Source organism: Solimonas aquatica (assembly GCF_900111015.1).
Lineage (GTDB): Bacteria > Pseudomonadota > Gammaproteobacteria > Nevskiales > Nevskiaceae > Solimonas > Solimonas aquatica.
In genome coordinates, this window is record NZ_FOFS01000011.1 from 112,404 (window position 1) to 170,074 (window position 57,671).

Consider the following 57,671-nt stretch of genomic DNA (forward strand, 5'->3'; position numbering starts at 1 on the left):
GAAAGGCGCGCGACGTGGCCATCGGCATCGCGCTGGCGGTGGTGGCCGCGGCGACGGTGCCGGGCGCCGCATGGGCACATGGCGGTCTGTCCATGGACAAGGACATGTGCAAGCTGCGGATCGGCCCGTACTACATGCACTTCACCGGTTATCAGGTGCGCTCGGGCAGTCCGAACAACGAGTTCTGCGAGGACATTCCCGCCACCGGCAACACCATCATCGTGATGGATGCGATCGATCAGGAGCTGCGCGGCCTGCCGCTGAAAGTGCAGATCGTGAACGACGCCGGCGACGGCAAGGACGGCAGCACGGTGATCGAGCTGCCGGCCAAGGTCTATCCATCCGGCACGGTGCCGCTGGAGTTCGATTTCCAGAAGCCGGGGCGCTTCGTCGGTCTGGTCACGGCCGGCGACAAGCAGCAGTTCGTCTCGCGCTTTCCCTTCAGCGTGGCCGTGCCAAAGCCGCAGTATGGCTTTTACAGCATGATCGCCGTGGTCGTGCTGCTGTCTTCGGCGATGCTCTGGTTCTCGGCGCGTCGCCGCGCCAAGGCCGCACAGGCGCAGCTGGCGTAGTCGCGGCGGCAAGCATTCAAAGTCGATGCACAGGGGCGCGGTGAGTCATGAATACAGCGAAGTCCTGGCAGTTCGCAGCGGCCGGCGCCCTGGGCGTCGCGGCGATGATGATGACGGAGCTGGCCTCGGCGCACGCCGGACTGGTGAAGTCGGTTCCGGGCAGCCGGGCTTCGCTGAGCAGGGCGCCAGCCCAGCTGGAGCTCTGTTTCAATGAAGAGATCGAGCTGAAGTTTTCGACGGTGCAGCTTCTGGCGCCGGATGGTGCGGCGGTGCCTGTCGGCGCCAGCGGCTTCGGCAGCAGCAAGCGTTGCCTCGCGGCGAGTCTGCCGGCGCTGCATCAGGTCGGGGTCTATACGGTGAAGTACAAGGTGCTGTCGCAGGATGGGCACGTTGTCGAATACGGATACACCTTCACTCTGCGGCCGGCCGCCGAGTAAGCGCGATGGAGGTACTGGGCGCTCTGCTGCGAGCCGCGGAGCAAATGGCGCTCGCGCTGATCATGGGCGGAGCCGCGTTTCTCCTCTTCTGCCGCAGCCGCGCGCCGCACAGCCTGCCGGCGCCGCAGCGCCTGTTGTTGCCGTTCTGGCTGCTGCATCTGCTCTGCGCGGCGCTGGCCTTCCTGATGCGTGCGGCGCAGCTCGGCGATGGCGCCGGGCACGGGCTTGAGCTTACGCAGATGACGGCCTATGCCTGGGGTACGCATGTCGGGCGCGTGGCCATGCTCAAGCTGGCCGTGGCGAGCACGCTCGGGCTGCCGCTGGCCGTGGCCTCCCGCGCCGGGGAGGCGCGCCAGCAACGCATCGCCTTGCTGGCAGCGCTGCTGATCGCCGCCATCGTCACTGCACTGGGACCCCTGGCCGGCCATGCAGCGGCAGATGAGGCGCGGCGCTGGCTGCTGGCGCTGCACATGCTGCATCTGCTGGCGGTATCGCTGTGGATCGGCGGTCTGCCGTTCTGGATCGCCGAGGTGTTCCGGGTGCAGGCCGGCCGCGAAACGCTGGCGGGCTTGCGCATCACGCTGTCGAGATTCTCGCGCCTGGCGATGAGCTGCATGCTGCTGCTGGCGGCCTCCGGGCTCGCCGTGGCCTGGACTTATATCGACACGCAGGGCGATCTGTTCGGAACCCGCTACGGACGTCTGCTCTGCGCCAAGCTCTTGCTGCTGGGCGCTGTGCTGCTGATCGCCAACCGTCTGCGCAGAAAGTTTCTGCCGGCGCTGGCTGCGGGCAGCGCCCGCGTCAGGCTGCCCTGGGCCGCCAGATGGGCGAGCATCGAGCTGCTGCTGGCAACCACCATCGTGCTGCTGGCGGCGTTTCTCGCGCAATCCACGCCGGCCAATCACGAACCCGCCTGGTGGCCCTTCAGCCGCCGGGTCTCGCTGGCGGCGAGCTGGCTGGTGCCCGGCACGCCGCTGCTGGTGATGGCGGCACTGGCGATCACCGCCTTGTCGCTGCTGGCGCTGGCACTCTTGAGAGGCCAGCCACGCTGGCGCTGGCCGCTGCTGTTGCTGGCCGTGGCCGGCGGCGGCGCGGCGCTGTGGCAGCTTTCGGTGCCGGCCTATCCGGATACCTACCGGCGTTCGACGGTGCCGTATCTGACCGTCTCCATCGATGAGGGCATGCGTCATTTCAGCGAGCAGTGCACGCCTTGTCATGGCCCTGGCGGACTGGGTGACGGCGCGCTGGGCAAGACGCTGCCCAGGCGTCCCGCCAACCTCAGCGAGCCGCACACCGCGCTGCACACCTCCGGCGACATGTTCTGGTGGCTGACGCACGGCATTGCCGAGAGCGGCATGCCGGGTTTCGCCACGCGGCTCGATGAGCAGGCGCGCTGGGACACCATCAATTTTCTCCGCGCCTTCTCGCAGGGCTTCCAGTCCCGCGTGCTCGACACCTCGGTGCTGGCCGGCAGCCCCTGGCTGGGCGCGCCGAACTTCTATTTCGAGGACGGGTCCGGACGCGAGCGCGAACTCAAGGACTATCGCGAAAGCCGCAATGTGCTGCTGGTGTTTCCGCCGCGCGGCGAAGCGGCGCAGGCGCGCGCGCAGCAGCTGGCGGACTGGGCACCGCGCCTGCGCGCCGCCGGTCTGGAAATCCTGCTGGTCTCCACGCAGGCCGGGCCGCTGCAAGGTCTGCAGCTGCTGCGTGACGACGGCGGGGAGATCCGCCGCGCCTACGATCTGCTGTCCAGAACCATCCGCAACCGCGGCGATGGCCTGCAGCTCGGCATGCAGCGCGAGCACATGGAATTTCTGATCGACCGTTTCGGTTACATCCGCGCGCGCTGGATACCCGGTGAGTCGGCGGCCGGCTGGGAGAATCCCGCTGCGCTGCTGCCGCAAGTCCAGGCGCTGTACCGCGAGCCGCGCATCCTGCCGCCGCCGGACGACCATGTTCATTAAGGCCCGGTACCACCGCACACACGCGATGCGCCGGGCGAGACATTCAATCAGGAGGATTCACATGCGGCACTGGAAAACCGTGTTATCGCTCACCGCCTGCGCCATGTTGTCGGCGGGATCGGCCGTCGCGCAGGCCGAGCACGAGCACCATCATCACCACGACATGGCCGCCGCCGGCGCAGCCACGGCACCGGCCGCGGTGCCGCCGCTGGAGATCCAGATGCCGCGGGATGGCGATACCGTGGGGCAACAGGTCGCGGTGGTGCTGAAGACGCCGGCCGATCTCGATGGGATGACCATGAGCGCGGCCAAGATCGGCGTGCATCTGCACATCGAGATCGCGGGCATGGCGCTGATGCCCACACGCCAGCAGCTGATTGATCTGGGCAGCAACAATTACCTGTATCTGTTCGATCTGCCGGCCAAGCCAGGACGCAACACCATCCGCCTGTATTGGTCCGACGCCCAGCATCGCACGCTGGAGTCGACGGTGCGGTCGATCACGGTCACGGTCAAACCCTAAAGGCGCCTGGCGCGGCGCCGGGTCATTGCGGGAGAGCAGTCGATGACAGCCCATATCAGATCGGTGGCGGAACTGTCCCTGGCGCGGCGTGCGCTGGCCAGCGGCGCGGCTCTGCCGGAGGGGGTCTTGCGCGAGCCGCTGCGCCGTTCCTGGGAACGGGTGCGGGCCAGCGGCATGCGGCCCAGCGACGACATCCTGTTCAGTCACTGGGTGTCCGTGGGCGACGCCAGGCGCCTGAGCGAGGCGCACCGCGATCTGATCGAGCTGGCCACGCCGGACATGGAGCATCTGTGGCAATCGATCCGCTCGCCGCACTGGGTGGTGCTGCTCACCAATGCGCAGGGCGTCATCGTGCACTCGATCGGCGAAAGCTGTCTGGCCGCGCGCGAGCTGTCGCCGCTGCGTTGCGGGCGGCGGCTGTGCGAGGCGGACATGGGCAGCACCGCGCCGGGCATCGCCAGCATCGAGGCCGAGGCGGTGGCGGTGGACGGCGAAGAGCATTTTCTCGATGAGCTGCAGAACTTCTTCTGCGCGGCGGCGCCCATCTTCGACACCAGCGGACAGCTGATCGGGGTGCTGGATGTGACGGGCATTCATGCCTCGGGCGATATGCGGCGGCTGGACCGTGTGATCAATGCCGTGCAGTCCATCGAGTGTCGCGCCTATGAGCGAGCCAAGAGCGACATGATCATCCGGCTGCATGAAGATCCGCGCTTCATCGGCACGCCGGCGCAGGGCGTGATTCTGGCGCGCGAGGACGGCATCGTGACCTCCGCCAACCGTGCGGCGCAGGCGATGCTGGGCTTGAAGGGTGCGGTTCCCGACCAGCCGGTGCGCATCGACGAATGGCTGGACGTCTCCGCGCTCGGCCGCGAGCAGATGGCGCGGCGATCATCCTGGACCGCGCCGGTGTATTCGCATCACGGCGCGCGCCTGTTCGTGGACGTGCGGCGCGGCGCGCAGCCGAGGCGCAGCCCCGTGATGGCCGGCACTGCGCTGCGCGAGACGCGCGATGCGCGTCTGGTGGCGGCCTTCGAGAAGGCGGACCGCGTGTTCCCGCACGGCCTGCCGCTGCTGCTCACCGGCGAGACCGGCACGGGCAAGGAGTGGTTTGCCCAGCAGCTGCATCAGCGGCATCGCGCCGGCAAGCCTTTCGTGCCCGTCGACTGCTCGTCGCTGGCCGAAGGCATCGTGGAATCGGAACTGTTCGGGCATGTCGATGGTGCGTTCACCGGCAGCCGGCGCGGGGGTGCCAAGGGTCGCATCGAGCAGGCGCAAGGCGGAACCCTGTTCCTGGATGAGATCGGCGACATGCCGCTGCATCTGCAAAGCCGTCTGCTGCGGGTGCTGCAGGAGCGACGGCTGGTCCGCGTCGGCGGCGGCGGTGAGGTGGAACTCGATGTGCTGGTGATCGCCGCCACGCATCGCGATCTCGCGCGTCTGGTGACGGAAGGACGTTTTCGCGAAGATCTGTTCTTCCGGCTCAACGGCCTGCAGATCATGATGCCGCCGCTGCGCGAGCGGGAAGACATCGCCGCGCTGATCGACGAAGTGCTGGCCGCCTGCGCGCCGTCGGGACAGGCCGCGTGTCACATCGAGCCCGAGTTGCGCACGCGGCTCTGCGCCTTGCGCTGGCCGGGCAATGTGCGGCAGCTGCGCCACGTGCTGACGGTGGCGAGCTTGCTCGCCGGCGGCGGCCAGGAGATTCGCGAGGAGCATCTGCCGGCCGAGCTGCTGGGCGTCGCCGCGCCGCCGCCGCCGAGCAGCCTGGAGGAGCAGCAGCGACAGTCCATCCGTCGCGCACTGGAGATGCACGGCGGCAATGTCAGTGCGGCGGCCCGCGCACTCGGCGTGTCGCGCACCACCGTGTACAAGCACCTGCGACCCTGATCCCGGCGCCGGGCCTGCGATGTGCAGGCCCGGAGGGCGAAAGCCAATTGCCTCGGTTGGCAATCATTGTTGCCAATAACCGTAGTCCCGCCCTGCTCTGAAGGCCTTGCCCGCGCCAACAAGTGACCGGCATCCAGAAGAGGTCCTTGCTGCCGCAGCTCAGGACGGCCGGGTGTTGATCGCCTCGCCGGACGGCGGGCTTTTCCCAGGGAAAACGCCGAAAAAACGCGATGCGCGCGCGGGCGCGTCCGGCATTGCCGCGGATGCGCCAACGTCAATCCTGATGCCGGGATCGTGTCGGACGCTTGCTATCTGCTTGTAGTCATTGCGCTGCTTTCAAAAACGCAGACCCCACCTAGACTCGCCGCGTCGTCGTCAATCGCAAATATGCAAACGACGACAGCGGCAGCCTGCCGACTTCAATAAAGACGGGCTTCAAGCAGCAGCGAGGCGCATCGTGAGGATGCGGCCGGGTTGCCGTTCCCCCGCTCACAATATAAGGAGGAAGGTCAGTGTCATCGATCAAAGGTGTTACTCGACGTGATTTTCTTGGCGGCGCCGCCGCTGCGGCCGCCGCTGCGGCCTTGCCACGCGCCGCGCTGGCGCGCGTTCCGCTGACGCGTTCGAGCGAGCGCGTGGTGGTGATCGGTTCCGGCTTCGGCGGTGGTGTTTCCGCCTTGCGGCTGGCGCAGGCCGGCGTGCCGGTGCTGCTGCTGGAGCGCGGCCGCTGGTGGGCCACCGGGCCGAACGCGGAGACGTTTCCGCACGCGGGCTATCCGGACAAGCGCGTGCTGTTTTACGGCACCGATGGCCTGACGCTCGGGCCTTATGCCGGTCTGCTCGAACAGTGCAAGGGCGACAACCTCACCGCGATGGTGGCGGCCGGTGTCGGTGGCGGCTCGCTGGTGTATCAGGGCATGACGCTGCAGCCCACGCAGGAGCTGTTCAACGCCTGGTTCCCCAGCGGCATCGACTACGCGCAGATGAACGCCACCTACTATCCGCGCGTGGCGCAGATGCTGCAGGTGCAGACCGCGCCGGATGCCCTGATCAACAGCGCCACTTACGCGCCGGCACGTCTGTTCGCCTCCGGCGTGCTGGCGGCGGGTTATGCGCTGTCGAAGATTCCGATGCCCATCGACTGGAATTACGCGCTGGCGGAACTGCGCGGTGAAATGAATCCGTCGTACACCAATGGCGATTGCGCGCTGGGCGTGAACAACGGCGGCAAGAATTCGGTGGACGTCACCTACATCAAGCAGGCGGTGGCCACCGGCAAGGTCACGGTCGCGGCGCTGCACAATGTCACCAGCATCGCGCGCGCCAGCGACGGTTCCTGGCTGGTGTATGCCGACCGCACCGATGAAACCGGCACGCTGCTGGAGCAGAAGATCATCAGCACCAAGGCGCTGATTCTTTCCGCCGGCACCATGAATTCCACGCGCCTGCTGATGGGCGCGGCGCGCGACGGCACCATCAGCGATTTGCCGGACGGTCTGGGCAAGGGCTTCGGCACCAATGGCGATCAGATCTACACCTGGGAGAGCACCAACAAGGATCTGGTGGTGCCGCAGGGCGGCCCGGTGATTTACGGCAGCAAGGAGTGGAACGATCCCACGCAGCTGGCCAATACCGTGATTCAGGCCTCGCTGCCGCCGCCGGCCAAGGATGTCGATGGCTCGCCGCTGCTCCAGCGCGTGCTCGGCGGTGTCGGCGGTCTGCTCAACACCCTGAGCGGGCACGGCGCCAATGCCACCACGCTGGTGGGCTACGGCATCAGCGCGGGACGCGGGCAGTTCGTCTACAACACGCTGCGCAAGAAGTTTGAAATCCAGTGGCCGGCCGACGGCGATGCCGCCATCGCCAAGCGCATCAACGAACGCCTCACCGCGATCACCGGTGGCGAAGGCAAGCTCTACATCGACAGCACCACCAAGAACACCACCTGGCATCCGCTGGGCGGCGCCTGCCTGGACGTGGTCTGCGATCTGGAAGGCCGCGTGAAGGGACAGACGGGTCTGTATGTGCTGGACGGTGCGCTGATGCCCGGCACCACCTGCGCCTGCAATCCCTCGATGACCATCGCCGCGATCTGCGAACGCGCGCTGGACCGCATCGTGCAGAACGATGTCGGCAGCATCATCTGATGCAGCGGACCTCGCCATAGTGGCTTGAATGCTTCGGCCCGCGCCGCCACGCGGGCCGAAGCGTTTGTTTCCCGGCGCTTGAGTTGGCGCGCCATCCCCGGATCGCAGATGCTGGCGCCGTGGCGCCCGTGTCCGCTTTGCGCCCGCGACCTGGGTGCGCAGCGCTCAGCGCGGCGAACGGCGCGTGCGTTCGGGCGCGGGCTTGCCGGCGGCGGCTTCGCTTTTGTTGAGCTGCGAGGCCTTGCGGAAATCGCTGGGACTGCAGCCGGCGAACTGGCGGAAGGCGCGTGTGAAATTGGACAGGTCGGTGTAGCCCAGCGAGTAGGCGATCTCGGTGACGCTGAGCAGACTGGTGCCCAGGCGCTCGCAGGCGATTTCGTATTGCGCCTGCGCGGCCAGCGCCCGGTAGTTGCTGCCTTCGCGTTGCAGATAGCGGTTGAGCGTGCGCGGCGAGAGATTGAGCAGGCGTGCCATTTCCACCAGCGAAGGACCGCCGTTGCCGACTTCGCGCAGCGTCATCGACACCCAGTCCGAATAACCTCTGGCACTGCGCGTCTGGTGCAGTTTCTCCTGGCAGCGCTGCTCGGCCACCTTGAGCGCGTTCTTGTCCTGCATCGGCAGCTTGAAGTCGCGCAGCTCCGAGGAAAACTGCAGGGTGATGCCGGGCTCGCTGCTCACGCCGAAAAAAGCGGTGACGTCGCGCAGCTTGTCGTAGCGCTCGACGTGCTTGGGGGCATTCATCGAGAACAACAGCCGCGTCGGCAGCGGGCGGCCCACCAGATCCGAGATGTCGCGCAGTGCCGCCATCGCGATGGCCTCCATGTGAAAGGACAGGCACTGATGGCTCATCGCGATGGCGGGCGTGAAGCGCAGCTCTTCGCCGCGCGGCTTGGACACGATGCTCAGGCGAAAGCTGGGCATCACCAGCGCGAAGTAGCGCGACACGAAGCGCAGCGCCTCATAGGCGGTGGGGCTGGCGAGCATGCCGAAGCCCACGAAACTGTGGGTGCTCAGGGTCAGCAGGCTGCCCAGATCGAAGCCCAGATCGCTGCGCCCGCTCAGCCGTTCGGCCAGGGCGATCAGGCGTTCGACCTGCGACAGGCGCAGGCTGCAGTCCGGCGCATCGAGGGCATCGGCCGGCAGCGACATCTGCTGCAGCAGGTCGCGAAATTCCACGCCATGGCGCAGCAGGATCTCGTCCAGGCGCCGGTAGTAGCGGGCGGGAACCAGCAGGTCTTGCATCGGCATCGCGGGTCGGGGCATCCGGAAAGTTCGACGCATTATGACAACATGATGGCGCAAATAGACAAGTTGTCAGAAGGAGACACTTCCAATATCCCAGTCATAAGAGGAAGGAACCTCATGGCGGTGGGCGCATTCGTCGCTGCCAGTCGCCGGCCCGAGATCGGGGCCGGCAGGTGCAGGAAGCAAACGCTCCCCCTCCTTTTTTACGGCTTTGCGTCGTCGTCTAAGCGGTACAAATAGGACATTCGCCCCGTAGTGGCGATGCCAACTAGAAGTTGCGGCATCTTTGATTGATGGGAGGAGGGCCCATTGTGACTACCACTCAGTGTGCTGGCGGCGCACTGCCGACCGCTGCTGGCTGGCGCGATGGCAAGCGCTGGTTGTGGCTGTTGAGCCCGGCTCTGCCGCTGGTGGGTCTGGGCCTACTGCTGGTGGCGTATGCCACCGGTGAAGCCGCGCTTTATTGGGCCTTCCCGTTCATCTTCTATGTGGTGGTGCCGGCGCTGGACTGGCTGATCGGTGCCGACCCGGTCAATGCCCCGGAAGCGGCGGTGCCGCAGCTGGTCGCCGACCGCTATTACCGCTACATCGTCTACGCCTACATCCCGAGCCAGTATCTGGTGACCATCGGCGGCGCCTGGCTGTGGGTGCATGGCGGGATGGTCTGGTGGCAGCTGCTGGGCCTGACCGTCAGCGTCGGCATGATCAATGGCATCGGCATCAATACCGCGCATGAGCTGGGCCACAAGACCGGCACGCTGGAGCGCTGGCTGGCCAAGCTCACGCTGGCGCCGGTGGCTTACGGCCATTTCTTCGTGGAGCACAACAAGGGCCACCACAAGAACGTCGCCACGCCGCACGATCCGGCCAGCGCCAGGATGGGCGAAACCTTCTGGGAGTTTCTGCCGCGCACCGTGATCGGCAGCCTGCGTTCGGCCTGGAACATCGAAAAGGTGCGCCTGGAGCGCAAGGGTCGCCGCGTCTGGTCGCTGCAGAACGAAAACCTGCAGGCCTGGAGCCTGAGCCTGCTGCTGTTCGTGGCGCTCGGCGCCTGCATCGGCTGGGCGGCCCTGCCCTTCCTGCTGATTCAGGCAGCCTACGGCGCCTCGTTGCTGGAAGTGGTGAATTACCTGGAGCATTACGGACTGCTGCGCGGCTTCGACGCCAAGAGCGGGCGCTACGAGCGCTGCCAGCCGCATCACTCCTGGAACAGCAATCACATCATCACCAACCTGGTGCTGTATCAGCTGCAGCGGCATTCCGATCATCACGCCAATCCCACGCGCCACTATCAGGCGCTGCGCCACTTCGACAACACGCCGCAGCTGCCCTCCGGTTATGCCGCCATGGTGCTGGTGGCGTATCTGCCGCCACTGTGGTTTGCGCTGATGGATCGGCGCGTGGTGGCGCATCACCAGGGCGATCTGCGCCGCGCCAATCTGCTGCCGCGCAAGCGCAAGCAGCTGCTGCGCCGCTGGATGGGCGAGAGCGTGCCGGCGCCGGCAGCAAAAGCCGCGGCGCCGAGCGAACGCGAAGCCGTGAGCGCAGCGCCGGTTGCGGCCGCTGCGCCGGCGCGCTTCCAGTGCCCGAACTGTGCCTATGCCTACGACCCCGTGCAGGGACATCGCGGCGACGGCATCGCCCCCGGCACCGCCTGGGAGCTGGTGCCGCGCGATTGGTCCTGCCCCGATTGCGCGGTGCGTGACAAGGTCGATTTTGTGAGGGTTTGAGGATGGTGCCGACGCCGCAGGGCCGTGCAAGGACGCACCGCCCCGTGAGCTCGGCGCGGCAACGGAGTGGATGAACAGCTGGAGCCCATGCCGACGGCGTGGGACGGTCGCAGCGCCGGCGCCATGACGGCCGGCCTGCGGCGAGTCCAGGATTATTCAAACAAGCGGAGGAGGGAGAAGAGCATGTTGAACAGGGACCGTCTCCGGTCGAGTGTGGTTGCGGCAATCAAGACATCTTTGACCATCGGGATGCTTGCGGCCCCCGGGCTGTCCGGTGCCGCCTCGTTCAATTTCAGCCTGTTTGATGAAACGGTGGAGGTGAACACCAACACCACGCTCATCAGCGGCGTCTCGGTGCGAACCGAGAAGCAGAACACCAGCGCGATCGGCAAGAACAATCTCAACCCCAACGTCTGCGGCCGCACGCCCGAAGGGCAGGTCTGGTACCAGACCTGCCAGGGCCTGTTCCGCGACCAGTCGTTCATGGCGCAGCATCTGAGCGATGCCCCGGGCCAGTTCAGCGACAACTTCGATCACGGCAATCTCAACTACAACAAATGGGACGTGACGCAGAGCGGTCTGCGCGTGAACCAGGACATCCAGCTGCAGTACAAGGGCTGGACGCTGTTCGCCAAGGCGATCGGTTACTACGATCCGGTGAACTACCGCTTCAAGGAATACCACCCCAACCTGATCACCCGCGACAACTATCAGCAGGTGGGTTATCTGTCCACGCCGGGCACCGAGATCATCCGCCTGGGCCAGAACCTTTCCGGTCTGGCACCGCTGATTTCGGCGCTGCCGCTGGGCAACAACGTGCTCACGCAGCTGCTGTCCAATCCGCTGGCCATTCCGGGTCTGGGCGTGCGCTCGGATTCCACGCCCTGTCCGGCCAGCCGCAATCCTTCCGGCCAGCCCTGCGGCATCGTCTACGGTCCGGGTGGCGTGGTGCGCAATGAGCGCAAGGATTCGGAAACCCTGCGCGAGATCGGTCTGGGCCTGCAGCTGCTGGATGTGAACCTGTCCGGCGACATTCCGCTCGGCGGTGATCGCGCGCTGCGCGTGCGCGCCGGCCGCCAGCAGGTGATCTGGGGCGAGGCCACGCTGGAGTTCTTCGACTCCATCAACGTGATGAACCCGCCGAACCTCAACAACTTCTTCCGTCTCGGCGGCAATGGTCTGGATGACTTCTATCAGCCCATCAACGCCATCAGCATGGGCACCACGCTGACCGACACCACGCAGGTCTCGGGTTGGTATGCGCTGGAATTCCAGCCCCTGGAGCTGCCTGCGGAAGGCGGCTTCTACTCGCCGGTGAACCTGGGCACCAAGGATGGCGGTCCGGACTACATCACCATCGGCTTTGCCAACACCACGCCGGACGCCGATGGCGTCGGCCGCTTGCTGGACAATCCGCTGACGCTGATCACCAACACCACCTCGCGCGCGCAGCGCCTGCGCGATGATCATCCCAACGCCACCACCGGCAACTACGGCGTGAAGCTGAGCTATCAGGCCGACTGGCTCAATGACGGCACCAACCTGAGCTTCTACTTCTCCAACTACACCTCGCGCACGCCGATGGTGAGCATGTGGTCGACGCCGGAGAGCTGCTCCAAGCACACCACCAACACGCTGTCCTTCCTGCTGACGGACTGCCCCGACATCCCCTTGCTGCACGGCATCGTCACGCCGAACGACCCGGCCGGTGCCACCGACACGGTGGTGTCGCTGGACGGCATCAAGGTGCGTCTGGAATATCCGCGCAACATCCAGATGTACGGCTTCAGCTTCAACACCAGCTTCGGCGACGTCTCGATGCAGGGTGAAGTGGCCTACCGTCCGCGTGATCCGCTGCAGGTGGACGTCGTGGATCTGGCCTTCGCGGCTCTGGGTCCTTCCTTCAACAGCTGCGACCAGCCGCCGGGTTGCACCGGCAGCACCACGGGCCTGGGCACCAATGCCAATGGCGGCATCAGCGTCTACGGCAGCAGCAACTTCCGCACGGCCAACGGCACCGGCGAGTTTCCCGACACCTTCGATCTGGCGGTCGGACAGCTGCCGGGTTCGGGACGCTCGTTCCCCAACTTCATCGTTCCCTACCGCGGCGGCGTGATCGGACAGAATCCGGCCAACAGCTACATCCGTGGCTGGGAATACTTCCAGACCCTGTCCTTCGATCTCGGCGCCACCTACGTCGAGGGCAACACCGACTTCACCCCGCGCATGCTGCACGCCGATCAGGTGATCTGGCTGTTCGAGGCCGGCGGTCGCGTGATCGCCGATCTGCCGGACCAGAACCGCTTGGCGCTGGCGGTGCCCGGCACCTACACCAGCCCGACCGCGGGCGCCGACGGCTCCGGCGCCGATGGTTCGCGCCAGGCCTGCTCCACCAACCTGGCCTGCAACTACGGTCCGGATGGTCTGCGCTTCAACCCGCATCAGGCGCCGCTGAACCTGTATCCGACGCGCTTCTCCGGCGGCGTGGGTTCGGTGATCCTGATCCGCTGGGACGACATCCTTCCCGACATCAGCATCGATCCGCAAATCATCATCAAGTACGACGCCTACGGTCATTCGCCCGGCTATCTCTCCAACTATGTGCAGGGGCGTCTGCTCTGGGATACCAATATCGAGGTTCGCTACAAGAGCCACATGAGCATGACGCTCGGCTATCAGATGTGGGCGGGCGGCGGCGACGCCAACCTGTTCCGTGATCGCGATGCGGCCAAGTTGTTCGTCAAGTATGCCTTCTGATGTCGGGCAATCTTTTTGTGTTGCGTAATGAGGAGTAAAGCGATGGGTATCAAACTGAAGCACCTGCTGGTGTCGACGTGCGTACTGCTTGCCAGCAGTGCCGCGATGGCCAAGGCAGCCCCCGACCAGGCCGCGCGCCTGGGCAAGGACCTGACGCCGGTGGGCGCGGAGAAGGCCGGCAGCAAGGACGGCCTGATTCCCGCCTGGGAACCGGGGCAGAAGGTCGGCAAGCTGGCCGGCGAATATGCCTCAAACCCTGCCGTGGAAGCCGAGCCGATCAAGTTCACCATCACTGCGGCCAACATGGCGCAGTACGCGGCGAACCTGAGCGAAGGTCACAAGTACCTGCTCAAGACCTTCAAGGACTACAAGCTCAACGTCTATCCCAGCCACCGCAACGTGGCCTGGCCGGACTTCATCTACAAGGCCACCGCCAAGAACGCCACCGACTGCGAGCTTTCCGGCACGGATGATCCGGACAAGTGCGCGCTGGGCTTCCCCTATCCGATTCCGCAGAACGGCGCCGAGGTGATCTGGAATCACCGTCTGAAGTGGCGCGGCAACAACGTGGTGCGCAACAACGACCAGATGATCGTGGACCAGAACGGCCACTTCCAGCTGGCGCAGCTGGTGGAAGAGGTGCAGTTCCTCTACGCCAACGAAAAGAACCCGGTGCCGCTGGAAAAGGGCAAGGGCCTGTTCCTGTACTACCTGTCCAAGATCATGTCGCCGCCGCGCACCGCCGGCACCATGATTCTGGTCAACGAGAGCGGCGGCACCGGCGCCACCGGTCGCGCGGCCTGGCTGTACTCGCCGGCACTCAAGCGCATCCGCCGCGCGCCGGCGGTGTGCTGCGACAACCCGTATGAAGGCACCGACGGTCAGCAGTTCTACGACCAGGTGGACATGTTCAACGGCGTGCTGGAGCGTTACAGCTGGAAGCTGGTCGGCAAGCGCGACATGATCGTGCCTTACGACAACTACAAGATCGCGCGCGCCAAGTACAAGGATCTGGTCGCGCCGGGTCACGTCAACCAGGATCTGCCGCGTTACGAATACCACCGCGTCTGGGTGGTGGAAGCGACGCTGCGCCCCGGCGAACGCCACACCTACGCCAAGCGCGTGTTCTACGTGGACGAGGACTCCTGGGATATCGTCATGGTGGACTGCTATGACGCGCAGGGCGGCCTGTTCAACTTCCAGGAAGGCATGCTCACGCCGCAGTTCAACGTGCTGACCGCGTTCACCGTGCCGGAAGTGATTTATCACTTCGACTCGGGCCGCTACTTCCTGACCGCGCTGCAGGCCGAGGGCCGCCCGAACAACTACGCGGCGGAGTTCCCGGCTGGCTACTTCACGGATCAGGCCGTGCAGCAGCGCGCCACCAAGTAAACCGCGGCTTCATCCGCGCGAAGGACAGTGCCCGCCGCCGCTGCGACGCGGCGGGCACTTCGCCTTTTGCGTCGCGTCTTTTTTTGAGTCAGTCAACCGGCCGCCCTCGCCACGCGCGGGCGCCAGGATTCTTCTCATGCATGGCGATTCCCGTGGCTGGTTTGCCACACTCTTTGTCAAGATCACCGAGCCGCTGATTTTCTCCAAGCGTCCGATCACGCTGACGGTGGTCGCATTGCTCACGGCTTTCTTCGCTTATCAGGCTTCGTTCCTGAAGCTGGATTCCGGCTTCGAAAAGCAGCTGCCCAAGGACCATCCCTACATCCAGGTGTTGAAGAAGTACCAGGACCAGTTCGGCGGCGGCAACACCGTGCTGCTGGCGATTTCGCAGAAGCAGGGGCAGGGCGACATCTACAACGGCGCCTTCCTGGCCTCGCTGAAGACCGCGACGGAAGCGGTGTTCTTCCTGCCCGGTGTCGACCGCACGCGCATCAGCTCGCTGTTCACGCCCAATGTGCGCTACATCGAATCGGTGGAAGGCGGCTTTCGCGGCGGCAACGTGATTCCCTCCGGCTTCAAGCCCGAGCCCGAGAGCCTGGCCCAGGTCAAGCAGAACGTGCTCAAGGCCAAGGTCATCGGCCGTCTGGTGTCCAATGACCAGACCTCGGCGATGGTGGTGTCGGAGCTGGTGGATCAGAACCCGCGCACCGGCGAGAAGCTGGACTACATCAAGACCGCGCATCTGTATGAAAAGGTGCGTCAGCGTCTCACCCAAACCGAGCTTTATCAGCTCAAGCTCAAGGCCGACAGCGCTCCGTTCGCCGCCGGCACCGTGGTCTCCACCGCTTACGAGAATCCCGCCGGCGCGCTGAGCTTCTTCAGGAAGATCGACGCGACCCTGATCGGGCCGAGCGGTGAAACCATCGAGCGCAGCTTCGCGCTGCGCGATCTGGAAATCGAGAAGCAGGCCAATCCCGACTACAACCCGAACGTCGAGGTGGAGATCATCGGCTTCGCCAAGGTCATCGGTGACGTCGCCGATGCCTCCTTCGAAGTGGTGAGCTTCTTCGCCCTGACCGTGCTGCTGGTCTGGCTGGTGCTGTCCTACTACATGGGCTCGTTCTGGGTCTCCCTGTATCCCCTCAGCTGCGGCCTGCTCGCCGTGGTCTGGGAGCTGGGCATCCTCAAGCTGGCCGGTTACGCCCTGGATCCCTTCGCGATTCTGGTGCCCTTCCTGGTGCTGGCGATCAGCGTTTCGCACGGCATCCAGATCACCAGCTTCTGGCTGCTGGAAGTGTCCGATCACGGACTGAACAGCTTCGATGCCTCACGCGCCACGTATCGGCGTCTGGTCATTCCCGGCATCACCGCGCTGATCACCAACATCATCGGCTTCGGCACCATTCTGCTGATTCCGATCGGCATCGTGCGCGAGATGGCGATCAATGCCATGTTCGGCCTGCTGGCGGTGATCGTCTGCAAGAAGATTCTGCTGCCTTGCCTGCTGTCGTACGTCAACATCAAGAACCCGCAGAAATTCCGCGAGTATCAGCAGCGCCGTGACCGCATGCTGCAGCCGCTGTGGAATCGCATGTCGGGCTTGACCACCAAGCCGGTGGCGCTGACGGTGCTGGTCCTGACCGCGGCTACCTGGATCGGTGCCGACATCGTCGCCAAGGATTTGCAGATCGGTGAGCTGCACGCCGGCGTGCCGGCGCTCAAGCCGGACTCCACCTACAACCGCGACTCGGAGAAGATCGCCAGCAACTACGCCATCGGCGTCGACATCCTGCAGATCTACGCCGCCACCAAGACCAATGCCTGCATCGATTACGACATCATGCATCGCATCGCGCGCTTCAACTGGTACATGCAGAACGTGGAAGGCGTGGTGTCCACCACGTCCATGGCCACGCTCGACAAGGTGATCTGGGCGCTTTACAACGAGTCCAATCCGCGCTGGATGGAGCTGCCGCGTCTGCAGGACGGCCTGGTGCTCGCCGGACAGCAGTTCACCACCTCCACGGGTCTGCTCAACGATGACTGCAGTGTGATGCCGACGTATCTGTTCACATCGGACCATCGCGCCACCACCATCGACAAGATCATCGCCTCGATCGAGCAGTACAAGAAGGACACGCCCGACGACGACGCGCTGCAGCTGCAGCTGGCCGGCGGCAACGTCGGCGTGATGGCGGCCACCAACGAGGTGATCAAGCACACCGAGTACACCGTGCTGGGCTGGCTGTACGCCGCCATCGCGCTCTGCGTGCTGGTGTCTTTCCGCGGTCTGGTCGGTCTGGTCTGCGTGCTGGTGCCGCTGGCGGCGGTCTCGGTCTACACCTACGCGATCATGGTGTTCCTGGGCATCGGTGAAACCGTGGCCACGCTGCCGGTGGCGGCCTTCGCGGCAGGCATCGGCGTGGACTACGGCATCTACATCTTCAGCGTGCTGGAAGAGAACGTGAAGGTGAAGGGCATGCCGCTGCGTCAGGCTTACGCCGACACCCTGCATCAGACCGGCAAGGCGGTGGTGGTCACCGCGCTGGCGCTGTCGGCCAGCGTCGCCACCTGGGTGCTGTCGGGTCTGCAGTTCCAGATCGACATGGGCATCCTGCTGACGGTGATGTTCGCCGCCAACGCCGTCGCGGCGCTGGTGATGCTGCCGGCCTTCTCGGCCTTCCTCATGCGCCAGAAGGCGTCCACGGCACAGCTGCAGGAGGCGCAGGCATGAGCCCCAAGACCAAGCGCAATCGCAAAACCATGAGCACGATGCTGAAAACGACGCTGGCCCTGGCGCTGCTCGGCGGCGTCGCAGTCCATGCGCAGGACGCGCAGACGCCGGCGGCGCAGCCCAAGCCGCAGGCCGCACTGATGGTGGCCAAGGCCAGCAGCGGCGTGATGTTCGATGTCAGCGCCGTCGATGGCGGCCTGGTGGCGGTCGGTGGTTACGGCAACATCCTGCGCTCGCAGGACGGCCGGCAGTGGCAGCAGGTGGCCAGCCCCGTCGATACCGCGCTGACCTGGCTCAGCTTCGCCGATGCCCGCGAGGGCTGGGCGGTGGGTCATGACGCGGTGATTCTGCACAGCCGCGACGGCGGCGCCAGCTGGAAGCTGCAGAGCTTCGAGCCGGCGCTCAACGCGCCGCTGTTCTCGGTGGCGGTGCTCGACAAGCAGACCGTGGTCGCGGTCGGCGCATTCGGCACCATGAAGCTCACGCAGGACGGTGGCGAGCACTGGCGCGATGCCGATGCCGCAGCCGATCCCGTGCGCAGCGCCAAGTCGCATCTGTTTGCCATCACCAAGCTGCGCGACCAGCGCCTGATGGTGGTGGGCGAGACCGGTCTGATGGGCGTGTCCGCCGACGGTGTCAGCTGGCAGAAGCTCGATGCGGTCTACGAGGGTTCGTTGTTCGGCGTGCAGCCCTGGGGTGAGCACGGCGCCATCGTCTACGGCCTGCTCGGCAACATCTTCGCCTGCGAGGAGGTCGGCAAGGCGCCGTGGCGCAAGATCGAGACGCAGAGCACGGCCTCGCTGTTCGGCGGCACGCCGCTGCCGGATGGTTCCGTGGCGCTGGTCGGTGCCAACGGCACCGTCACCCGCATCGCGGCAGAGGGTGTGAGCCTGATCGCCGGCAAGGGCGATGAGGCCGGACGCGCCGGCACCTGGACCGGCGCCACGCTGTTCAAGGGTCAGCTGCTGCTGGCGGGCGAATCGGGCTTGCAGCTCATGGCGCTGCCCAGGCCCTGAAGCCTCGCGCGCAAAAAAACCCTCGGCCGCTGCCACGGCCGAGGGTTTTTTCATTGCGGCACCCCAGCGCGCTTTTCTTCAGCGGGCGTCGCGCAGACGCTGGCGATTGCCCTGGTTGGTGCTGTGCCACTGCTGGTAATCCGCACGGCCGGTGGCGGCAGCCTGGCTCATGTTGTCGCGATGCGTGCCGTAGGAGGCGCGGGCATTGTCGCGCGCCAGCTGCGTGCGATCATACGCATAGCCCTGCGCCACATCGGCCTTGTCGCGCGCGGTCGGCGCGTCGCGGAATTCGCCGCGATAGCTCTGGCGCAGATCGCGCCGCGCGGCGCTGTTGTCCTGCAGAGTGTCGACGCTGCGCTCACGCACGTCCTGACGCAGCGCCTGATGACGGGCGTAAGCATCCTGGCGGTCGTCACGACGGGTCTGCACATTGTCGTGCACCGCATCGCGTTGCGCGCCGTAATCAGCGTAGTGAACGCGCGGCGCGGCGTTGGCGACACACACAGCGCTCAGCAGCGACGCGCCCAGCGCGCCGAAAATCAGCTTCTTCATGGTCAAGACTCCCTGGTGATGGTGATGATGGCCCGACGCCATGCGTCCCCTGTCCATCGCCCGATTGATTCTAGGCAGGCAGTCTGAACGTCAAACGAATGTCGCCCTGGCTTGCGTCAATTAAGTGACGCGTGTCGCAATGCAAATTGCTCGTCGACGCAGATGAGGGCGAAATGCAAGGCGAGCCGATCATCGCCGCGAACCTTGCCTTCCATCGGTGCTGCAACCCACGCGAGCCCGGCCTGCCACTAAGGTCGCCACATCGCGATCGGTGCCCGATCGCATTACTCAAGCGATCCGGAGGTCGTGTTCTCATGTTCAAGAAGCTTTCGTTGGCCACTGCTGTGGCGCTGAGCGTTTCCCTTGCCGCTTGTGGCGGCGGTGGCGGCGGCTCCTCATCCGGTAGTGGCAGTGGCGGCGGCAACACGACGCCCAGCTCCGCCAGCATCACCGGTCCTCTGGATACCGTGCAGACGGATGTCAGCAACACCGTGATCGCGCCGCTGGTCGATGCCACGTCCGGCACCGCGCTGGAAGGTGTGCTGCTCTGCGCCAATTCCATCGTCACCTATAACGCGCTGGACATCGCGGACGCCTTCGCCAATGGTCTGGCCAATCCGACGACGCTGACCAGCACCACGCCGGCGCAGGCGCAGGCCGCGCTCAGCGCGCTGGTCTCGCATCTGGTGGGTCTGCTCAACTCGCTGGCCGCCACCTCTGCCAATACCGCCTGCAGCGGCACCGCCACCGGTTCCACCACGGTGCCGAGCAACAATCCGCTCACCGGCACCTCGCTGGCGGCGCTGGGCACGCAACTGCTGCCGGTGCTGACCTCGGCGCAGCAGCAGCTGGGCGGCTCCAGCACGCTGAGCGCCACGCAGCTGGCCAGCATTCTGGCCTCCATCAGCACGGCGATGAACACGGCCATGACCAGCATCAGCGGCGCCACCGCCGGTGCCCCGGTGCTCAATGGCGTGCTGCTCGCGGTGAAGGACTCGCTCGCGCAGCTCAGCACCATCGCCACGCATGCCGCGTCCGGCGCCAATGGTGTGGTGCTGGCCGGTGATCTGCAGAACCTGGCCGAAACCCTGCTCAATGATCTGCTCACGCAGGTGCTGCCGGTCGCCGATCTGCAGAGTCTGGCGGGTTCCGGCGCTTCCACGGATGTGCTGGCGCAGCTGCAGGCCGCCGTGGCGACGCTCACCGCGACGCTGGGCACCAATCCCACCACCGCGCTCGGCAGCAATCCGCTCGGCGGCGTGGGCTTTGCCTCGCTGACCTCCCTGCTGGACACCCTGGTGCCGGAGCTGACCTCCAGCTTCTCGGGCGTCAGCGGCGCCAGCAGTCCGCTGACGCTGGCCACCACCCTGGTGCAGACCGCGCTGGCCAGCCTGCTGTCGCTGAGCGGCAGCGGCTCCAACACCAGCTCCGGTGCGGGCTGCTCGCTCTCGCTGCTGGGTCTGTGCCTGCTGCCTGGTTGAGCAGCATGCAAGGAAAAAGGCCGCGTTCAGCGGCCTTTTTCTTTTTTCTTTTGTACGCTCGGAGAAGTTACACGGTGAGATGCTGACGCACGATCTCCTCGCTCAAACCGGCAATCGCGCCGCCGGCCACCACGCGGCCCTTGTCGAGCACGCAGAAGTCGCTGGCCACACGTCGCGCGAACGGCAGCTTCTGCTCCACGATCAGCACCGTGAGGCCCAGCTCGGCATTGAGCCGGATCAGCAGATCGCCGATCTCGTGCACGATGTTGGGCTGAATGCCTTCGCAGGGCTCGTCGAGAATCAGCAGGCTGGGCTGCAGCAGCAGGGCGCGGCCGATGGCCAGCTGTTGCTGCTGACCGCCGGAGAGATCACCGCCGCGCCGGCGCAGCATCTGCTTGAGCACCGGGAAGGTCTGGTACACGCGCTCCAGGGCATCGGCCGGGCGCTCGCGCCTGGCGATCAAGCCCATGCGCAGATTCTCTTCCACGCTCAGCTGCGAAAAGATTTCGCGGCCTTGCGGCACGAAGCCGATGCCCAGTCCCGCGCGCTGATCGGCGGAGAGCTTGCACAGATCGGTCCGGCCGTCGAACACGATCTCGCCGGAGCGCGCCGCCACCAGGCCCATCACGCAGCGCAGCAGCGTGGTCTTGCCCATGCCGTTGCGGCCCATCAGGCAGGTGCGCGAGCCGCGCCGGATCTGCATGTCGATGTCCCACAGCGTGTGGCTGCCGCCGTAGAACTGATTGAGTCCCTTGATCTGAAGCATCATCAGTCTCCCAGATAGACTTCGACGACCTTCGGATCGTTCTGCACTTCCTGCATGCTCCCCTCGGCCAGCACGCTGCCCTGATGCAGCACGGTCACCGTGCGCGCAATCGAGCGCACGAACTCCATATCGTGTTCCACCACCACCACCGAGCGCTTGCCGGCCAGGCCCACCAGCAGCTCGGCGGTGTGCTCGGTTTCCTGCGGCGTCATGCCCGCTACCGGCTCGTCCACCAGCAGCAGCTCGGGGTCCTGCATCAGCAGCATGCCGATCTCCAGCCACTGCTTCTGGCCGTGCGAGAGTCCGCCGGCCAGCACCTGACGATGGTCTTTCAGGCCGATGGTCTCCAGCACTTCCTCGATGCGCGCGATCTGCTCGGCCCGGAGCCTGGCAAACAGAATCTTCCACACCGATTTGTCGCCGGCCATGGCCAGCTCCAGGTTTTCGAACACGGTGTGACTGCCGAACACCGTGGGCTTCTGGAACTTGCGGCCGATGCCGGCCTTGGCGATCTCGGGCTCGGTGAGGCGCAGCAGATCGATGGTCTGGCCGAACCAGGCCGAGCCTTCGTCCGGGCGCGTCTTGCCGGTGATCACATCCATCATCGTGGTCTTGCCGGCGCCATTGGGGCCGATGATGCAGCGCAGCTCGCCGGCCTCGATGTAGAGATTGAGACTGTTGAGCGCCTTGAAGCCATCGAAGCTGACGCTGATGTCTTCCAGGTACAGCACGATGTTATGACTGGTATCCAGCGTCGGCGCGCGCGAGGAGCCACCCGAGCGGCTGAGCACGCGGGCAAAGGCTTCGGTGACGCTCATGACTTGCTCCGCTTGAGCTTGGCCGCCAGGCCCACCACGCCCTGCGGCAGAAACAGGGTGACGCCGACGAACAGGGCGCCGAGCGCATACAGCCAGATCTCCGGCAGCACGGCGGTGAACCAGGTCTTGGCGTAATTGACCAGCAGTGCGCCCAGGGCCGCGCCGTAGAGCGTGCCGCGGCCGCCCACCGCCACCCACACCACCACTTCGATGGAGTTGATGGGCGCGAACTCGCCGGGATTGATGATGCCCACCTGCGGCACGTACAGGGCGCCGGCGATGCCGGCGAGAATCGCCGAGAACACCCAGACCCAGAGTTTGTAGTCCTCGACGCGATAGCCGATGAAGCGCGCGCGGCTTTCGGCATCGCGGATCGCCTCGATGACGCGGCCGAAGCGCGAGGAGACGATGTAGCGGCAGGCCGCATAACCCAGGCCCAGCGCAAGGGCGGAGGCCAGATACAGGGCGACGCGCGTGCCCGGCGCCTGCAGTTCGAAGCCCAGCAGTTCCTTGAAGTCGGTGAGGCCGTTGTTGCCGCCGAAGCCCATCTCGTTGCGGAAGAAGGCCAGCAGCAGGGCGTAGGTGAGGGCCTGCGTGATGATGGACAGATACACGCCGGTGACGCGCGAGCGGAAGGCCAGCCAGCCGAAGACATAGGCCAGCACCGCCGGCACCGCCAGCACCATGAACAGGGCGATGGGGAAGTGATTCATGCCATGCCAGAACCAGGGCAGTTCCTTCCAGTTCAGGAACACCATGAAGTCGGGCAGGATGGGATCGCCATACACGCCGCGCGTCCCGATCTGGCGCATCAGGTACATGCCCATGGCGTAACCGCCGAGCGCGAAGAAGGCGGTATGGCCCAGGCTGAGGATGCCGCAATAGCCCCAGACCAGATCGATGGCGATGGCGAGCAGGGCATAGCACATGTACTTGCCGAGCAGGGTCATGGTGTAGCCGGAGATCTGCAGCGCCGAGCCTTCGGGCATCAGCAGATGCAGGGCGGGCACGATGAGCGCAAAGCCCAGCAGCACGATGAGGAAGTAGCGGCTGCCGCGCTCGTTGAGCAGCAGACGGCCGATGAGGGATTGCTGAGGGCTCATGCGAGCGTCCATGAAAATTGTTGCGCTGGCGCGAGGTGCGCGCCGCCTCGGGCACGGCCGTAGGGCGGGTTAGGCGCGCCAGCGCCGTAATCCGCCAGGGCTTTGCTGTTGCTGCTTGGCGTGCCGCTCAATTGAGCCTTGGTTTCGTGCGCCCTTCGGCGCCCGCGGCAGAAGCTCCCCCGTAGGTCGCTTCTGCTCTCTTTGCTTGTGCAAAGAGAAGTACCCAAGAGAAAGCACACCCTACGCCTCGCATCCGTCGCCGCTGACGCGGCGCCGGCAGCCTGCGCTGCTCGCGTGCTCGGGGCCGTTGCAGACGCGCCATCCATGGCGCGGCTGCAACTGAGCCGGACTTCGTGTCCGGCTCTCCCACTGCGCTCGCTGCGCTGCTCGATGCGAGGCAAAGGGGAGTAGGTCAAAAGCCACGGCAACAGCAGTTTCGAGCGATGAGCGTTGCTACGCTGTTGCTTTTGACCTTGGGGTCCCCGTCTCTGGCGCTGAGCTGTGCGGCGAGCGCAGGGGAGAGCTGCCCAGGAAGGGCAGCTCAGTTGCAGCCGCGCCATGGATGGCGCGTCTGCAACGGCCCCGAGCACGTTGCACAGCGAAGGCACCGGCGAAGCCGGCGCCAGAGCCGGGGTGTGCTTTCTCTTGGTTACTTCTCTTTGCACAAGCAAAGAGAAGTGACTCCGCCGCCGAAGGGCGGTGGAAGAAGGCAATAGATCAAGCGCAACACGAGGCCGCGAATAGCGAAGCCACGAAGGACTGCTTACGGCGCCAGCGCGCCTAAGCCGCCCTACGGTTGGAGCGCGAGCGGAGGCCGCCGCCCCCTCTCCCCCGACCCCTCTCCCGCAAGGGGAGAGGGGAGCAAAGCCGCTTGTGAGTGGCACGATCAATTCTCCGCCGCGCGGCCTTTCTGCGGGAACAGACCGCGAGGGCGACGCTGGATGAAGAGAATCAGGAACACCAGCACCAGAATCTTGGCCATCACCGCGCCCGCCCAGGGCTCCAGCAGCTTGTTCACCACGCCCAGCGACATGCCGCTGATCAAGGTGCCCCAGAGATTGCCCACGCCACCGAACACCACCACCATGAACGAATCGATGATGTAGGCCTGGCCCAGGTTCGGACCGACATTGGTCAGCTGCGCCAGCGCCACGCCGGCAATGCCGGCCACGCCCGAGCCCAGGCCGAAAGTGGCGGCGTCCACCCATTCGCTGCGCACGCCCATGGCCCGCGCCATCGCCCGGTTCTGCGAGACCGCGCGCACCTTCAGGCCCAGCGAAGTCTTCTTCAGCACCAGTTGCAGCAGCGCGAACACGATCAGCGTGAAGACGATGATGTAGAGACGGTTGTAGGTGATGGAGAAGGCGTCGTTGAAGGCCAGCGAGCCGCTCATGAACTCCGGCGTCTGCACCGAGCGGTTCAGCGGCGAGAAGATCGAGCGCACCAGCTGCTGCAGAATCAGCGACAGGCCGAAGGTGGCGAGCAGGGTCTCCAGCGGCCGGCCGTAGAGAAAGCGCACGATGCCGCGCTCGATGGCCACGCCGAACAGACCGGCGACCACGAAGGCAGCGGGAATCGACAGCCACAGCGAGGCGGTGATGTGCTGCGGCATCAAGAGCTGCATGACATAAGCGGTATAGGCGCCGATCATCATCAGCTCGCCATGCGCCATGTTGATCACGCCCATCACGCCGAAGGTGATGGCCAGACCCGTGGCGGCCAGCACCAGCACCGAGCCCAGGCTCAGACCGAAGAACAGCGTGGACAGGGCATCGTAGAACTTGCGCCAGGATTCGATGCGCTCCACCGCGCGGGTCGCGGCATTGCGCACTGCGGAGTCGGCGTCACTCTGCGCCAGAGGCTGCAGCTTGTTGTAGACCTCGGGGCTCAGCTCGCCGGACAGGTGCTGCACGGCGGCCAGGCGCGTGGCGGTATCGCTGCTGTCGAGATCGGACAGGGACAGACCCACTTCGATCTCGCGCCGCACCTGCGCATCGGTCTCGGTCTTCTGGCGTTCGCGCAGCACCGTGACGGTGGATTCGTCGAGATTGCGCAGCAGTTCCTGCACGGCGGCACGACGTGCCTTGGGATCGCTGTCCGACAGCGCCAGCTGTGCCAGCAGTCCCTTGATCGTCTTGCGCAGGCTGTTGTTGGTGCCGATGCGCTTGAGCTGTTCTTCCCTGGCGCTGCCGGCAGGCTTGAGCGTGGCGGGATCGGTCAGCGCGAGCTCGCCGCTGCCTTCGCCGGTGATGACCACGCTGCCGTGATCGGCGCGCGCGGCATCGTCAATCTGGTAAAGATGGGACTCCAGCAGGGCCTGCAGCACCGCCTTGGTGCTGGGATTGCCGGAGGCGATGAGCTGATGCATCAGCCCGGCCTTTTCGCTGTAGCTGGCTTCGGGCAGGGCCTTGAGCAGCTCGGAAAAGGTGGGCTGCGCCGGTGTGGCCGCAACGGACTCGGGAACCGTGGCGGCCGGCGCCGCTGCCGTGTCCTGGGCCAGCGCCACGCCCGCAGAGGCGTGGGCGCAGCACAGCGCGGCAAGCGGCAGGCACCGGCGCAGCAAGAACTTCAGATACCGCATCTGGGACATCACACTCACTCGGGATGCGTAGCGAAAAAAGATGGCAGGGTCCACGCTGGTCGATTGGGCCTTGCTGTCAGCACCAGCAGGATTCCTGCCACCTGCAAACCGCGTTCATTCAACAAGTGGGCAGGGCGGTGCCGAACACCGCCCTGCCGCAAGCTGCTAGCCGATCAGTACTTCTGGCCGGAGCACTGCTTGGTTTCCTTGTTGTAGTTGCCGCACTTCAGGGTCACCCAGTCAGCCTCGATCTTCTTGCTTTCCGGCAGGAAGTCGGACCAGGCGTCGCCCGGCACCGTGCCCTTGGTCTGCCAGACGATGTCGAACTGGCCGTCCTCGCGCACTTCGCCGATGTACACCGGCTTGGTGATGTGGTGGTTGGGCAGAACCTTGGCGATGCCGCCGGTGAGGTTCGGCGTCTCCAGGCCCGGCAGGGTGTCGATGACCTTGGCCGCATCGGCGGTCTTGGCCTTCTCCACGGCCTTCACCCAGAGCTTGAAGCCGATGACCGTGGCTTCCATCGGGTCATTGAAGGTGCGCTTGTCGTTCTTGATGAACTTGTGCCAGTCGGCGATGGCCGCCTTGTTGGCCGGGGTGTCGATGGACTGGAAGTAGTTCCAGGCCGCGAGATGACCGACCAGGGGCTTGGTGTCCAGGCCGGCGAGTTCTTCCTCACCCACCGAGAACGCCACCACCGGAATGTCTTCGGCGGAGATCTTCTGGTTGCCCAGTTCCTTGTAGAAAGGCACGTTGGCGTCGCCGTTGATGGTGGAGACCACCGCCGTCTTCTTGCCGGCCGAGCCGAAGGCCTTGATCTTGGAGACCTCGCTCTGCCAGTCGGAGAAACCGAAGGGCGTGTAGTTCACCATGATGTCGGCTTCCGCCACACCCTTGGACTTCAGATAGGCTTCGAGAATCTTGTTGGTGGTGCGCGGATACACGTAGTCGGTGCCTTCCAGCACCCAGCGCTTCACCTTCACCTCGTTCATCAGATAGTCCACCGCCGGAATCGCCTGCTGGTTGGGCGCGGCGCCGGTGTAGAACACGTTCTTGGACGATTCCTCACCTTCGTACTGCACCGGATAGAACAGCAGGCCGTTGTTCTTCTCGAACACCGGCAGCACCGACTTGCGCGACACCGAGGTCCAGCAGCCGAACACCACCGAAACCTTGTCCTTCACCAGCAGCTGCTCGGCCTTCTCGGCGAACAGCGGCCAGTTGGAGGCCGGATCGACCACCACCGGCTCCAGCTTCTTGCCGAGCACGCCACCCTTCTTGTTCTGCTCTTCGATCATCATCAGGACGGTGTCCTTCAGCGTGGTCTCCGAGATGGCCATGGTGCCGGACAGCGAGTGCAGCACGCCGACCTTGATGGTGTCGGCGGCCTGCGCCGCGAAACTGGCGGCGCCGAGCGCGGCGGCCGTCAGAATGGTTTTGAGTTTCATGACAGATAGTCCCTTGTTGAGAGGTAGGTGACTGCTCCGGCCAGCTGTGGCCGGAGCAGTTTGAGGCGATCTGGAATCCGGACTCAGAAGGTGAACAGGGCTTCGAGCGCGTACGAGTTCGAATCACCGTTGGTGTCGGACTTGTCCATGCGGTACTCGCCGACGATCAGCCAGTTGTCGCCGACCTTGTAGCTGGGCGAGATGGTGAAGGCGCTGCCATCATCGACCGTGGCGCCAGCGGAATCCTTGATCTCGAAGTCGTGGTAACGCAGCGTGATGCCGTAAGGGCCGGTGGCGTAGTTGGCCATCAGCAGGTAGCCGTCGCCATCACCATCGGCATTGGCTGCACTGGAGCCGTAGTTGACGTTGTTGTATTCACCCGCGAAGGTGAAGCCTGCGACTGCGTAGGACACCCAGGTGTTGATGATGTCGGTGTCGCTGTCGCCATCGGTGATGTAGAACGCTTTCGCCGTCAGGCCTTCGATCGGCATCACCGCCAGACCACCCTCGTAGCCCATCTTGTCGTTCTTGTCGGGGGCCGTCTTGATCTCATTGCGGTCCTTCGGATTGAAGGCGCTGGTGACGGCGGAGCCCATGACCGCGAACTTGCCACCCTTGTAGGCAGCCGACACGCCGTTCTGGTAGTAGCCATAGAAATACTTGGCATAGCCGGTGCCGCTGTACTGGAACAGGCCGGTGGGCTCTTCGGCTTCCCAGCCGCTGTAGCTCAGAAAGCGGCCGACCTTCACGCTGAAGGCATCGGTGATGGCCTTGGTGACGAAAGCTTGCTCGACGAAGGTGACGTTGTCGCCATAAACCGGATCTTTACCGGCCCCGGCGTATTCGACGTCAACCTCGGCGGATACGCCCCCCGAACCGGCATACAGGAAGTCGGTTTCGAACTGATCGATACCGGCGCTCTTCGAGCTGGAGCCGCCGTCCGGCTTGACCGACGAGTACGACATGTCGAGAAAGCCGGTGACACTGAGGCCCTTCCCGATCTCGATTTCGGCGTGGGCGACCGGCATGGCGCCCACCGCGCCCACCGCCATCAGCGCTGATGCCCAGCGCGTCAGCTTGTTGATCCTGTTCATCGTGATTTCCCTATATGCATGATTGATTGCGTGTAGTCCGGTCGCGCAGGGCGCGAACGCGCAACCGAGGCTAGGCGTAGCGCATCGGCTTGGGTATGCGTCATTTGACGTAGAGCCGTTCTCGCCATCGCCGTTGCGGGGCGCTTATGATCGGCAATGGGGCATTTGACGTATGTCCGCCCACGCCCTGCCCTGCCGATGATGGCGGCATGGGCCTTGCTCAAAACCGATCATGGGATTGCCGACACCTGATGCCAGTTGTCCTGCTGCCGGGCCAGGCCTGGGCGGCGTTGCCGGCGCTCATGCCGCTGGACGAGCCCAGCGCGTGGATGGCGCGGCACGCCTGTGCTTTCGCCGCGACGCGGACGGGGTCACGCGACTCGCCGATCTATACCAGCGCGCGCCCTGTCGCATCCTGTTTCCCGAAGTCGAGCGCGGCGAGCCGCCGCAGGCGGTGCTGCTGACCACCAGCGGCGGACTCACCGGTGGTGATCGCCTGCGTCTGGATCTGCAGGTGGGCGATGGCGCCGCCGCCACCATCGGCACGCAGGCGGCGGAGAAGCTCTATCGTGCTGTGCCGGAAGAAGACGACACCCGCATCGACGTCCGTCTCAGTGTCGGCGCGCAGGCCTGGGCCGAGTATCTGGCGCAGGAAACCATCCTCTTCAACCGCGCGCGCTTGCGGCGCTCATTCACGGCGGAGCTGGCGCCGGATGCGCGGCTGCTGGCGGTGGAGAGCGTGGTGTTCGGGCGTACGGCGATGGGCGAGGACTGCAGCGAAGGCCTGCTGCATGACGCCTGGCGCATCCGTCGCGGCGGGCGGCTGATCTGGGCCGATGCGATGCACCTGCAGGGCGCGCTGCGGACGCAGCGGGATCTGCCCTTCGGCTTTGACGGCGCCGCCAGCTGCGCGACGCTGATTTACACCGGCCCGGATGCCGCCGAGCATCGCGAGGGCCTGCGCGAGCTGGCGGCGGGTTTGCAGCTGCCGGCGGCGGTGAGCCTGATCGGCGAGCTGCTGCTGCTGCGCCTGCTGGCCGCCGATGCGCAGGCGCTGCGCGCGGCACTGATGCAGGCGGTGGCGCAGCTGCGCGCGCAGGCTGCTGGTCTGGCCGCGCAGCTGCCGCGCGTCTGGTATTGCTAAGCCCCATTTTCGAGAGACCGCATGAACCTCACGCCGCGTGAAAAAGACAAGCTGCTGGTGGCACTGGCCGCCATGGTGGCGCGCCGCCGCCTGGAGCGCGGCGTCAAGCTCAATCATCCGGAAGCCGTGGCCCTGATCACCGACACGGTGGTGGAGGGCGCGCGCGACGGCAAGAGCGTGGCGCAGCTGATGCAGGAGGGCGCGCAGGTGATCAGCCGCGCGCAGGTGATGGAAGGCATCGCCGAGATGATTCACGAGATCCAGGTCGAGGCCACCTTCCCCGACGGCACCAAGCTGGTCACGGTGCATCAACCCATCCGCTAAGAGAGGCGAGGCGCCCATGATTCCCGGCGAAGTGCTCACCGAAGAAGGCGAGATCGTGCTCAATGCCGATCGCGCCGCCATCAGCCTGCCCGTGGCCAACACCGGCGACCGTCCGGTGCAGGTCGGCAGCCACTACCATTTTTTTGAAGTGAATCCCGCGCTGAGCTTCGATCGCGCGAGTGCGCGCGGCATGCGCCTGGACATCCCGTCCGGCACCGCGATCCGCTTCGAGCCCGGCCAGACCCGTGAGGTGCGCCTGGTGCCTTACGTGGGCGCGCGCGTGGTCATCGGTTTCCGCGCCGAGCTGATGGGGCCGCTATGAGCCATTCGATCAGCCGCCGCGCCTATGCCGGCATGTATGGCCCCACCACGGGGGATCGCATCCGTCTCGCCGACACCGAGCTGTTCGTGCGCATCGAGCGCGACTACACGGTGTACGGCGAGGAAGTGAAGTTCGGCGGCGGCAAGGTGATCCGCGACGGCATGGGCCAGAGCCAGCGCTCGCGCGCGCAGGGCGCGGTGGACACCGTCATCACCAATGCCGTGATCATCGATCACTGGGGCATCGTCAAGGCCGACATCGGCTTGCGCGACGGCCGCATCGAGAAGATCGGCAAGGCCGGCAATCCCGACGTGCAGCCGGGCGTGGACATCATCATCGGTCCGGGCACCGAGGTGATTGCCGGCGAGGGCCGCATCGTCACCGCCGGCGGCATCGACACGCATATCCACTTCATCTGTCCGCAGCAGGTGGAGGAGGCGCTCAATGCCGGCGTCACCACCATGCTCGGCGGCGGCACCGGCCCCGCGCATGGCACGCTCGCCACCACCTGCACGCCCGGCCCCTGGCATCTGTCGCGCATGCTGCTGGCGGCGGAAAGCCTGCCGATGAATCTGGGTCTGTTCGGCAAGGGCAATGCGAGCCAGCCGCAGGCCCTGGAGGAAATGGTGCTGGCCGGCGCCTGCGGCCTGAAGCTGCACGAAGACTGGGGCACCACGCCCGCAGCCATCGACTGCTGCCTGTCGGTCTGCGATGCGCTGGACGTGCAGGCCACGCTGCACACCGACACGCTCAATGAATCCGGCTTCGTGGAAAGCACCATTGCCGCGTTCAAGGGCCGCACCATCCACGCCTTCCACACCGAAGGTGCCGGCGGCGGTCATGCGCCGGACATCATCCGCGTCGCCGGGCTGGCCAATGTGCTGCCGTCCAGCACCAATCCCACGCGGCCGTACACGGTCAACACGCTGGACGAGCATCTGGACATGCTGATGGTCTGCCATCACCTGGACCCGAAGATCGCGGAGGACGTGGCCTTTGCCGAGAGCCGCATCCGCAAGGAAACCATCGCCGCCGAGGACATCCTGCATGACCTGGGTGCGTTCTCGATGATGAGCAGCGACAGCCAGGCCATGGGCCGCGTCGGCGAAACCGTGATCCGCTGCTGGCAGACCGCGCACAAGATGAAACTGCAGCGCGGCACGCTGTCCGGTGATGGCAATGCCGACAATCTGCGTGTGCGCCGCTACATCGCCAAGTACACCATCAATCCTGCCATCGCCCACGGCATCAGCGAGTACGTGGGCTCGGTGGAGCCGGGCAAGCTGGCCGATCTGGTGCTGTGGTCGCCGGCCTTCTTCGGTGTGAAGCCGGACATGGTGCTCAAGAGCGGCAGCATCGCCGCCGCGCCCATGGGTGATCCCAATGCCAGCATTCCCACGCCGCAGCCGGTGCATTACCGGCCCATGTTCGGCGCCCTGGGTCGCGCCGGCGTGCAAAGCTCGCTGCTGTTCGTCAGCAATGCCTTCATCAGCAGCGGCAATGCCGCGAAGCTGGGTCTGGCGCGGCCGCTGGCGGCGGTGCGCAACACGCGCGGCGGCATTTCCAAGCGCAGCATGATTCTCAACGACGCGATGCCGCATATCGAAGTCGATCCCGAAACCTATGAAGTGCGCGCCGACGGCGAGCTGCTGCGCTGTGAACCGGCGGCGGTGCTGCCGATGGCGCAGCGTTACTTCCTGTTCTGAGGCCTCGTCATGCTCAGTGCCTCGGAAGTCCTGGTGGCCGGCAGCTGGAATCCGGCCTTGGCCTGTGATCGTCTGACGCTCGACTATGACGAGCGGCATCGTCGCCGTTTCCGCTACGTGGCCGAGGGCGGCACGCAGTTCCTGCTGGACCTGCCACGGGTGACGGTGTTGCAGGAAGGCGATGGCCTGAAGCTCGACGACGGCCGCGTGATTCAGATCGCCGCCGCGCCGGAAGCCTTGCTGGAAGTGCGCGCCGGCAGCGCCGAAGCGCTGGTGCGCCTGGCCTGGCATATCGGCAACCGGCACTTGCCGGCACAGCTGGCGGCGGATCGCATCCTGATCCGTGAAGATCATGTGATTGCGGCGATGCTGGAAGGCCTGGGGGCGGTGGTGCGGCCGGTATTCGCGCCGTTCACGCCGGAATCGGGCGCTTATGCGCACGGCCATGGCCGCGAAGGCGGCGAGCGTGCGCATGCCTATGTGTTCACCAGCAGGCAGGGACATTGAGCGCGGTGCGCATCGCCGCCACCAACACCGTAGGGCGGGTGAGGCGCGTGAGCGCCGTAACCCGCCAGGGCTTTGCTGTCGCTGCTTGGGGTGTTGCTCGATCTGGCCTTGGTTTCGTGCGCCCTTCGGCGCCCGAGGTACTACTCTTTGCACAAGCAAAGAGCGAAGCGACCTACGGGGGAGGCTTCGCGGACTCCGCCGCCGAAGGGCGGTGGAAGAAGCCAATAGATCAAGCGCAGCGCAAAGCGCAGAACGGCAAAGCTATGGCGGGTTACGGCGCTATCGCGTCTAACCCGCCCTGCAGCTTGTGCGGCGAACAGCGCGCAGGAGGCTTTGCATGAGCGCGCTCAACGAGGCCACGCTCTACCGCCTGCTCGCCTGGACCTCCCCGTCCTATCCCATCGGCGCCTTCAGCTACAGCCATGGCCTGGAATGGGCCATCGAAGAAGGCAACGTGCGCGATGTCAAAACCCTGGTCGCCTACATCGAAGCCGCGCTGCGTCGCGGCGGTGCCTGGATCGATGCGGTGCTGTTCTGTCAGGCCTGGCGCGTCGCGCATGAACCGCAGGCCTTCGACGAGATCGCCGAACTCGCCGGCGCGTTTCGCGGCAGCGCCGAGACCGCGCTGGAAAGCCAGCAGCAGGGCGCCTCGTTCCTGCAGGTCACGCGCGCTGCCTGGCCGCATCCGCTGCTGGACGCCTATGCGCAGCGCAGCCAGGGACAGCCGCGTGCGCATGCCGTGGTCATGGCCCTGGCCTGCGCCGCGCACGGCATCGCCCTGGCGCCGGCACTGAGTGCCTACCTGCATGGCTTTGCCGCCAATCTGGTGTCCGCCGGCGTGCGCCTGGTGCCGCTCGGGCAGACTGACGGACAGCGCGCCACGGCGGCGCTGGCGGCGGTGGTGGAAGACGTGGCGCGGGCCGCGCCAGGCTGCGCCCTGGAGGATCTGGGCAGCGCCGCACCCCGGCTCGAACTTTGCTCCATGAAACATGAAACCCAGTACACGAGGTTGTTCCGCTCATGAATCTGACGATGCTTTCCCCTGACGACGGCACCAGCGCCGGCACCTGGCATGGCCCGCTGCGCGTCGGCATCGGTGGTCCGGTGGGCTCCGGCAAGACCGCGCTCACCGAGCGTCTGTGCAAGCTGTTCCGCGAGCACTATGACGTGGCCGCCATCACCAATGACATCTATACCAAGGAAGATGCCGAATTCCTGACCCGCGCCGGCGCCCTGGTGCCGGAGCGCATCATGGGCGTGGAAACCGGCGGCTGCCCGCATACCGCGATCCGCGAGGACGCCAGCATCAATCTCGCGGCAGTGGACGCGATGATCGAGCGCTTCCCCTCGCTGGAGTTGCTGTTCATCGAGAGCGGCGGCGACAATCTCTCCGCCACCTTCTCGCCGGAGCTGGCCGATATCACCATCTATGTGATCGACGTGTCCGCCGGCGACAAGATTCCGCGCAAGGGCGGCCCCGGCATCACGCGCTCCGATCTGCTGGTGATCAACAAGATCGATCTGGCGCCCCTGGTCGGCGCCTCGCTGGAAGTCATGGACCGCGACGCCCGACGCATGCGCGGCGCGCGGCCTTTCATTTTCAGCAATCTCAAGCAGAATCGCGGCCTGCACGAGATCGCGCGCTTCATCATCGAAGCGGGCGGCCTGGAACTCCGCGCGCTGCCGCAGACGGTGTGAGCTAGCCGCTCCCCCTCTCCCCAACCCCTCTCCCGCGAGGGGCGAGGGGCTTTGGCTGGATAGGGACTGAGAGTTTCAAGGTGAAACATCATGGTTCCTATCTCGGTGGGGCGAGGGGCATTAGCCGGATCGGGATTGAAAGTTTCAGAGCGAAACGACACGGTTCCCCTCTCCCCTCGCGGGAGAGGGGCAGGGGAGAGGGGGCGGCTTTGACCACAGCAATGCGATGTCCGACGCGGTAAAGCTCAGCCAGCTGAAGGCCGCGCCTGCGCGGCCGATGCCGGCGCGCGCGCCGCATCAGCGCCAGCGCATCGTGCGCGAACGCCGCCAGTACAACAAATGGGTGGCCACGCAGACCCTGGAAGACTATGCGCTGCGCTACACGGCGGATCGCGCGCGCAAATGGTCTTCGTTCTGGGTCGGCAATACCGCGCTGGGCGCAATCTCGTTTCTGGCCTGCGAGGCCATCGGCGGCGGGCTGACGCTCAAGTACGGCTACGCCAATGCCATGCTGGCGATCGTCGCGGTGTGCACGCTGATGTTCTTCGTCGGCCTGCCCATCATCCGCTACGCGGCGCGCTACGGTCTGGACATCGATCTGCTCACGCGCGGCGCCGGCTTCGGCTACATGGGCTCGACCATCACCTCGCTGGTCTATGCCTCCTTCACCTTCCTGCTGTTCGCGATCGAGGCCAGCATCATGTCGGCGGCGCTCAACATCGCCTTCGGCATTCCGCTGTCCATCGCGCATCTGATCAGTGCCCTGGTGGTGATTCCCATCGCGCTGTACGGCATCCGCCTGATCGGGCGCCTGCAGATGCTCACGCAGCCGATCTGGCTGCTGCTGCAGCTGGCGCCGCTGATCTATGTGGCGATGTATGGCGGCGAGGAAGTGCGGGCCTGGACCCACTTCGGCGGCGAACAGGGCGGCGCCGGGCTGCAACTGCCGCTGCTCGCCGCCGCCGGCTCCACCTTGCTGGCCCTGCTGCCGCAGATCGGCGAGCAGGCCGATTACCTGCGCTTTCTGCCGGAGCGCAGCCGTGTCAGCCGCAGCGGCTGGTGGCTGGCCATGCTCACCGCCGGGCCGGGCTGGGTGTTCATGGGCGGCTTCAAGCTGGCGGTCGGTTCCTTTCTCGCCTTCCTGGCGCTGCGCAACGGCGCGACGCCCGAGCTGGCCGCGCAGCCCACGGAAATGTTCTATGTGGTGTTCAACAGGATCGTCCATTCGCCGGGCTTTGCGCTGGCGCTGACCGGTCTGTTCGTGATCACCTGCCAGCTCAAGATCAATGTCACCAATGCCTACGCCGGCTCCATCGCCTGGTCCAATTTCTTCTCGCGGCTGACGCACGCGCATCCCGGCCGCGTGGTCTGGCTGGTGTTCAATGTGCTGCTGGCGCTGCTGCTGATGGAAATCGGCATCCTGCGCCTGATCGAAAACATCCTGGTGCTGTACGCCAATTTCGCGGTGGCCTGGATCGGCGCGCTGACCGCCGACCTGGTGATCAACAAGCGCGTGGGCTGGAGCCCGTCCTTCATCGAATTCAAGCGCGCGCATCTGTACGACATCAATCCGGTGGGCGTCGGCAGCATGGCGATCTCGGTGCTGATCTCCACCCTGGCCTTCATGGGCCTGCTGGGTCCGCTGGCCGCCGCGCTCTCGCCCTTCATCGGCCTGGCGGTGGCCTTCTGTGCCGCGCCGCTGATCGCCTGGGCCACGAAGGGTCGCTACTACCTCGCACGCCAGCCTTCCGATCTGCCCGAGACCGCCGCCGAAATCCGCTGCGTGATCTGCGAAAACCATTTCGAGCGTCGCGACATGGCACTGTGCCCGGCCTACTCGGGACCGATCTGCTCGCTGTGCTGCACCCTGGAGGCGCGCTGCCAGGATCTGTGCAAGGAGAACAGCCGCTTCGGCCAGCAGATCACCGCGCTGCTCAGCCGCCTGCTGCCGAAAACGCTCAAGCCTTATATCGACTCCAGCGTCGGCCATTTTCTCGGCATCCTGCTGCTGTTCAACGCGGTGATCGGCCTGCTGCTGGCGGTGGTGTACTTCCAGTACAGCGGCATGGAGCCGGCACACCGGCAGGTGATCGGCACCACGCTGTGGGTGGTGTATCTGGCGCTGTTCGTGCTCTCGGGCCTGGCCTGCTGGCTGCTGGTGCTGGCGCATGAATCGCGCAATGCCGCGCAGCTGGAATCCACGCGCCAGACCACGATGCTGATGGACGAGATCGAGGCGCATCAACGCACGGACGCGGCGCTGCAGAAGGCCAAGGAAGCGGCGGAAAGCGCCAACGAGGCCAAGAGCCGCTACGTGGTCGGCATCAGTCATGAAATCCGCTCGCCGCTCAATGCCATCTTCGGCTATGCGCAGCTGCTGGAACGCGAGCCCAAGAATCCGCCGGAGAACGCGGTGCGCGTGATCCGCCGCAGCGCCGAGCATCTGTCGAACCTCGTTGAAGGGCTGCTCGACATCTCCAAGATCGAAAGCGGCGTGTTCCGCCTGAGCCGCGACAAGGTCGCGTTCCCGGAGTTTCTCGATCAGATCGCGGACATGTTCCGCGTGCAGGCCGCGGCCAAGGGCATCGGCTTCGACTACAAGCGTCCCGAGCACCTGCCGGCTTACGTCAACGCCGATCAGAAACGCCTGCGGCAGATTCTGATCAACCTGCTGTCCAATGCCGTGAAGTTCACCAGCGCCGGATGCACCGGGCTCACCGTGCGCTATCCCAACAGCCAGATCGCCGAGTTCGAGATCACCGACACCGGCATCGGCATCCGCAACGAAGACCACGAGCAGATTTTCAAACCCTTCGAACGCGGCGGCATGCCCGGTGCGCGCAATCTGCCCGGCGCCGGTCTGGGCCTGACCATCACCAAGGTGCTGGTGCAGATCATGGGCGGCGAAATCCTCTTGCGCAGTCAGCCGGGCGTGGGCAGTACCTTCATCGTGCGCATGCTGCTGTCGCAGGCCGTGCCGCCGGACGCACAGCACCAGCAGCGCCGTCGCGTGCTGGGTTACGAAGGTGAAACCCGCAGCGTGCTGATGGTGGACGATGATCCCGTGCATCTGGATCTGGCCGAGGCGATGTTGAAGCCCCTGGGCTTTCGCATCCTGCGCGCCAGCGAGGGCGCCACGGCGCTGCGCATCGCGGCGCAGGAAAAGCCGGATCTGGTGATGCTCGACATCGCCATGCCCGGCATGAACGGCTGGGAGGTGGCGCAGGGCCTGCGCGCGCAAGGCCCTGCGAATCTCAAGATCCTGATGGCCTCGGCCAATGCCCATGACTATCACGCCGGCGGCGAGGCCGGCGTGCCGCACGATGCCTTCGTGATGAAGCCCATCGATCTGGAATACCTGATCGAGCGCATCGGCGGCCTGCTGCGTCTGCAATGGCGCTACGAGGCGCCGGCGGCCGGCAGCGAGGCGCAGGGCGGCGAGGACGAGGCGCCGCTGTCGGCGCAGGCACAGCAGTTCCTCAAGGAGCTGCGCCAGCTGGGTCGCATCGGCCATGTGCGCGCCATCGAGGCCAAGCTGCGCGAGCTGGAAAGCGCCGATCCCGACAGCCGCGCGCTGGTGATGCGCTTGCGCAGCCTGGTCAGCCGTTTCGATCTGAAGACTTATCTGGCGGTGCTCGACAAGGTGATGCCCGATGGCTGAGTCCGAGCGCCGCGACATCGTGCTGGTGGTGGACGACACGCCAGATACCTTGAGCTTTCTCACCGACACGCTCGATGCGGCCGGCGTGACCGTGCTGGTGGCGGTGGATGGCGAGAGCGCGCTGAGTCTGGTGGAGCAGGTGACGCCGGATCTGGTGCTGATGGATGGCGTGATGCCGGGCCTGGATGGTTTCGAAACCTGCCGGCGCATGAAGCGTCTGCCGCAGGTCTCGCAGGTGCCGGTGATTTTCATGACCGGGCTGTCCGATACCGAGCATGTGCTGCGGGGCTTGTCCGCCGGCGGCGTGGATTATGTGACCAAGCCCATCGTGGTCGATGAGCTGCTGGCGCGCATCCGCGTGCATCTGGCCAATGCCCGCGCGGCACAGGCTTCGCGTCTGGCGCTGGACGCCACCGGCCGCTTCCTGCTGTCCACCGATGCACAAGGCCAGCTGCGCTGGTGCACGCCACGCGCCGAGCAGCTGCTGAGCGCGGTGCTGGCGCCGGACGCGCAGCAGGGGCGGCTGCGTTTCCCGGCGGCGCTTGCCGAGCAGCTGCTGCGTTTGCGTCGCGATGCCAGTGTGCCGGTGGTGCTGGAGCTGCCGGGGCAGCGTCTGGAGTTTTCCTTCGTCAGCTCCACGGGCGCCGATGAGTATCTCTATCGCATCACCGAGACGGTGGCGGATCGTGAGCAGGCGCTGGCGCAGCAGACGCAGATCCTGCAGCAGCAGTTCTCGCTCACGGCGCGCGAGGCCGAGGTCTTGCTGTGGATCAGCCGCGGCAAGTCCAACCGTGACATGAGCGAGATTCTCGGCATCAGTCCGCGCACGGTGAACAAGCATCTGGAGCAGATCTTCCTGAAGCTGGGTGTCGCCAACCGCGCCTCGGCAGCGGCCAAGGCGGTACGCGTGCTGAGCTGAGCGCGCGTGCTTTTTCGTGATCCGTGATCCGTGATCCGTAGGGCGGGTTAGGCGCGATAGCGCCGTAACCCGCCAGGGCTTTTCTGCTGTGTTTTCGCGTTGTTCCCAATCTCGCCTTGGTTTCGTTCGCCTTCGGCGCCCGAGGTACTTCTCTTTGCTCGTGCAAAGAGAAGTACCCAAGAGAAAGCACGCCCTACGCCTCGCATCCGTCGCCGCTGACGCGGCGCCGGCAGCCAACCCCGCCCCGCGTGCTCGGGGCCGTTGCAGACGCGCCATCCCTGGCGCGGCTGCAACTGAGCCGAACTTCCTGTTCGGCTCTCCCACTGCGCTCGCTACGCTGCTCGGTGCGAGGCAAAGGGGGTTAAAAGCAAAGCCACGACAACAGCAACAGCGGCTTCGGGCGCGGAGCGTCGCTGCGCTGTAGCTTTTGAGTTTGGGGCCCCCGTCTCTGGCGCTGGGCTGTGCGGCGAGCGCAGGGGAGAGCCGCTTGGCAAGGGCGGCTCAGTTGCGGTCACGCCAGGGATGGCGTGTCCGCAACGGCCCCGAGCACCTTGCACAGCGCAGGCACCCGCGCAGCGGGCGCCAGAGCCGTTTTCTTTGCACAAGCAAGGAAAAGCGTGAAGCGAACTGCGGGGGAGCTTCTCGCCGCCGCCGAAGGGCGGTCGAAAGAGCCAATAGATCGAGAGACAAACGTCGCAAGCAGCAGCAAAGCCATGGCGGGTTACGGCGCCATCGCGCCTAAGCCGCCCTACGTCTGCGGCTTGTGCTGCTGCAGCATTGCGGCCATGCGTTCCTGCACCAGCTGGATGGCTTTGAGCGGGCGCAGCATCACCTTGAACTCCACGACGCGCTGCTCGGCATTCCAGTGCAGGATGTCGACGCCGTTGATCTGCACACCATCGATGGTCGTGGTGAATTCCAGCATCGCGTCCTGCTCGCCGACGATCTCGCGTACATAACGGAACGAATCGTTGAACAGCACCGCAAACGCGGCGTGCAGATACAGCTTGGTGAGCGCCTTGCCCTGCTGCGGCTTGTGGACCACCGGCGAGACAAAGGCCACGTCTTCGGCCAGAAATTCGTCCAGCAGCGCGAACTGGCGCTGCGCGACGAGCTGATGCCACAGGGCGACAGGATGCGGATTCATGAAAGCGGGCTCCGGCAGGATTTGCGTCATGAAAAAAGGGCGGTCTTGCGACCGCCCTCGTCTGTGAGGCTCAAGACAGGCTGCAGGCCTTACTGCGTCTTCACCATCATGTCGAGCACGCGACGGGTGAAGTTGCTGTACGGCGGGAACAGCAGCGTGGCGAGGTTGAAGCGGGTGCGCACCACCGCGCGTTCGTGCGAGAAGGCGCGGAAACCGTAGTGACCATGCGCCGAACCGATGCCGGAATTGTTCACGCCACCGAAAGGCAGATTGCCCTGCGCAAACTGCATCACCACATGGTTGATGCAAGTGCCGCCGGCACTGGTGCTCTTGAGTACGCGCTGGATGTTGCGCTCGTTGCGGCTCCAGATGTACAGCGCCAGCGGCTTGGGCTGCTCGTTGATGGCGGCAATCGCCTTGTCCAGATCGCTGTAGGCGAAGATCGGCAGCAGCGGTCCGAAGATTTCCTCGCTCTGGATCCTGGCGTCGGCCGGAATGTTGTCGAGCAGGGTCGGCTGCACGAAGCACTCGTTCTCGTTGACGCCGCCGCCGCAGAGCACGCGCGCACCGCGCTGCTGCGCGTCCTGCAGCAGGCCGGCGACGCGCTTGGTGTGGCGCTGGTTGACCACGCGTGCCAGATTGGGGCTGGCCAGCTGCGCGCCCATGTCCTTGCCATAGCTTTCACGCAGCACGGCGGTGCACTCGTCAACGAAAGCCTGCTTCACGCTCTCGTGCACGTAGATGTAGTCCGGCGCGATGCAGGTCTGGCCGTTGTTGGTGTACTTGCCCCACATGATGGTGCGCGCCGCAGCCTTGATGTTGGCGCTTTCATCGACGATGGTCGGCGACTTGCCGCCCAGCTCCAGGGTCACGGACGTGAGGTTCTTGGCGGCGGCCGCCATCACCACCTTGCCGATTGCCGGCGAGCCGGTGAAGAAGATGTGGTCGAAGGGCAGGGCCAGCAGCGCGGTGGAGACATCGGCCTCGCCTTCGAAGATCGCCACTTCATCGGGCGAGAAGATCTCGCGCACGATGCGCACCATCAGCGCCGACATGTTCGGCGTCATTTCCGAAGGCTTGAGGATGGCGGTGTTGCCGGCCGCGATGCAGGACACCAGCGGACCGAAGGTGAGATTCACCGGGTAGTTCCACGGCGAGATGATCAGGCAGCGGCCCTTGGGCTCGAACTGCACATGGCTGCTGGTGCCCATGGTGGTGCGGGAAGGCCAGACGCGCAGCGGCTTCATCCAGCGCTTCAGGCTGCGCATGGTGTGCTTGGCTTCCGAGATCACCGGCAGGGTTTCGCCCAGGTCCACTTCCGCGGGCGGCTTCTTGAAGTCGCGGTAGGCGGCGTCATAGAGCGCCTGGCGGTTGGCCAGCATCGCATCATGCAGGCGCTGGATCTTGGCGATGCGCTCGGCGGCGGTGGACATGCGCAGGCGCAGGGCGGTGGGCCACTGCGCGTCGAACACGCGGCGGATCTCGTCCAGGCTGGCGCTGTGCGCATTGGGCAGAAAGGACACGACGGTATTCATGGCGGAGATCTCCTGCAGTCCCGAAGGGAAAAGGTCTCGGGTCAAATTAAACGCCCGGTTTGGTTCTTACAGTATAGGCCGGCTTGCGGGCCAGCAGGGAATGGCCGGCGGGACAGTCCGGAGCGGACCCGGGTTCTGTGAAAGCCGCAAGGCAGGCCCTAGACTGGCCGGACGAGAAATTTATAAGGGGAGCGCTCATGCAACTGATCAAGCCATTGGATGCGGCCTGGCTGTACGTGGACACCCGCGCCACGCCCATGCAGGTGGGCTGCCTGGCGATCTTTTCCCTGCCGGCCCGCGCCGGCGCGCCGTTCTTGCGCCGCCAGGTGGAGGCCTTCCGCGCCGCCCGCCATTTCGCCTCGCCCTTCAATCTGCGCCTGGCGTCGCCGCGCCTGCGCTTCCTGCTGCCGGCCTGGGAGATCGAGACCCAGATCGACCTGGATTACCACTTCCGCCACTCGGCGCTGCCGGCGCCGGGCGGCGAGCGCGAGCTGGGCGTGCTGATCTCGCGCCTGCATTCCAATGCCATGGATTTCAGCCGGCCGCTCTGGGAATGCCATCTGATCGAGGGTCTGGAGAACCGCCGCTTCGCCCTGTACATCAAGATGCACCACTCGCTGGTGGACGGCATCGGCGGCATGCGCATGCTGCAGCGCATGCTCTCGCCCGACCCGGCCACCCAGGATCTGCTGCCGCCCTGGTCGGTCGGCGCCGGCCTGCGGCATCGCGAGGTGGAACCCGATCCCAGCGAGCCGGCGCAGCCGATCCGCGATCTGCTGCAGGGTGTGCGCGGCCAGCTGCGCAGCATTCCGGCGGTGACGCGCGCCTTCGGCGAGCTCGCCCGCGAGGCGGTCCAGCATCAGCAGAAGGACTGGGCCCTGCCCTTTGCCGGTCCGCGCTCGGTGCTCAATGGCGTGGTGTCCGGACAGCGTCGCTTCGCCACCCAGCATTATTCGCTGGAGCGCGTGCGCCGCGTGGCGCGCGCCGGCAAGGTCAGCGTCAACGATGTGTTCATGGAAATCTGCGCCGCGTCCATGCGCCGCTACCTGCTGGAGATCGGCCAGCTGCCCGCCGCGCCGCTCACCGCCGGCGTGCCGGTGTCGGTGCGTCCGGCCGACGATCAGAGCGCCGGCAATGCCATCAGCTTCATCATCGCCAGCCTCAACACCCACATCGCCGATCCCCTGGAGCGTCTGGCCGCGATTCACGACTCCGCGCAGCTGGCCAAGCGCCATCTGCAGCAACTGGCCAAGACCGACATCAACAACTACACCACGCTGTTCATGGCGCCGTACATGGCGCAGTTGCTCTCCGGCCTGGGCGGCCACACGCGGCCGATGTTCAACGTCACGCTCTCCAACGTGCCGGGCCCGGACCGGCAGCTGTATTTCAACGGCGCGCCGCTGGAGCAGATGTATCCCATCTCGCTGCTCTCGCACGGCCAGGCGCTGAACATCACGGCGGTGTCCTACGCCGGACAGTTCAACGTCGGCTTCACCGGCTGCCGCGACGCGCTGCCCAGCATGCAGAAGCTCTCGGTCTATGCCGGCGAGGCCCTGGAAGAACTGGAACGCCTGCTGCTGGGTCAGGCGGAGGCCGCCTGAACGCAGCGCGCGCTGCGCGCGATCAAACCCCCGGCGCGCCCGGAAAGCCGACGTAGTACTGGCCGGTGAGCATGCCGCCGTCCACGGCGATCTCCGCGCCGCAGAGATAGGAGGCCTCGTCGCTGGCCAGAAACAGCGAGACGCGCGCGGCTTCCACGGGCTCGCCGACGCGCTGCAGCGGCACCATGCCGTAGCGCTTGTTCACCTCGCTCCGGGGCTCGCCGTAAGGGTTGCCCATCGCGGTATCGATGCCGCCGGGATGGATGGAGTTCACGCGCACGCCCTTGTGCCCGTACTCCATCGCCGCCACGCGCGTCAGGCCGCGAATGCCCCACTTCGAGGCGCTGTATGCGCCCAGCCCGTTGGCGCCCTTCATGCCGTCCACGGATGAAACGTTGACGATGCTGCCGCTGCCCTGTTTCACCATCTGCTCGCCCACCAGCTTCACGCCCAGGAAACAGCCGATCAGGTTGATGTCGATCACGCGCGCGAAATCCGCCAGGCTGGTCTCCGCCAGGGTGCGGAACATCAGCACGCCGGCATTGTTCACCAGCACATCGATGCGCCCATGGCTGCGCACCGCATCATCGATCAGCTTGCGCCAGCTGTTTTCATCGCTGACATCGTGACGCTCGAAGCGCGCCCGCTGGCCCAGCTCCGCCGCCAGGGCGTGACCTTCGCCCTCCAGCACATCGGCGATCAGCACGCGTGCGCCTTCCTGCGCAAACAGCCGCGAAGTGGCGGCGCCCATGCCGCGCGCGCCTCCGGTGACGATGGCGATCTTGTCCTGAAGGCGGCCCATGGTGTGCTCCGTGATTTGAACTCGTATCCGGCCATGATGCTGGCATCGCGGCAAAGCGCAAGCCTCCTCCATCCGGGCGAAACCGCCTCTCGTCCGTCCGGACGATGGCCCTGTGCGCGCTTGGCCGGAGCATAAGGGACGGAGACGCCGCTGCACACGGTGTCCGGGATTTCAAAGAGGAGACTCACATGCCGATCCAAAACCAGCACCGCGCTGCGGCGCTGATTCTGTTGCCGGGCCTGCTGCCTCTGGCCATGTCCGCCACCGCTCAGGACGCCGCAGCGCCCGCCGAAGGCGACAAGCTTGAGGAGGTGATCGTGACCGCCCAGCGGCGCGAGGAAAAGCTGCAGGAAGTGCCCATCGCGGTGACCGCGCTCAGCGCCGAGCAGGTGGAGAATCGCGGCATCCAGAACGTGGCCGATCTTTCGGCGCTGGCGCCGGGCCTGCAGATCAGCAAGACCGCGTCCAATTCCACCATCTCGCAGATCACCATCCGCGGCCTGTCGCAGATCAATCCCGCCATCTACTGGGACCCGGCGGTGGGCGTGTACGTGGACGGCGTGTACATCGGCAAGGCGCAGGGCGGCATCTTCGACATCGTCGATCTTGAACGCGTGGAAGTGCTGCGCGGCCCGCAGGGCACGCTCTACGGCCGCAACACCCTGGCCGGCGCCATCAATCTGATCACGCGCAAGCCTTCCGGCAGCTTTGCCGGCAGCGCCAGCCTGGAGATCGGCAATTTCAATGCGGTGCTCAGCAAGGCCTCGGTGGATCTGCCGAAGATGGGCATCGTCAGCCTGAGCCTGGCGGTGCGCCAGGAGCAGCGCGACGGCTGGGTGCACACCGCCAGCAGCAGCTCCACCGGCGAACTCAACAACCGCCACAACGATGGCCTGCGGCTGGCCGCCGACTTCGATTTCGCGCCGGGCCTGCTCGGCCAGTACCGCTTTGATCGCAGCAACGTCAATCAGACGCCGAACTGGGATCAGCTGTATCGCGCCAGCGCCGGCTTCTTCACTTTCGTGGGTTACCCCACGCTGCCGAGCTACGCCTCGCAGCAGCGCCAGGAGCATGCCGATCTGGACGCGCCGATGTTCGAGCGCGCGCACATCACCGGGCACTCGTTCACCCTGAGCTGGGACGTGGACGAGCACAACACGCTCAAGAGCATCAGCGGCTTCCGCCAGCTGAACTGGGACGACTCCCTGGACATCGACGGCTCGCCGATGAACGTGGTGTTCACGCAGCGCTTCACCGACTATCACCAGCTCTCGCAGGATCTGCAGTGGCTGGGTCACCGCGAGCAGCTGCAATACGTGGCCGGTGTCTACTACTTCGGCGACAAGGGCAATACCAACAATCCGCTGCACTTCTTCGACAATGCCGTGGATGAGGACTCGCGTTATGGCACGAAGAGCAGTGCGGTCTCCGGCTACGGGCAGATCGACTACAAGCCGCTGCAGCCGCTGACCCTGAGCGCCGGAATCCGCTACACGCGCGAGAAGAAGGAGCTGGATCGCGTGTTCGGCTGCAATGCGCCTTTCGTGTATCCCACGTACTGCACGCCGGGCCCGGGGCAGTCTTATGCCTATCTGATTCCGCAAGGCACCAGCCCGGACAAGACCTTCAGCGCCACCACGCCGATGGCCAGCATCGCCTACCAGCTCAGCACGCAGCTCAACACCTATCTGCGCTATGCCGAGGGCTTCAAGAGCGGTGGGTTCAACGGCGAGTTTGCCGATCCCACGCAGGATGCCGCGTACAACATCGGTCAGACCAACACGCCCTTCAAGCCCGAGAAGCAGCGCTCCTTTGAATGGGGCGTGAAGAGCAATCTGTTCGACAGCCGTCTGCAGCTGAATACCGCGCTGTTCTACAACAAGGCCAAGGACCTGCAGGAATCGCTGTTCCTCGGCGGCGCCGGCGCCGCCAGTGCGGTGCGCAATGCCGGCAAGGCCACCATCTACGGCGCCGAGCTGGAAGGTGCCTGGGCGTTCGCGCCGGGTTCGCGCCTGGGCTTCAACTACGCCTATCTGCATCCCCGCTACGACGAATTCATTGACGCCAGCGGCACGGATCAGGCCCACAACCGCGCTTTCGTGCATGCGCCGAAAAACAGCTTCAATGCCTATGTGGATGCGCGTCTCTGGCGCCTGAGCCTGGGCGAGCTGCGCGGTCTGCTCGATTACGCGTATCAGAGCGACTTCTACACCTACGCCTATCAGCTGCAGCCCACGGACCCGGCGCAGCAGCTGGCCCGTGACAGCAAGGTGAACGGCCACGGCATTCTCAATGCACGCCTGGCCCTGGCCAATGTGCGTCTGGGCAGCAGCGCCTCCGGCGAGGTCGCGCTGTGGTGCCGCAATGTGCTGGACGACGACAGTGCCACCAACTTCATCGATTTCGGCCCGGGCTTCGGCAGTCTCACCGTGGCCAATTTCGAGGAGCCGCGCACCTATGGCATCACCGGCGTGGTGCGCTGGTAGCTGAACAGCGCCCCTCTGTCGCAAGGGCGGAGGGGCGCTAGTGTCGTGAGTCAGAAGTTCCTTGATGAAGTCGCCGAGGATTTTTCGTGGCTGGCAAGGCGCGCCGACGAGGCATAGTGGTGACTATGGCGAGGAGGCGCAACGCCGCCAGACGCGAAAAAGACCGGCGAATTCGCATGCGAATTTCTGACTCACGACACTAGGCCTCCACCGGCACCAGGAACTCGATCACCGCGCCCGCCTGATCCAGCGCCTGGCGGCCGTCATAGCGTTCGAAGTCCGGCCCGGCCGCCACCCGCAGGCCCGAGGCCGGCAGCAGCTCGCCCCAGATCTTCGCCATCGCCGCCTTGATCTGCAGGTGAATGCCGCCACCGCCCAGCGTGATGCGGAACACCGCATAGCGCGCGGCGGCAATGTGCAGCCGCTCGAAGCCGGGCGGCAGCGGCGCATCGGCCTGCACCGCCACGCCGGCCAGATAGCGCAAGCTGCCATTCTCGGCCGACACGCAGGACACCACGCCGTAGCTGTTCCAGCTCGGCAGCTGGCCCTCGAATGGCAGCTGCGCCAGCAGCCGCGACCAGAGCTGTGGAATATCGGCCTTGTTGCTCTCGTCGAAGTCGCGCGCGTAACCGGCCACCGTGAAGGCCGGCAGCGTCTGGCGATCAGGCAGCAGCGCCACCTGCGGCTGTACGGATTCGGGAAGACTCATAGGGAACTGTCCCTCCAAGGGGGTGAGTGAAAAGCCGCGCCGGAAGCGTCCGGGGGCGACCCCGAACTGACGCTTGAAGGCGCGGCTGAAGGCCTCCGGCGACTCGAAGCCGCAGTCCAGGGCCAGATGCAGCAGAGACCGCTGCGGCTGATCGAGCAGGCGTCGCGCCGCAGCCAGCAGCCGCCGACCCCGCAGATGCGCCATCGGGCTGCGGCCCATGTGCGCCGTGAACAGCCGCGCGTAGTGATATGCGGAGAGCTGGGCCTGCTGCGCCAGATGCTCCAGCGTCAGCGGCCCGAACAGATGCGCCTCCATGAATGCGAGGCTGCGGGCGATGCGATCTGCGCTGGGTGGCGGAGGACAGTCCATGCGCCCTAGCTTGCCGCAGACGCCCGCGCCCGTCCTGACCGTTCTTGCGCCGCCCGCCATCGGCGCCTCCGCGGTGGCACAGCCCCGCGGTCGCGAGCATGACGCAAGGCATTTCTTTTCATCAAAGCCGTGGCATGCTCCCCGTACGGCGCAGGGTTTGCGCGCCATTCAAGACAGGGAGAAGACCATGCAAAGAAGAAAGTTCCTGACCGCTGCCACCGCAGCCGTGGCCTCCAGCGTGATCAGCGCCGCCTGGGCCGAGGACAAGATGCCGGACGAGGCCGGCATGCATCATCACCACCACATGGCCGAGGCCTATCCGCCCATCGCCGCCACCGCCGCCGACTGCATCAAGACCGGACAGGTGTGCATCGATCACTGCCTGAGCCTGCTCGGCCAGGGCGATACCAGCATCGTGGGCTGCGCGCGCAGCGTGCAGCAGATGCTGCCGATCTGCGCCGCCCTGCAGCAGCTCGCCGTGCAGAAGTCCGCCTATCTGCCGGCAATGGCCAAGGTGGCGCTGCAAGCCTGCCGCGACTGCGAAAAGGAATGCCGCAAGCATGCCGACAAGCACCCGCAGTGCAAGGCCTGCGCCGAGTCCTGCCTGGCCTGCGCGAAGGAATGCGAGAAGCTGGCGGTGTAAACGATCGCCGCTCCCTCATCGCGCCGCGATGGGGGAGCGGGAGCGGGCAAGATCCGCCGCTCAGTGCCGCAGCAGCGCCAGCGCCAGCTCCATCACGATCAGCAGCACGATCGACACTTCCAGCAGCTCCGCGCGCCGGCTGGAGGCTTCGTCATACAGCGCGATGTAAGTGTCGCGGATGATCGCCAGCTTGCGGTCCACCGCCTGGCTGACGCTGGGCACGCGGAACTGGTCCAGGGCCGCGCTGTAGACGCGCGCCAGGTACACGTCCTCGGTCACCTGCAGGGCGTTGTCCACCTTCTCCTTCAGCTCGGTGACCTCGGCCACCAGCGCATAGAGCTTGCGCGCCAGACGTGCATAGCGCGCCGGCGCCACCGGCCACACCGAACGCTGCGTGGCCTCCACCAGGTCGTACATGCGCGGCAGCTCTTCGTCGAGCAGCTCGTCGTAGTAACGCATCTCCAGCAGCTGGGCGTTGGCAATCTCCAGCACATCGGCCACGTCGCTGTCGCCGCGCGGATCGTAGATGAAGGCGCGCTCCCAGCTCAGCACCACCAGATCATCCTCGTAGTAGGAGAAGCGCCGGCTCAGGAGATCACGCTGCGCGCCGGGCGACAGCGGGCGCGTCTCGCCGGCGAGCAGCGCGGCCAGGTCCACACGCTCCAGCAGTTCCTCGGCGCGCAGCGGTGCGGCGAATTCATGCACCACGGCGCAGAGATAATCCTCCTGCACATAGCGCGTGGTGGGTCGCTGATAGGCCGAGCCGGTGAGCACACGCAGCTTGTCCAGCAGCTCCGGCCAGGCCGTGCTCTGCGCGCGCGGGCCCACGGCCTGATCCAGGGCTTCCAGCAGCTGCCGGTAACGCGTCCAGCTGCAATGGCTCACCGGCAGCTGCAGGGCCAGCGACAGCACGCCGAAGTCGTAGAAGCGCGCCTGCACCGCCAGCGAAAACATCTCGTCCGCCAGCGACAGCTGCAGCGGCTCCAGGTCCAGCACCACCGGCGGCACGTCGAAGGCCACCGCCTTGGGCTGCGTGTTGCTCAGGCGCCCGCGCCGGCTGCTGGGGCCGCTGCGCGCGGCCCAGAGCTGTTCCACGGCGGGCAGATCGATGGCGAAGGCCACATCGAAGATGCGCTGCGCAATGAGGGTGCCAGATCGCAGCTCCGGAACGGTGTTCATGAGCAAGGGCTCTGGCAATGACGAGGCGGTCAGTGTAAACCCGCTCTGCGTCGCGTCGGTGACGGCCGGCTTAAACTGTGGAAGGTCCCACGCGGAGCGCCCCATGAAGCCTCGTCTGATTGCGCTGCTGATCGCGCTGCTGCCACTGCTGGTGTTGCTGGGGCCGGGCAAGCTGATGGAGCAGCTCAGCGGCCGCGCGCACTACGAGCGCACGGCCGATCCGGTCAGTCTGCCGCTGAACCTGCGCCTGCAGGGCTATGAGCTGGCGGATGTCAGCGCGTACTGGCAGTGGCTGGGCGCTGCGGGCCAGGCCGCCGAGCGCCGCTTTCTGCTCATGGACCTCGGCTTTCCGGTTCTCTACGGTGCAGTACTGATCGCCTGCCTGCTGCTGGCCTGGCGGCTGCTGGGTCAGGCACCGCGTGGGCTCTGGCTGCTGGCGCCGGGTCTGACCGTGCTCGCGGACTGGCTGGAAAACAGCATCCATCTGCAGCAGCTCGCACACCATGCCGCAGGCCTTGCGTTGAATGCGTCCTTGATTGCCATCGCCAGCGCCGCCACCCGCATCAAGCTGGTGCTCTATGCCTGGTCCTGCGTGCTGATCTGGCGCCTGGTCTGGCGCGGCTCGCACCGCCGCGCCGCGCAGGCTTGAACAAGACGATGAAATTCACGGGATATGCGCCTGGGGCCTGATCATGCACGACAGCCGACACACCGGTTCCTGCCTCTGCGGCGAGGTGCTCTTTGAAGTGCAAGGCGAGTTCGAGCGCTTCTATCTCTGCCACTGCAGCTACTGTCGCAAGGACAGCGGCTCGGCGCATGGCGCCAATCTCTTTTCATCCAGCGCCCGCCTGCGCTGGCTCAGCGGCGAGGATCGCGTCAGCGTCTTCACCTTGCCGGGCACGCGCCATGCCCGAGCCTTCTGCTCGCGCTGCGGCTCGGCGCTGCCGAGGCTGGCGGAACCCGGGCAGCTGGTGGTGCCAGCCGGCAGCCTGGACAGCCCGCTGCGCACGAGGCCCGACGCGCACCTGTTCATGGCCAGCAAGGCGGATTGGGATGAGGCGCTGGAGCACGTGCCAGGTCTGCCGGGTTTTCCGGCGTCTTGAGACAAGCGCCGCGCCGGCTGCAGAAACGCCGTGATCCCGCGCGAGCGGCAATCGGGCTTTTTAGGATTCGCGCTGCGACCGGCGCATGCGCAGCGCCGCGCGCCGCGCCTCGCTTTGCGTGTTCACGCAATGCGGGCAATGCAGGCCGGGTGCGTAATCCGGAGCGGACTGCTCCGCCAGTGACAGCGGCTGCCCGCAGGCTTCACACAGGCGCGTGCGCCCGGGGGTAAGGCCATGGCCCAGCGCCACGCGCTCGTCGAAGACATAGCACTCACCCTGCCAGCGGCTCTGCTCGGGCGGAATCTGCTCCAGGTATTTCAGAATGCCGCCGCGCAGGTGGTAGACGTTTTCGAAACCCTGCTCGCGCAGATAGGCCGTGGCCTTCTCGCAACGGATGCCGCCGGTGCAGAACATGGCAATCGGGCGCTGCTTCTGGGCGCTCAGCTGTTGATCCACGAAGGCTGGAAATTCGCGGAAGCTCTGCGTCTGCGGCGAAACGGCATTGCGAAACGTCCCGACCTTCACCTCATAGTCGTTGCGCGTGTCGATCAGCAGCACATCGGGCTGATCCAGCAGCGCATTCCACTGCGCCGGTTCCACATAAGTGCCCACCAGCTTGCGCGGGTCCACGCCCGGCTTGCCCATGGTCACGATCTCGCGCTTGAGCTTGATCTTCAGCCGCGCAAACGGCGGCGTGTCTGCAAACGACTCCTTGTGCTCCAGGCCGGCCAGCCGCGCGTCCGCGCGCAGATAGCCCAGCACCGCATCGATCCCCTCACGCGAGCCGGCGATGGTGCCATTGATGCCCTCGCTCGCCAGCAGCAGCGTGCCCTTCACCCCGGCCTGCGCACAGACCGCGCGCAGCGGTTCGCGCAGCGCAAGGTAATCGGGCAGGTCGGCGAAGTGGTAAAGGGCGGCGACGAGATGGGAAGGCATTGGCGGCGGAATGCGTAAGGCGCGGGATTGTAGTGTGAAGGCTTGTCCCGTGGATGGTATATGTGCCGCAGGGGCTATTCTGAAGCATGCCATCTGAGCAGATGCCCAATTCGGGATGCGGCCGCTGCGCGGCCGATGGAAACACGAACTGCCAGGCCCAGGATCTTGAGGCTGACGGATACTTGCGTTGCAAGCTTCCCGGCATCGGGACGTGGCCCGAACCGGCGAGCAGGTCTGCTTTGTGTAGTGCCAGCACCAGCGTCAGCTGAGCCTGCAGATCGGACCGCAATCGGTTGGGCAACACCGTCGTCCGATCCTTCGCCCCTTTCCCATTCCGGACCACGATGCAGTTCGATCCGAACTCCACATCCTTGATTCGCAGCGTTACGCACTCTGACACACGCAAACCCGATCCATACATCAACTGCGCCATGAGGAGCGTCGTTCCCCGCATCCTGGACAGCACTGCCTGAACCTCTTCCGGGGTCAGGACCACCGGCACCCGATGTCGCTTTTGCACCCTCCGCAGATTGGAAATCTCGCCTAGTGTCGTGAGTCAGAAGTTCCTTGATGAAGTCGCCGAGGATTTTTCGTGGCTGGCAAGGCGCGCCGACGAGGCATAGTGGTGACTATGGCGAGGAGGCGCAACGCCGCCAGACGCGAAAAAGACCGGCGAATTCGCATGCGAATTTCTGACTCACGACACTAGTGCTTGGCCCAGCACCGCGTCATAGAGGAATACGATGGCGTTCAGTGCTTGGGATTGCGTTGAAGCAGCCACTTGTCGAGCCACCGCCAGATCGTTCAGAAACGCCGCGACTTCAGTGGCCCCCATCTCCTGGGGATGCCGCTTGCCGTGGAACAGGATGAACCTGCGGATCCAGTGCCGGTACGACTCTTCAGTGCCAGGGCTTAGATGGCGGCGACGGCAGACGATTGAAACCTGCTCCAGCAGGCGAGGGGGCTGCAGACCCCATAAGCTTCACTCCTTGTGTGTGGTGGTAAAAGGCTTGATATTACGGACAAGATCGGAGACCCGGATAGGCGCCCGGACGATTAATTGTTATGCGGACACATCGAGGGAGCTCGGCATGCAATTCAGTGAGTTAGGACACCAGACCACTGTCATCTCGAATTCGGAATATACGGATGCCCGTCCGTTGATTAGCTGTTAGCCGTCATGAGCCAGGTCCGTCAGGTCGTCGTGCTGCTTGCGCTGCTCCTGGCTTCGATGTTTGCGTGTGCCCAAGAGCTTCCAGCCGGGTGGCGTCAGGCGTTGCCATCCGAAGTGGAGGACGAGGCAAGACAAGACTCTCCCACGCGCTACACGAAGGCAGAGGGCGACTTCAATGGCGACGGCATCAGTGACATCGCCCATGTACTAAAGAGTACACGCTTCAGTGGCGAGGCTTTGTGGGTCTGGCTATCAGAACCAAGCGGGGGCCATCGTTGGATTCAGATCGAACAGATCAAGTGGCCAAAGGAATACAGCTCAGTTGGCCTTGCTATGGCCATCGCCACGCAAGAACCTGGCGTTGTGACGTACGCCTGCTTTGACTCTGCGAGAGAATGCGACTTCCGTCCACCCAAAGGGCGGCCCAAGCTCAAATTGCGCGATACAAGCCTCGTCTACTTCAAGCCCGAAAGCGCAGCCTCGCTCTACTTCTGGAGCAACAAGCACTCACGTTTTCTGCGCGTATGGCTGAGCGACTGACGGCTAACCCTTCCATCGAGCGGACGTCTTACCGCCGGCTTCGCCGTCGGCAAGCCGCCGCTCATGTCGAACGTGTGTGCCGGGCATGGCCCGTGACGTGTGGGGTGCAAGTCCCCATTCCAGGCTTGCAGAGCCGAAGGAGAGGCGAACCGCAAGGGTCACCGTCGCGAGACGGGGTCTGAAAGAAGCGGAAGCCGAGGCGGGGTGGCGATGGACAAGAACTCGATATGAGGCGTGATGCATTCGGGACGAGCGGGCACGTGACCGCGAAGTCCTCTATCTGCGAGGGGATGCATTTTGTAAATCGAGCGTTTCATGCCGCGAACGTCATGGGTCTTACCCCGGGAGATCTGCACGGTGCTCAAGGACGAGCTGAGCCTTTCGAGAGGGAGGTGATCGCCGCGCAGAAGTCAGCAAAGGACGTAGTAGGCGCAACTGTCGGCGCTGAAGGTCCGCACGAAGGAGGATGAAGGGCGGTGGCGCGGCGACACGGGACGGCATCCGAACAGGCAGATGACACTGCATCCGGCGCGAATGCGCCGGAAGATGAACCCGTGGCGGGTACGCAACCGAATCCTGAATTCGAGCGTGTGACATCGCTGTTTGAGCGCGTGCTGGAGAAGGAAAACCTTCTGCAAGCGCTCCGGCAGGTCCGACGCAATCGTGGTGCCCCGGGCGTCGACGGCATGAGCGTCGATGAACTCTCCGGGTATCTGAAAGACCACTGGCTCGGCATCAAGGACGAACTGCTGCACGAACGCTACCGGCCGCAGGCGGTGAAGCGCGTCGAGATTCCCAAGCCGGACGGACGCCAGTGCAAGCTCGGAATTCCGACCGTGCTCGACCGTTTCATCCAACAGGCCATCAACCAAGTGCTGCAGCGCGTCTATGAGCCGATGTTTCACCCGCACAGCTACGGCTTCCGACCGGGACGCTCCGCGCATCAGGCGGTGCGTCACGCCCGGGCGCAAGTGAAGGCGGGATGGGGCTGGGTGGTGGACCTCGACCTTGCAGCCTTCTTTGATCGCGTGAACCATGATCGTCTGATGCACCGTCTTAAGCAGAAGATCGACGATCCGGCGCTGTTGCGCCTGATCGGGCGGTTCCTGCGAGCCGGCGTGCAGATCGGCGAACACGTGGAACCCACGAGAGAAGGCGTACCGCAAGGCGCCCGCTCTCCCCGCTGCTGGCCAACGTGGTACTTGACGAACTCGATCAGGAGCTTACCCGGCGCGGCCATCGCTTTGTCCGCTACGCCGACGACTGCAACGTCTTTGTGAGAAGCAAGTCGGCGGGAACGCGGGTGATGCAAAGCCTCCGGCGCTACCTTGAACGCACGCTACGGCTCAGCGTGAACGAGGCCAAGAGCGCTGTGGACCGGCCCTGGGAGCGCAAGTTTCTGGGGTTTACGCTGAGCCGCAAGGACAAGGCGATCAAGGTGGCCGACAAGGCCATTGCGACGCTGAAGGACAAAGTCCGGGCGATCAGCGTTCGCACACGAGGCCGTCGGCTGACCCAGATCATCGAAGAGCTAAGAGAACTCCTGCTTGGATGGAAAGCGTACTTCGGCATTGCCGAGGTGCAGAGCCCTCTGCGAGAACTGGACCAATGGGTGCGAAGGCGATTGCGATGCTACATCTGGAAGCAGTGGAACCGGTCCGGCTACCGGCAACTGAGAAAGCGCGGGGTTTCACGGAACTTGGCCTGGAACACGGCCAAGTCCGCGCATGGACCCTGGCGACTCTCGCAAAGTCCGGGGCTGACAATCGCACTGCCGAACCGTTACTTTACGGACCTGGGCTTGCCGACGCTGGAAGCACGATGAAATCCGCTTCAACACTTCGAACCGCCGTATGCGTGACGCGCATGTACGGTGGTGTGAGAGGGGGCGGGCCGTAAGGTCCGCCCCTATCTCGATTGAGGCTGTAGAAAAACACATAGCTCGAAAATCTCTACTGATAAATGCTCGCGACAGTCGCCTCAAATCAGTTTCATCGCACTCGGCTGGGCTTTGAGCGAACTGTCGCGAGCGAAAGTCAGGGCTGCGAGACCGATAGCCACGCGTTCCGAGTTTTTCTACAGCCTCGTTAGCGCCAAGAGCAGCGAATGAAAAATAGAAAGTCCACTCTCGCGGATCAGCTACCAGGCAGGCGCACCTCTTATCGTCAAGGTCGTCGTGGTCCGGCTGTCTTGGCAGCCGTTCTTCTTGCGGCAGCCAGCCTCGGCTACAAGGTCATCACAGATTTCCCAGGTGCAGAACTCAGCTTTTATTTCTTCGTGACCATAGCCATGGTGCTAGGAGGGGCTATTGGCGGTCACTTCAATAAGCGTGATAGCTCGTCAGGATACGGAGGCCATGAGGAAGAATCTCCAACCGCCGAGTTGGATCATCTGGGCGCAGATAGCAAAGGTGAAGGCAATGAAAAGTCTGACGGTCTGCGTTGACCAGAGCTTCAAGCCGACGAGCCGGTTCCGATAGAAACGGATGTCGAGAGTGAGGCCGCGCTCTGCCCTGTCGGAGTATGTACCATGCAAAGTACACGCGCGGCCTGCATGCGCGGCGCCATGCGGGCGTTTCGTCGCCCCTCAAATCTCCTCGAAGTCGTCCTTGGTCGCGCCGCACTCGGGGCACATCCAGTCGTCCGGCAGCTGTGCCAGAGGTGTTCCCGGCGGGATGCCCTGATCGGGCAGTCCCTTGGCTTCGTCATAGATGAACGAACAGAACCGGCATTGCCATTTCTTCATTGCAGGCTCCGGAGCTCAGGCGGCGGCACGGCCGATGGAAAAGGTGCGAACGAAGAACGGACGCTTGCTGAGATGGTATTCGCGGCGGGCGTTCCAGATCTTCAGCATCCGGTAGAAGGGCGCCGTCGGATACAGGTGGTGCACGAGGTGGTAGTTCTGATACGCCATCAGCGGCGTCAGCAGCCACTCCCAGCCGGCGCGGATGTTCGACGCCTGATACTCGTCCTGCTGCGAGGTGGCTTTGAACGGCGCGTGGGGCATGCAGATGAATACCGCCACGAACAGCGCGGAGCTGATCCGCGTCGGCAGCAGCCACAGCATCAGCATCTCCAGACCGTGGCCCGCATAGGTGCAGGCGCTCGCCACGGCGAGCACGAACAGGATCTGCACGATCAGCCGGCCCATGAATTTCTGGCGCATCGGCCCGGCCTGTTCGAGAAAGAAGCGGGTGTAGAAGTAGTCGAAGTTGAGCCAGCGCAGCGGCGTCAGCAGGTCGATCTTGTGGCCGAAGGCATCGGGATCCTTCACGTGATCGTTGGTGAAGCGGTGATGCTGCATGTGAATCCAGCGCGCGAGATTGAAAGGCGCCAGCGGTCCGAAGAACAGCATGCCGATGTGTCCGAAGGCTTCGTTCAGCCACTTGTTCCGGGAGATTGCGCCGTGCGACGAGTCGTGCACGACGCTGAACAGGAAGTAGATCGACAGGCCGTTGAGAATCGTGCCGGCCCACAGCGGGATACGGCCTGCCAGGGCGAAGTAGCTGGAGGTGGCGATGCCCGCCATGCTGGCCACGAACAGAATCGCGGTGGGCCAGGCGAAGCCGGGGGCTCGGGTCATTTCCCGGAAATGGGCGTCGGCCGGCGGCACGCGCGCCTGGGTTTGCTGATTTGCCATCTTGGGTCTCCTCATCATGGGTCGTGACATGCCAGCGGCGAAGCCACGAATTCATGCTAGGAGTGGCTTGCCGCCAGGCACCCAGACCTTGGTATGGCTGCACGTAGTTCCCGCAGACGCCAGCCCAAAACGTAAGACTTATTCCGGACGGCCTTCGGCGGCGGCTGTCGTGCCGTCTCGCAGCCGCAGCGCCACATGCACCAGCGCCAGCAGCACCGGCACTTCCACCAGCGGGCCGATCACGGTGGCGAAGGCCACCGGCGAGGCCAGGCCGAAGCTGGCGATGGCCACGGCGATCGCCAGTTCGAAGTTGTTGCTGGCGGCGGTGAAGGCGATGGCGGTGGTGCGCGGGTAGTCGGCCTGGATGTAGCGGCCCATCGCGTAGCTGAGCGCGAACATGATCAGGAAGTACAGGGCCAGCGGCGTCGCGATGCGCAGGGCGTCGAGCGGCAGCGCCAGCAGCTGTTCGCCCTTGAGGCTGAACATGGCGACGATGGTGAACAGCAGCGCGAGCAGGGTCAGCGGCGCGATGCGCGGCAGAAAGCGCGTCTCGTACCAGGCATCACCCTGGTACGCCCGCAGCAGTCGGCGGCTGAGGAAACCGGCGGCGAAGGGAATGCCCAGATAGATCAGCACCGCACGTGCCACGGTGAAGAAGCTCACCTGGATCACGCTGCCCTGCAGACCGAACAGCGGCGGCAGCACGCCGATGAAAAACCAGGCATAGAGGCTGAAGAAGGCAATCTGGAACAGCGAATTGAAGGCGACCAGGCCGGCGGCGTAGGCGCCGCTGCCGCAGGCGAGCTGGTTCCAGACCAGCACCATGGCGATGCAGCGCGCCAAGCCGATCAGGATCAGGCCGGTCATGTAGGCGGGCTCGTCGCGCAGGAAGATCAGCGCCAGCGCAAACATCAGAAACGGACCGATCAGCCAGTTCTGGATCAGCGACAGCAGCAGCACGCGCTTGTCCTGGAACACGCGCGGCAGTTCTTCGTAGCGCACGCGCGCCAGCGGCGGATACAGCATCACGATCAGGCCGATGGCGATCGGCAGTTCGGCGCCGAGCCCCAGGCGCGACAGCATCTGCGGCAGATCGCCCACGGTGACGGCCAGCGCCACGCCGGCGGCCATGGCCAGGAAGATCCACAGCGTGAGATAGCGGTCGAGAAAACCCAGGCGTGCGGGCCTCTCAGTCACGGCCGATGTCCTTCATGCGCTGCTGCAGGCGCATGCGCTCCAGGGTCTCCAGCGGCAGGCTGGCCAGCAGTTCGATGCGC

The 57,671-nt window shown here is 65.1% G+C and carries 48 protein-coding genes and 2 pseudogenes (2 of these 50 cut by a window edge); 30 read left to right on the forward strand and 20 right to left on the reverse strand.

The window, feature by feature from the left end:
* The 6 genes from BMY12_RS14335 to BMY12_RS14360 all read left to right on the forward strand — a co-directional run.
* Nucleotides 1-572 carry the 3' portion of a hypothetical protein gene (locus BMY12_RS14335; protein ID WP_218140210.1) on the forward strand. Its footprint begins 13 nt before the window's first position, so 572 of the gene's 585 nt are visible here — the last part of the coding sequence; its start codon lies off the left edge, out of view; the stop codon is at nt 570-572.
* Between the two features lie 47 nt (nt 573-619).
* Nucleotides 620-1,009 carry a copper resistance CopC family protein gene (locus tag BMY12_RS14340; protein ID WP_093287612.1) on the forward strand — a complete coding sequence of 130 codons (390 nt, stop codon included), beginning with the start codon at nt 620-622 and terminating at the stop codon, nt 1,007-1,009.
* A 5-nt stretch (nt 1,010-1,014) separates the two neighbouring features.
* On the forward strand, nt 1,015-2,973 hold the full coding sequence (locus BMY12_RS14345; protein WP_093287616.1) for a CopD family protein: 1,959 nt from the start codon (nt 1,015-1,017) through the stop codon (nt 2,971-2,973).
* 61 nt (nt 2,974-3,034) lie between these two features.
* Entirely contained in the window at nt 3,035-3,496 is a 462-nt protein-coding gene (locus BMY12_RS14350) for a hypothetical protein (protein WP_093287619.1), read from the forward strand.
* Nucleotides 3,497-3,538: 42 nt separating this feature from the next.
* On the forward strand, nt 3,539-5,386 hold the full coding sequence (locus BMY12_RS14355; protein ID WP_093287621.1) for a sigma-54-dependent Fis family transcriptional regulator: 1,848 nt from the start codon (nt 3,539-3,541) through the stop codon (nt 5,384-5,386).
* Nucleotides 5,387-5,907: 521 nt separating this feature from the next.
* A complete protein-coding gene (locus BMY12_RS14360; protein ID WP_093287819.1) occupies nt 5,908-7,533 on the forward strand; it encodes a GMC family oxidoreductase N-terminal domain-containing protein in 1,626 nt (541 codons plus the stop codon).
* Nucleotides 7,534-7,698: 165 nt separating this feature from the next.
* Here the strand turns inward: BMY12_RS14360 and BMY12_RS14365 are convergent, their stop codons facing one another.
* Nucleotides 7,699-8,781: an AraC family transcriptional regulator gene (locus BMY12_RS14365; protein ID WP_093287624.1), complete on the reverse strand. Its 1,083-nt coding sequence runs from the start codon at nt 8,779-8,781 to the stop codon at nt 7,699-7,701.
* Between the two features lie 308 nt (nt 8,782-9,089).
* Here BMY12_RS14365 and BMY12_RS20915 point away from each other — a divergent pair, with 308 nt between their 5' ends.
* The 5 genes from BMY12_RS20915 to BMY12_RS14395 all read left to right on the forward strand — a co-directional run bounded on the left by BMY12_RS20915 (nt 9,090) and on the right by BMY12_RS14395 (nt 18,407).
* Nucleotides 9,090-10,508 carry a fatty acid desaturase gene (locus BMY12_RS20915; RefSeq protein ID WP_366516809.1) on the forward strand — a complete coding sequence of 473 codons (1,419 nt, stop codon included), beginning with the start codon at nt 9,090-9,092 and terminating at the stop codon, nt 10,506-10,508.
* Nucleotides 10,509-10,691: 183 nt separating this feature from the next.
* Complete coding sequence (locus BMY12_RS14380; RefSeq protein ID WP_494546238.1) at nt 10,692-13,265, forward strand: DUF1302 domain-containing protein; 2,574 nt, start codon at nt 10,692-10,694, stop codon at nt 13,263-13,265.
* Nucleotides 13,266-13,307: 42 nt separating this feature from the next.
* Nucleotides 13,308-14,657, forward strand: coding sequence for a DUF1329 domain-containing protein (locus BMY12_RS14385; protein WP_093287635.1), 1,350 nt, complete (start codon nt 13,308-13,310; stop codon nt 14,655-14,657).
* Between the two features lie 136 nt (nt 14,658-14,793).
* Entirely contained in the window at nt 14,794-17,391 is a 2,598-nt protein-coding gene (locus tag BMY12_RS14390; RefSeq protein WP_093287637.1) for an efflux RND transporter permease subunit, read from the forward strand.
* Nucleotides 17,388-18,407 (forward strand): WD40/YVTN/BNR-like repeat-containing protein, encoded by a 1,020-nt coding sequence (locus tag BMY12_RS14395; RefSeq protein ID WP_093287640.1) that lies wholly within the window; start codon nt 17,388-17,390, stop codon nt 18,405-18,407. Before BMY12_RS14390 ends, BMY12_RS14395 begins: the two co-directional genes overlap by 4 nt.
* 78 nt (nt 18,408-18,485) lie before the next feature.
* On the opposite strand, the gene BMY12_RS14400 is transcribed toward BMY12_RS14395, so the two are convergent.
* On the reverse strand, nt 18,486-18,959 hold the full coding sequence (locus tag BMY12_RS14400; protein WP_093287642.1) for a hypothetical protein: 474 nt from the start codon (nt 18,957-18,959) through the stop codon (nt 18,486-18,488).
* Nucleotides 18,960-19,273: 314 nt separating this feature from the next.
* Between BMY12_RS14400 and BMY12_RS14405 the strand changes: the two genes are divergently transcribed.
* On the forward strand, nt 19,274-20,440 hold the full coding sequence (locus tag BMY12_RS14405) for a hypothetical protein (RefSeq protein ID WP_093287645.1): 1,167 nt from the start codon (nt 19,274-19,276) through the stop codon (nt 20,438-20,440).
* 67 nt (nt 20,441-20,507) lie between these two features.
* Here the strand turns inward: BMY12_RS14405 and urtE are convergent, their stop codons facing one another.
* The 6 genes from urtE to BMY12_RS14435 all read right to left on the reverse strand — a co-directional run bounded on the left by urtE (nt 20,508) and on the right by BMY12_RS14435 (nt 28,247).
* The gene (gene urtE / locus BMY12_RS14410; RefSeq protein WP_093287822.1) at nt 20,508-21,206 is read right to left on the reverse strand and encodes an urea ABC transporter ATP-binding subunit UrtE; all 699 of its coding nucleotides are present in this window, start codon (nt 21,204-21,206) and stop codon (nt 20,508-20,510) included.
* A gap of 2 nt (nt 21,207-21,208) precedes the next feature.
* Nucleotides 21,209-22,024, reverse strand: coding sequence for an urea ABC transporter ATP-binding protein UrtD (urtD, locus tag BMY12_RS14415; protein WP_093287647.1), 816 nt, complete (start codon nt 22,022-22,024; stop codon nt 21,209-21,211).
* On the reverse strand, nt 22,021-23,127 hold the full coding sequence (urtC, locus tag BMY12_RS14420) for an urea ABC transporter permease subunit UrtC (protein ID WP_093287650.1): 1,107 nt from the start codon (nt 23,125-23,127) through the stop codon (nt 22,021-22,023). Before urtC ends, urtD begins: the two co-directional genes overlap by 4 nt.
* An 886-nt stretch (nt 23,128-24,013) precedes the next feature.
* Entirely contained in the window at nt 24,014-25,717 is a 1,704-nt protein-coding gene (gene urtB, locus BMY12_RS14425) for an urea ABC transporter permease subunit UrtB (protein ID WP_245732529.1), read from the reverse strand.
* 164 nt (nt 25,718-25,881) lie between these two features.
* Nucleotides 25,882-27,153 carry an urea ABC transporter substrate-binding protein gene (gene urtA, locus BMY12_RS14430; RefSeq protein WP_093287653.1) on the reverse strand — a complete coding sequence of 424 codons (1,272 nt, stop codon included), beginning with the start codon at nt 27,151-27,153 and terminating at the stop codon, nt 25,882-25,884.
* A gap of 83 nt (nt 27,154-27,236) precedes the next feature.
* Nucleotides 27,237-28,247 carry a porin gene (locus BMY12_RS14435; protein WP_093287655.1) on the reverse strand — a complete coding sequence of 337 codons (1,011 nt, stop codon included), beginning with the start codon at nt 28,245-28,247 and terminating at the stop codon, nt 27,237-27,239.
* A gap of 325 nt (nt 28,248-28,572) precedes the next feature.
* On the opposite strand from BMY12_RS14435, the gene BMY12_RS14440 reads away from it, so the two are divergent.
* The 9 genes from BMY12_RS14440 to BMY12_RS14480 all read left to right on the forward strand — a co-directional run bounded on the left by BMY12_RS14440 (nt 28,573) and on the right by BMY12_RS14480 (nt 38,528).
* Entirely contained in the window at nt 28,573-29,391 is an 819-nt protein-coding gene (locus BMY12_RS14440) for an urease accessory protein UreD (RefSeq protein WP_245732531.1), read from the forward strand.
* A 21-nt stretch (nt 29,392-29,412) separates the two neighbouring features.
* Complete coding sequence (locus BMY12_RS14445; protein WP_093287661.1) at nt 29,413-29,715, forward strand: urease subunit gamma; 303 nt, start codon at nt 29,413-29,415, stop codon at nt 29,713-29,715.
* Between the two features lie 16 nt (nt 29,716-29,731).
* Nucleotides 29,732-30,037, forward strand: coding sequence for an urease subunit beta (locus tag BMY12_RS14450; protein WP_093287664.1), 306 nt, complete (start codon nt 29,732-29,734; stop codon nt 30,035-30,037).
* Nucleotides 30,034-31,743, forward strand: a complete 1,710-nt coding sequence (gene ureC, locus BMY12_RS14455; protein WP_093287667.1) for an urease subunit alpha — start codon at nt 30,034-30,036, stop codon at nt 31,741-31,743. The genes BMY12_RS14450 and ureC overlap by 4 nt, the downstream gene beginning before the upstream one ends.
* A gap of 9 nt (nt 31,744-31,752) precedes the next feature.
* A complete protein-coding gene (locus BMY12_RS14460; protein ID WP_093287669.1) occupies nt 31,753-32,250 on the forward strand; it encodes an urease accessory protein UreE in 498 nt (165 codons plus the stop codon).
* Nucleotides 32,251-32,587: 337 nt separating this feature from the next.
* On the forward strand, nt 32,588-33,274 hold the full coding sequence (locus tag BMY12_RS14465) for an urease accessory protein UreF (RefSeq protein ID WP_093287672.1): 687 nt from the start codon (nt 32,588-32,590) through the stop codon (nt 33,272-33,274).
* A complete protein-coding gene (gene ureG, locus BMY12_RS14470; protein ID WP_093287674.1) occupies nt 33,271-33,948 on the forward strand; it encodes an urease accessory protein UreG in 678 nt (225 codons plus the stop codon). The genes BMY12_RS14465 and ureG overlap by 4 nt, the downstream gene beginning before the upstream one ends.
* A 277-nt stretch (nt 33,949-34,225) precedes the next feature.
* Complete coding sequence (locus BMY12_RS14475; RefSeq protein ID WP_093287829.1) at nt 34,226-37,609, forward strand: ATP-binding protein; 3,384 nt, start codon at nt 34,226-34,228, stop codon at nt 37,607-37,609.
* On the forward strand, nt 37,602-38,528 hold the full coding sequence (locus BMY12_RS14480; RefSeq protein ID WP_093287677.1) for a response regulator transcription factor: 927 nt from the start codon (nt 37,602-37,604) through the stop codon (nt 38,526-38,528). The genes BMY12_RS14475 and BMY12_RS14480 overlap by 8 nt, the downstream gene beginning before the upstream one ends.
* Nucleotides 38,529-39,276: 748 nt before the next feature.
* Here BMY12_RS14480 and BMY12_RS14485 read toward each other — a convergent pair.
* Nucleotides 39,277-39,675 (reverse strand): nuclear transport factor 2 family protein, encoded by a 399-nt coding sequence (locus BMY12_RS14485; protein WP_093287832.1) that lies wholly within the window; start codon nt 39,673-39,675, stop codon nt 39,277-39,279.
* Nucleotides 39,676-39,764: 89 nt separating this feature from the next.
* Nucleotides 39,765-41,210 carry an aldehyde dehydrogenase family protein gene (locus BMY12_RS14490; RefSeq protein WP_093287680.1) on the reverse strand — a complete coding sequence of 482 codons (1,446 nt, stop codon included), beginning with the start codon at nt 41,208-41,210 and terminating at the stop codon, nt 39,765-39,767.
* A gap of 197 nt (nt 41,211-41,407) precedes the next feature.
* On the opposite strand from BMY12_RS14490, the gene BMY12_RS14495 reads away from it, so the two are divergent.
* The gene (locus BMY12_RS14495; protein ID WP_093287683.1) at nt 41,408-42,814 is read left to right on the forward strand and encodes a WS/DGAT/MGAT family O-acyltransferase; all 1,407 of its coding nucleotides are present in this window, start codon (nt 41,408-41,410) and stop codon (nt 42,812-42,814) included.
* Nucleotides 42,815-42,836: 22 nt separating this feature from the next.
* Here the strand turns inward: BMY12_RS14495 and BMY12_RS14500 are convergent, their stop codons facing one another.
* Nucleotides 42,837-43,616 (reverse strand): SDR family NAD(P)-dependent oxidoreductase, encoded by a 780-nt coding sequence (locus BMY12_RS14500; RefSeq protein WP_093287686.1) that lies wholly within the window; start codon nt 43,614-43,616, stop codon nt 42,837-42,839.
* Between the two features lie 188 nt (nt 43,617-43,804).
* Here BMY12_RS14500 and BMY12_RS14505 point away from each other — a divergent pair, with 188 nt between their 5' ends.
* Nucleotides 43,805-46,102 carry a TonB-dependent receptor gene (locus tag BMY12_RS14505; protein WP_093287689.1) on the forward strand — a complete coding sequence of 766 codons (2,298 nt, stop codon included), beginning with the start codon at nt 43,805-43,807 and terminating at the stop codon, nt 46,100-46,102.
* 199 nt (nt 46,103-46,301) lie between these two features.
* On the opposite strand, the gene BMY12_RS14510 is transcribed toward BMY12_RS14505, so the two are convergent.
* The gene (locus BMY12_RS14510) at nt 46,302-47,126 is read right to left on the reverse strand and encodes an AraC family transcriptional regulator (RefSeq protein WP_218140212.1); all 825 of its coding nucleotides are present in this window, start codon (nt 47,124-47,126) and stop codon (nt 46,302-46,304) included.
* Nucleotides 47,127-47,367: 241 nt separating this feature from the next.
* Here BMY12_RS14510 and BMY12_RS14515 point away from each other — a divergent pair, with 241 nt between their 5' ends.
* Nucleotides 47,368-47,823 (forward strand): four-helix bundle copper-binding protein, encoded by a 456-nt coding sequence (locus BMY12_RS14515; protein WP_093287695.1) that lies wholly within the window; start codon nt 47,368-47,370, stop codon nt 47,821-47,823.
* Between the two features lie 60 nt (nt 47,824-47,883).
* On the opposite strand, the gene BMY12_RS14520 is transcribed toward BMY12_RS14515, so the two are convergent.
* Nucleotides 47,884-49,002: an RMD1 family protein gene (locus BMY12_RS14520; RefSeq protein WP_093287697.1), complete on the reverse strand. Its 1,119-nt coding sequence runs from the start codon at nt 49,000-49,002 to the stop codon at nt 47,884-47,886.
* A 103-nt stretch (nt 49,003-49,105) separates the two neighbouring features.
* Between BMY12_RS14520 and BMY12_RS14525 the strand changes: the two genes are divergently transcribed.
* Both BMY12_RS14525 and BMY12_RS14530 read left to right on the forward strand, forming a co-directional pair.
* Entirely contained in the window at nt 49,106-49,651 is a 546-nt protein-coding gene (locus BMY12_RS14525) for a hypothetical protein (RefSeq protein ID WP_093287700.1), read from the forward strand.
* A gap of 43 nt (nt 49,652-49,694) precedes the next feature.
* Nucleotides 49,695-50,105 (forward strand): GFA family protein, encoded by a 411-nt coding sequence (locus BMY12_RS14530; RefSeq protein ID WP_093287703.1) that lies wholly within the window; start codon nt 49,695-49,697, stop codon nt 50,103-50,105.
* Between the two features lie 60 nt (nt 50,106-50,165).
* Here BMY12_RS14530 and trhO read toward each other — a convergent pair whose 3' ends face one another.
* The 3 genes and pseudogenes from trhO to BMY12_RS14545 all read right to left on the reverse strand — a co-directional run bounded on the left by trhO (nt 50,166) and on the right by BMY12_RS14545 (nt 52,011).
* Nucleotides 50,166-51,041, reverse strand: coding sequence for an oxygen-dependent tRNA uridine(34) hydroxylase TrhO (gene trhO / locus BMY12_RS14535; protein ID WP_093287705.1), 876 nt, complete (start codon nt 51,039-51,041; stop codon nt 50,166-50,168).
* A 319-nt stretch (nt 51,042-51,360) separates the two neighbouring features.
* A pseudogene (locus BMY12_RS20920) lies at nt 51,361-51,495 on the reverse strand (tyrosine-type recombinase/integrase); the annotation flags it as partial.
* 243 nt (nt 51,496-51,738) lie between these two features.
* The gene (locus tag BMY12_RS14545; RefSeq protein WP_093287708.1) at nt 51,739-52,011 is read right to left on the reverse strand and encodes a phage integrase N-terminal SAM-like domain-containing protein; all 273 of its coding nucleotides are present in this window, start codon (nt 52,009-52,011) and stop codon (nt 51,739-51,741) included.
* Between the two features lie 210 nt (nt 52,012-52,221).
* Here BMY12_RS14545 and BMY12_RS14550 point away from each other — a divergent pair, with 210 nt between their 5' ends.
* From BMY12_RS14550 to BMY12_RS20040, 4 genes and pseudogenes are all read left to right on the forward strand, one after another.
* On the forward strand, nt 52,222-52,755 hold the full coding sequence (locus tag BMY12_RS14550; protein WP_093287710.1) for a hypothetical protein: 534 nt from the start codon (nt 52,222-52,224) through the stop codon (nt 52,753-52,755).
* 686 nt (nt 52,756-53,441) lie between these two features.
* Nucleotides 53,442-54,109, forward strand: a pseudogene (locus tag BMY12_RS20520) (reverse transcriptase domain-containing protein); the annotation flags it as partial.
* A gap of 84 nt (nt 54,110-54,193) precedes the next feature.
* Nucleotides 54,194-54,580, forward strand: coding sequence for a group II intron maturase-specific domain-containing protein (locus BMY12_RS20695; RefSeq protein WP_245732542.1), 387 nt, complete (start codon nt 54,194-54,196; stop codon nt 54,578-54,580).
* 281 nt (nt 54,581-54,861) lie between these two features.
* The gene (locus BMY12_RS20040) at nt 54,862-55,200 is read left to right on the forward strand and encodes a hypothetical protein (protein ID WP_143068968.1); all 339 of its coding nucleotides are present in this window, start codon (nt 54,862-54,864) and stop codon (nt 55,198-55,200) included.
* Between the two features lie 141 nt (nt 55,201-55,341).
* On the opposite strand, the gene BMY12_RS14565 is transcribed toward BMY12_RS20040, so the two are convergent.
* From BMY12_RS14565 to BMY12_RS14580, 4 genes are all read right to left on the reverse strand, one after another.
* Entirely contained in the window at nt 55,342-55,500 is a 159-nt protein-coding gene (locus BMY12_RS14565) for a rubredoxin (protein ID WP_093287716.1), read from the reverse strand.
* Nucleotides 55,501-55,515: 15 nt separating this feature from the next.
* Nucleotides 55,516-56,394 carry a fatty acid desaturase gene (locus BMY12_RS14570; protein ID WP_093287718.1) on the reverse strand — a complete coding sequence of 293 codons (879 nt, stop codon included), beginning with the start codon at nt 56,392-56,394 and terminating at the stop codon, nt 55,516-55,518.
* Between the two features lie 138 nt (nt 56,395-56,532).
* A complete protein-coding gene (arsB, locus tag BMY12_RS14575; protein WP_218140219.1) occupies nt 56,533-57,525 on the reverse strand; it encodes an ACR3 family arsenite efflux transporter in 993 nt (330 codons plus the stop codon).
* 58 nt (nt 57,526-57,583) lie between these two features.
* On the reverse strand, nt 57,584-57,671 hold the final stretch of the coding sequence (locus BMY12_RS14580) for an arsenate reductase ArsC (protein WP_093287723.1). 410 nt of this gene lie beyond the right edge of the window; only the last 88 of its 498 coding nucleotides appear in the window; its start codon lies off the right edge, out of view; the stop codon is at nt 57,584-57,586.

Coding starts and splice junctions, on each gene's coding strand:
- BMY12_RS14340 (WP_093287612.1), top strand. CDS start 620: ATGAATACAGCGAAGTCCTGGCAGTTCGCAGCGGCCGGCGCCCTGGGC.
- BMY12_RS14345 (WP_093287616.1), top strand. CDS start 1,015: ATGGAGGTACTGGGCGCTCTGCTGCGAGCCGCGGAGCAAATGGCGCTC.
- BMY12_RS14350 (WP_093287619.1), top strand. CDS start 3,035: ATGCGGCACTGGAAAACCGTGTTATCGCTCACCGCCTGCGCCATGTTG.
- BMY12_RS14355 (WP_093287621.1), top strand. CDS start 3,539: ATGACAGCCCATATCAGATCGGTGGCGGAACTGTCCCTGGCGCGGCGT.
- BMY12_RS14365 (WP_093287624.1), bottom strand. CDS start 8,781: ATGCCGATGCAAGACCTGCTGGTTCCCGCCCGCTACTACCGGCGCCTG.
- BMY12_RS14380 (WP_494546238.1), top strand. CDS start 10,692: ATGTTGAACAGGGACCGTCTCCGGTCGAGTGTGGTTGCGGCAATCAAG.
- BMY12_RS14385 (WP_093287635.1), top strand. CDS start 13,308: ATGGGTATCAAACTGAAGCACCTGCTGGTGTCGACGTGCGTACTGCTT.
- BMY12_RS14390 (WP_093287637.1), top strand. CDS start 14,794: ATGCATGGCGATTCCCGTGGCTGGTTTGCCACACTCTTTGTCAAGATC.
- BMY12_RS14395 (WP_093287640.1), top strand. CDS start 17,388: ATGAGCCCCAAGACCAAGCGCAATCGCAAAACCATGAGCACGATGCTG.
- BMY12_RS14400 (WP_093287642.1), bottom strand. CDS start 18,959: ATGAAGAAGCTGATTTTCGGCGCGCTGGGCGCGTCGCTGCTGAGCGCT.
- BMY12_RS14405 (WP_093287645.1), top strand. CDS start 19,274: ATGTTCAAGAAGCTTTCGTTGGCCACTGCTGTGGCGCTGAGCGTTTCC.
- urtE (WP_093287822.1), bottom strand. CDS start 21,206: ATGCTTCAGATCAAGGGACTCAATCAGTTCTACGGCGGCAGCCACACG.
- urtD (WP_093287647.1), bottom strand. CDS start 22,024: ATGAGCGTCACCGAAGCCTTTGCCCGCGTGCTCAGCCGCTCGGGTGGC.
- urtC (WP_093287650.1), bottom strand. CDS start 23,127: ATGAGCCCTCAGCAATCCCTCATCGGCCGTCTGCTGCTCAACGAGCGC.
- urtB (WP_245732529.1), bottom strand. CDS start 25,717: ATGTCCCAGATGCGGTATCTGAAGTTCTTGCTGCGCCGGTGCCTGCCG.
- urtA (WP_093287653.1), bottom strand. CDS start 27,153: ATGAAACTCAAAACCATTCTGACGGCCGCCGCGCTCGGCGCCGCCAGT.
- BMY12_RS14435 (WP_093287655.1), bottom strand. CDS start 28,247: ATGAACAGGATCAACAAGCTGACGCGCTGGGCATCAGCGCTGATGGCG.
- BMY12_RS14445 (WP_093287661.1), top strand. CDS start 29,413: ATGAACCTCACGCCGCGTGAAAAAGACAAGCTGCTGGTGGCACTGGCC.
- BMY12_RS14450 (WP_093287664.1), top strand. CDS start 29,732: ATGATTCCCGGCGAAGTGCTCACCGAAGAAGGCGAGATCGTGCTCAAT.
- ureC (WP_093287667.1), top strand. CDS start 30,034: ATGAGCCATTCGATCAGCCGCCGCGCCTATGCCGGCATGTATGGCCCC.
- BMY12_RS14460 (WP_093287669.1), top strand. CDS start 31,753: ATGCTCAGTGCCTCGGAAGTCCTGGTGGCCGGCAGCTGGAATCCGGCC.
- BMY12_RS14465 (WP_093287672.1), top strand. CDS start 32,588: ATGAGCGCGCTCAACGAGGCCACGCTCTACCGCCTGCTCGCCTGGACC.
- ureG (WP_093287674.1), top strand. CDS start 33,271: ATGAATCTGACGATGCTTTCCCCTGACGACGGCACCAGCGCCGGCACC.
- BMY12_RS14475 (WP_093287829.1), top strand. CDS start 34,226: ATGCCGGCGCGCGCGCCGCATCAGCGCCAGCGCATCGTGCGCGAACGC.
- BMY12_RS14480 (WP_093287677.1), top strand. CDS start 37,602: ATGGCTGAGTCCGAGCGCCGCGACATCGTGCTGGTGGTGGACGACACG.
- BMY12_RS14485 (WP_093287832.1), bottom strand. CDS start 39,675: ATGAATCCGCATCCTGTCGCCCTGTGGCATCAGCTCGTCGCGCAGCGC.
- BMY12_RS14490 (WP_093287680.1), bottom strand. CDS start 41,210: ATGAATACCGTCGTGTCCTTTCTGCCCAATGCGCACAGCGCCAGCCTG.
- BMY12_RS14495 (WP_093287683.1), top strand. CDS start 41,408: ATGCAACTGATCAAGCCATTGGATGCGGCCTGGCTGTACGTGGACACC.
- BMY12_RS14500 (WP_093287686.1), bottom strand. CDS start 43,616: ATGGGCCGCCTTCAGGACAAGATCGCCATCGTCACCGGAGGCGCGCGC.
- BMY12_RS14505 (WP_093287689.1), top strand. CDS start 43,805: ATGCCGATCCAAAACCAGCACCGCGCTGCGGCGCTGATTCTGTTGCCG.
- BMY12_RS14510 (WP_218140212.1), bottom strand. CDS start 47,126: ATGGAGGCGCATCTGTTCGGGCCGCTGACGCTGGAGCATCTGGCGCAG.
- BMY12_RS14515 (WP_093287695.1), top strand. CDS start 47,368: ATGCAAAGAAGAAAGTTCCTGACCGCTGCCACCGCAGCCGTGGCCTCC.
- BMY12_RS14520 (WP_093287697.1), bottom strand. CDS start 49,002: ATGAACACCGTTCCGGAGCTGCGATCTGGCACCCTCATTGCGCAGCGC.
- BMY12_RS14525 (WP_093287700.1), top strand. CDS start 49,106: ATGAAGCCTCGTCTGATTGCGCTGCTGATCGCGCTGCTGCCACTGCTG.
- BMY12_RS14530 (WP_093287703.1), top strand. CDS start 49,695: ATGCACGACAGCCGACACACCGGTTCCTGCCTCTGCGGCGAGGTGCTC.
- trhO (WP_093287705.1), bottom strand. CDS start 51,041: ATGCCTTCCCATCTCGTCGCCGCCCTTTACCACTTCGCCGACCTGCCC.
- BMY12_RS14550 (WP_093287710.1), top strand. CDS start 52,222: ATGAGCCAGGTCCGTCAGGTCGTCGTGCTGCTTGCGCTGCTCCTGGCT.
- BMY12_RS20040 (WP_143068968.1), top strand. CDS start 54,862: ATGAAAAATAGAAAGTCCACTCTCGCGGATCAGCTACCAGGCAGGCGC.
- BMY12_RS14565 (WP_093287716.1), bottom strand. CDS start 55,500: ATGAAGAAATGGCAATGCCGGTTCTGTTCGTTCATCTATGACGAAGCC.
- BMY12_RS14570 (WP_093287718.1), bottom strand. CDS start 56,394: ATGGCAAATCAGCAAACCCAGGCGCGCGTGCCGCCGGCCGACGCCCAT.
- arsB (WP_218140219.1), bottom strand. CDS start 57,525: ATGGCCGCCGGCGTGGCGCTGGCCGTCACCGTGGGCGATCTGCCGCAG.